General features: G+C 41.9%; 60 protein-coding genes and 1 pseudogene (1 of these 61 running past the window's edge). 25 read left to right on the top strand and 36 right to left on the bottom strand.

Going from position 1 to position 57,539, the window contains the following annotated elements:
• Positions 1-2,341: the 5' portion of a M14 metallopeptidase family protein gene (locus L3V41_RS18525; RefSeq protein ID WP_237128270.1), read on the bottom strand. 209 nt of this gene lie to the left of the window's left edge; the window shows 2,341 of its 2,550 coding nt (coding positions 1-2,341); it begins with the start codon at positions 2,339-2,341; its stop codon lies off the left edge, out of view.
• 144 nt (positions 2,342-2,485) lie between these two features.
• On the opposite strand from L3V41_RS18525, the gene nfuA reads away from it, so the two are divergent.
• A complete protein-coding gene (nfuA, locus tag L3V41_RS18520) occupies positions 2,486-3,061 on the top strand; it encodes a Fe-S biogenesis protein NfuA (RefSeq protein WP_062568328.1) in 576 nt (191 codons plus the stop codon).
• Between the two features lie 14 nt (positions 3,062-3,075).
• On the top strand, positions 3,076-3,345 hold the full coding sequence (locus L3V41_RS18515; RefSeq protein ID WP_062568329.1) for a hypothetical protein: 270 nt from the start codon (positions 3,076-3,078) through the stop codon (positions 3,343-3,345).
• Positions 3,346-3,349: 4 nt separating this feature from the next.
• Here the strand turns inward: L3V41_RS18515 and dinF are convergent, their stop codons facing one another.
• Entirely contained in the window at positions 3,350-4,684 is a 1,335-nt protein-coding gene (dinF, locus tag L3V41_RS18510; RefSeq protein WP_237128269.1) for an MATE family efflux transporter DinF, read from the bottom strand.
• Between dinF and L3V41_RS18505 the strand changes: the two genes are divergently transcribed.
• Positions 4,661-5,692, top strand: coding sequence for a polysaccharide deacetylase family protein (locus L3V41_RS18505; RefSeq protein ID WP_062568330.1), 1,032 nt, complete (start codon positions 4,661-4,663; stop codon positions 5,690-5,692). The two genes, dinF and L3V41_RS18505, sit on opposite strands and share 24 nt — an antisense overlap.
• Here L3V41_RS18505 and L3V41_RS18500 read toward each other — a convergent pair.
• From L3V41_RS18500 to L3V41_RS18440, 13 genes are all read right to left on the bottom strand, one after another.
• On the bottom strand, positions 5,682-6,713 hold the full coding sequence (locus L3V41_RS18500) for a chemotaxis response regulator protein-glutamate methylesterase (RefSeq protein WP_237128268.1): 1,032 nt from the start codon (positions 6,711-6,713) through the stop codon (positions 5,682-5,684). The genes L3V41_RS18505 and L3V41_RS18500 overlap by 11 nt on opposite strands.
• An 8-nt stretch (positions 6,714-6,721) precedes the next feature.
• Positions 6,722-7,339, bottom strand: coding sequence for a chemoreceptor glutamine deamidase CheD (cheD, locus tag L3V41_RS18495; protein WP_062568332.1), 618 nt, complete (start codon positions 7,337-7,339; stop codon positions 6,722-6,724).
• Positions 7,332-8,153, bottom strand: coding sequence for a protein-glutamate O-methyltransferase CheR (locus tag L3V41_RS18490; protein ID WP_237128267.1), 822 nt, complete (start codon positions 8,151-8,153; stop codon positions 7,332-7,334). Before L3V41_RS18490 ends, cheD begins: the two co-directional genes overlap by 8 nt.
• Before the next feature lie 63 nt (positions 8,154-8,216).
• Positions 8,217-10,544: a methyl-accepting chemotaxis protein gene (locus L3V41_RS18485; RefSeq protein ID WP_237128266.1), complete on the bottom strand. Its 2,328-nt coding sequence runs from the start codon at positions 10,542-10,544 to the stop codon at positions 8,217-8,219.
• A 29-nt stretch (positions 10,545-10,573) separates the two neighbouring features.
• The gene (locus L3V41_RS18480) at positions 10,574-11,059 is read right to left on the bottom strand and encodes a chemotaxis protein CheW (RefSeq protein WP_062568335.1); all 486 of its coding nucleotides are present in this window, start codon (positions 11,057-11,059) and stop codon (positions 10,574-10,576) included.
• Complete coding sequence (locus L3V41_RS18475) at positions 11,056-13,143, bottom strand: chemotaxis protein CheA (protein ID WP_237128265.1); 2,088 nt, start codon at positions 13,141-13,143, stop codon at positions 11,056-11,058. The genes L3V41_RS18480 and L3V41_RS18475 overlap by 4 nt, the downstream gene beginning before the upstream one ends.
• A gap of 15 nt (positions 13,144-13,158) precedes the next feature.
• Positions 13,159-13,521 carry a response regulator gene (locus L3V41_RS18470; protein WP_062568337.1) on the bottom strand — a complete coding sequence of 121 codons (363 nt, stop codon included), beginning with the start codon at positions 13,519-13,521 and terminating at the stop codon, positions 13,159-13,161.
• Positions 13,522-13,530: 9 nt separating this feature from the next.
• On the bottom strand, positions 13,531-13,809 hold the full coding sequence (locus L3V41_RS18465; protein ID WP_338053562.1) for an STAS domain-containing protein: 279 nt from the start codon (positions 13,807-13,809) through the stop codon (positions 13,531-13,533).
• A 162-nt stretch (positions 13,810-13,971) separates the two neighbouring features.
• Positions 13,972-14,589, bottom strand: a complete 618-nt coding sequence (locus L3V41_RS18460; RefSeq protein WP_237114563.1) for an SCO family protein — start codon at positions 14,587-14,589, stop codon at positions 13,972-13,974.
• Positions 14,586-15,494, bottom strand: a complete 909-nt coding sequence (gene cyoE, locus L3V41_RS18455) for a heme o synthase (protein WP_062568340.1) — start codon at positions 15,492-15,494, stop codon at positions 14,586-14,588. Before cyoE ends, L3V41_RS18460 begins: the two co-directional genes overlap by 4 nt.
• 9 nt (positions 15,495-15,503) lie before the next feature.
• Positions 15,504-16,493, bottom strand: a complete 990-nt coding sequence (locus L3V41_RS18450; protein WP_062568341.1) for a COX15/CtaA family protein — start codon at positions 16,491-16,493, stop codon at positions 15,504-15,506.
• 19 nt (positions 16,494-16,512) lie between these two features.
• Positions 16,513-17,007: a transmembrane cytochrome oxidase associated protein gene (locus tag L3V41_RS18445; protein WP_237128264.1), complete on the bottom strand. Its 495-nt coding sequence runs from the start codon at positions 17,005-17,007 to the stop codon at positions 16,513-16,515.
• Positions 16,988-17,737 carry an SURF1 family protein gene (locus tag L3V41_RS18440; protein ID WP_237128263.1) on the bottom strand — a complete coding sequence of 250 codons (750 nt, stop codon included), beginning with the start codon at positions 17,735-17,737 and terminating at the stop codon, positions 16,988-16,990. Before L3V41_RS18440 ends, L3V41_RS18445 begins: the two co-directional genes overlap by 20 nt.
• Positions 17,738-17,751: 14 nt before the next feature.
• On the opposite strand from L3V41_RS18440, the gene L3V41_RS20035 reads away from it, so the two are divergent.
• Positions 17,752-18,063, top strand: coding sequence for a DUF2909 domain-containing protein (locus L3V41_RS20035; RefSeq protein WP_083515279.1), 312 nt, complete (start codon positions 17,752-17,754; stop codon positions 18,061-18,063).
• Here the strand turns inward: L3V41_RS20035 and L3V41_RS18430 are convergent.
• The 5 genes from L3V41_RS18430 to lexA form a co-directional block, all read right to left on the bottom strand.
• Complete coding sequence (locus L3V41_RS18430) at positions 17,963-18,838, bottom strand: cytochrome c oxidase subunit 3 (protein ID WP_062568344.1); 876 nt, start codon at positions 18,836-18,838, stop codon at positions 17,963-17,965. The two genes, L3V41_RS20035 and L3V41_RS18430, sit on opposite strands and share 101 nt — an antisense overlap.
• A gap of 11 nt (positions 18,839-18,849) precedes the next feature.
• Positions 18,850-19,404 (bottom strand): cytochrome c oxidase assembly protein, encoded by a 555-nt coding sequence (locus L3V41_RS18425; protein ID WP_193987958.1) that lies wholly within the window; start codon positions 19,402-19,404, stop codon positions 18,850-18,852.
• Positions 19,404-20,996 carry a cytochrome c oxidase subunit I gene (gene ctaD, locus L3V41_RS18420; protein WP_062568346.1) on the bottom strand — a complete coding sequence of 531 codons (1,593 nt, stop codon included), beginning with the start codon at positions 20,994-20,996 and terminating at the stop codon, positions 19,404-19,406. Before ctaD ends, L3V41_RS18425 begins: the two co-directional genes overlap by 1 nt.
• A complete protein-coding gene (gene coxB, locus L3V41_RS18415; protein WP_237128262.1) occupies positions 20,996-22,138 on the bottom strand; it encodes a cytochrome c oxidase subunit II in 1,143 nt (380 codons plus the stop codon). The genes ctaD and coxB overlap by 1 nt, the downstream gene beginning before the upstream one ends.
• Before the next feature lie 512 nt (positions 22,139-22,650).
• Complete coding sequence (lexA, locus tag L3V41_RS18410) at positions 22,651-23,268, bottom strand: transcriptional repressor LexA (RefSeq protein ID WP_062568348.1); 618 nt, start codon at positions 23,266-23,268, stop codon at positions 22,651-22,653.
• Between the two features lie 161 nt (positions 23,269-23,429).
• On the opposite strand from lexA, the gene L3V41_RS18405 reads away from it, so the two are divergent.
• The gene (locus L3V41_RS18405) at positions 23,430-23,870 is read left to right on the top strand and encodes a hotdog fold thioesterase (protein ID WP_062568349.1); all 441 of its coding nucleotides are present in this window, start codon (positions 23,430-23,432) and stop codon (positions 23,868-23,870) included.
• Positions 23,871-23,875: 5 nt separating this feature from the next.
• Here L3V41_RS18405 and L3V41_RS18400 read toward each other — a convergent pair whose 3' ends face one another.
• Positions 23,876-24,256 (bottom strand): hypothetical protein, encoded by a 381-nt coding sequence (locus L3V41_RS18400; RefSeq protein WP_237128261.1) that lies wholly within the window; start codon positions 24,254-24,256, stop codon positions 23,876-23,878.
• Positions 24,257-24,413: 157 nt separating this feature from the next.
• Between L3V41_RS18400 and L3V41_RS18395 the strand changes: the two genes are divergently transcribed.
• The 4 genes from L3V41_RS18395 (at position 24,414) to L3V41_RS18380 (ending at position 28,027) form a co-directional block, all read left to right on the top strand.
• Positions 24,414-25,133: a hypothetical protein gene (locus tag L3V41_RS18395; protein WP_237120347.1), complete on the top strand. Its 720-nt coding sequence runs from the start codon at positions 24,414-24,416 to the stop codon at positions 25,131-25,133.
• 156 nt (positions 25,134-25,289) lie between these two features.
• Entirely contained in the window at positions 25,290-25,922 is a 633-nt protein-coding gene (locus L3V41_RS18390; protein ID WP_157066176.1) for an endonuclease, read from the top strand.
• 112 nt (positions 25,923-26,034) lie between these two features.
• Complete coding sequence (locus L3V41_RS18385; RefSeq protein WP_237128260.1) at positions 26,035-27,660, top strand: S41 family peptidase; 1,626 nt, start codon at positions 26,035-26,037, stop codon at positions 27,658-27,660.
• Positions 27,653-28,027 carry a hypothetical protein gene (locus tag L3V41_RS18380; protein ID WP_062568354.1) on the top strand — a complete coding sequence of 125 codons (375 nt, stop codon included), beginning with the start codon at positions 27,653-27,655 and terminating at the stop codon, positions 28,025-28,027. The genes L3V41_RS18385 and L3V41_RS18380 overlap by 8 nt, the downstream gene beginning before the upstream one ends.
• A 33-nt stretch (positions 28,028-28,060) precedes the next feature.
• Here L3V41_RS18380 and hmpA read toward each other — a convergent pair whose 3' ends face one another.
• On the bottom strand, positions 28,061-29,224 hold the full coding sequence (gene hmpA / locus L3V41_RS18375) for an NO-inducible flavohemoprotein (RefSeq protein WP_237128259.1): 1,164 nt from the start codon (positions 29,222-29,224) through the stop codon (positions 28,061-28,063).
• Positions 29,225-29,252: 28 nt separating this feature from the next.
• Entirely contained in the window at positions 29,253-30,485 is a 1,233-nt protein-coding gene (locus tag L3V41_RS18370) for an NnrS family protein (RefSeq protein WP_062568356.1), read from the bottom strand.
• Positions 30,486-30,642: 157 nt separating this feature from the next.
• Here L3V41_RS18370 and norR point away from each other — a divergent pair, with 157 nt between their 5' ends.
• Positions 30,643-32,208 (top strand): nitric oxide reductase transcriptional regulator NorR, encoded by a 1,566-nt coding sequence (gene norR, locus L3V41_RS18365; RefSeq protein ID WP_193987965.1) that lies wholly within the window; start codon positions 30,643-30,645, stop codon positions 32,206-32,208.
• On the opposite strand, the gene L3V41_RS18360 is transcribed toward norR, so the two are convergent.
• Positions 32,205-33,098: a LysR family transcriptional regulator gene (locus L3V41_RS18360; protein WP_193987966.1), complete on the bottom strand. Its 894-nt coding sequence runs from the start codon at positions 33,096-33,098 to the stop codon at positions 32,205-32,207. The genes norR and L3V41_RS18360 overlap by 4 nt on opposite strands.
• A gap of 132 nt (positions 33,099-33,230) precedes the next feature.
• Here L3V41_RS18360 and L3V41_RS18355 point away from each other — a divergent pair, with 132 nt between their 5' ends.
• Positions 33,231-33,800, top strand: coding sequence for an NAD(P)H-dependent oxidoreductase (locus tag L3V41_RS18355; protein ID WP_062568359.1), 570 nt, complete (start codon positions 33,231-33,233; stop codon positions 33,798-33,800).
• Positions 33,801-33,822: 22 nt separating this feature from the next.
• Here L3V41_RS18355 and L3V41_RS18350 read toward each other — a convergent pair whose 3' ends face one another.
• Complete coding sequence (locus L3V41_RS18350) at positions 33,823-34,269, bottom strand: TerB family tellurite resistance protein (RefSeq protein ID WP_237128258.1); 447 nt, start codon at positions 34,267-34,269, stop codon at positions 33,823-33,825.
• A 135-nt stretch (positions 34,270-34,404) separates the two neighbouring features.
• On the opposite strand from L3V41_RS18350, the gene L3V41_RS18345 reads away from it, so the two are divergent.
• Positions 34,405-34,770, top strand: coding sequence for a hypothetical protein (locus L3V41_RS18345; RefSeq protein ID WP_062568361.1), 366 nt, complete (start codon positions 34,405-34,407; stop codon positions 34,768-34,770).
• Between the two features lie 2 nt (positions 34,771-34,772).
• On the opposite strand, the gene L3V41_RS18340 is transcribed toward L3V41_RS18345, so the two are convergent.
• From L3V41_RS18340 to fabR, 7 genes are all read right to left on the bottom strand, one after another.
• Positions 34,773-35,366: a hypothetical protein gene (locus L3V41_RS18340; protein ID WP_193987967.1), complete on the bottom strand. Its 594-nt coding sequence runs from the start codon at positions 35,364-35,366 to the stop codon at positions 34,773-34,775.
• 92 nt (positions 35,367-35,458) lie between these two features.
• Positions 35,459-36,445, bottom strand: coding sequence for an SRPBCC family protein (locus L3V41_RS18335; protein ID WP_062568363.1), 987 nt, complete (start codon positions 36,443-36,445; stop codon positions 35,459-35,461).
• Between the two features lie 111 nt (positions 36,446-36,556).
• Complete coding sequence (gene leuD, locus L3V41_RS18330; protein ID WP_237114573.1) at positions 36,557-37,156, bottom strand: 3-isopropylmalate dehydratase small subunit; 600 nt, start codon at positions 37,154-37,156, stop codon at positions 36,557-36,559.
• The gene (leuC, locus tag L3V41_RS18325) at positions 37,156-38,556 is read right to left on the bottom strand and encodes a 3-isopropylmalate dehydratase large subunit (protein WP_237128257.1); all 1,401 of its coding nucleotides are present in this window, start codon (positions 38,554-38,556) and stop codon (positions 37,156-37,158) included. Before leuC ends, leuD begins: the two co-directional genes overlap by 1 nt.
• Positions 38,557-38,614: 58 nt before the next feature.
• Positions 38,615-39,691 carry a 3-isopropylmalate dehydrogenase gene (gene leuB, locus L3V41_RS18320; protein WP_062568366.1) on the bottom strand — a complete coding sequence of 359 codons (1,077 nt, stop codon included), beginning with the start codon at positions 39,689-39,691 and terminating at the stop codon, positions 38,615-38,617.
• On the bottom strand, positions 39,688-41,235 hold the full coding sequence (gene leuA / locus L3V41_RS18315) for a 2-isopropylmalate synthase (RefSeq protein WP_237114575.1): 1,548 nt from the start codon (positions 41,233-41,235) through the stop codon (positions 39,688-39,690). Before leuA ends, leuB begins: the two co-directional genes overlap by 4 nt.
• Before the next feature lie 362 nt (positions 41,236-41,597).
• Positions 41,598-42,224, bottom strand: a complete 627-nt coding sequence (gene fabR / locus L3V41_RS18310; RefSeq protein ID WP_062568368.1) for an HTH-type transcriptional repressor FabR — start codon at positions 42,222-42,224, stop codon at positions 41,598-41,600.
• A 116-nt stretch (positions 42,225-42,340) separates the two neighbouring features.
• Here fabR and L3V41_RS18305 point away from each other — a divergent pair, with 116 nt between their 5' ends.
• Positions 42,341-43,474, top strand: a complete 1,134-nt coding sequence (locus L3V41_RS18305) for a fatty acid desaturase (RefSeq protein ID WP_237128291.1) — start codon at positions 42,341-42,343, stop codon at positions 43,472-43,474.
• Between the two features lie 13 nt (positions 43,475-43,487).
• Entirely contained in the window at positions 43,488-44,918 is a 1,431-nt protein-coding gene (gene sthA, locus L3V41_RS18300) for a Si-specific NAD(P)(+) transhydrogenase (RefSeq protein WP_062568370.1), read from the top strand.
• A 46-nt stretch (positions 44,919-44,964) separates the two neighbouring features.
• Here sthA and hemE read toward each other — a convergent pair whose 3' ends face one another.
• Positions 44,965-46,029 (bottom strand): uroporphyrinogen decarboxylase, encoded by a 1,065-nt coding sequence (gene hemE, locus L3V41_RS18295; RefSeq protein ID WP_130149201.1) that lies wholly within the window; start codon positions 46,027-46,029, stop codon positions 44,965-44,967.
• 607 nt (positions 46,030-46,636) lie between these two features.
• Here hemE and L3V41_RS18290 point away from each other — a divergent pair.
• Both L3V41_RS18290 and L3V41_RS18285 read left to right on the top strand, forming a co-directional pair.
• Positions 46,637-47,107 (top strand): Rsd/AlgQ family anti-sigma factor, encoded by a 471-nt coding sequence (locus tag L3V41_RS18290; protein WP_062568372.1) that lies wholly within the window; start codon positions 46,637-46,639, stop codon positions 47,105-47,107.
• A gap of 146 nt (positions 47,108-47,253) precedes the next feature.
• Positions 47,254-48,300: an LD-carboxypeptidase gene (locus L3V41_RS18285; protein ID WP_193987974.1), complete on the top strand. Its 1,047-nt coding sequence runs from the start codon at positions 47,254-47,256 to the stop codon at positions 48,298-48,300.
• Between the two features lie 54 nt (positions 48,301-48,354).
• Here the strand turns inward: L3V41_RS18285 and fkpA are convergent, their stop codons facing one another.
• The gene (fkpA, locus tag L3V41_RS18280; RefSeq protein WP_062568374.1) at positions 48,355-49,110 is read right to left on the bottom strand and encodes an FKBP-type peptidyl-prolyl cis-trans isomerase; all 756 of its coding nucleotides are present in this window, start codon (positions 49,108-49,110) and stop codon (positions 48,355-48,357) included.
• 203 nt (positions 49,111-49,313) lie between these two features.
• Here fkpA and L3V41_RS18275 point away from each other — a divergent pair, with 203 nt between their 5' ends.
• Positions 49,314-50,312 carry a hypothetical protein gene (locus tag L3V41_RS18275; protein WP_062568375.1) on the top strand — a complete coding sequence of 333 codons (999 nt, stop codon included), beginning with the start codon at positions 49,314-49,316 and terminating at the stop codon, positions 50,310-50,312.
• The gene (locus tag L3V41_RS18270; RefSeq protein WP_062568376.1) at positions 50,299-50,511 is read left to right on the top strand and encodes a SlyX family protein; all 213 of its coding nucleotides are present in this window, start codon (positions 50,299-50,301) and stop codon (positions 50,509-50,511) included. The genes L3V41_RS18275 and L3V41_RS18270 overlap by 14 nt, the downstream gene beginning before the upstream one ends.
• Before the next feature lie 19 nt (positions 50,512-50,530).
• Here L3V41_RS18270 and L3V41_RS18265 read toward each other — a convergent pair whose 3' ends face one another.
• Positions 50,531-50,734, bottom strand: a complete 204-nt coding sequence (locus tag L3V41_RS18265) for a YheV family putative zinc ribbon protein (protein ID WP_062568377.1) — start codon at positions 50,732-50,734, stop codon at positions 50,531-50,533.
• Positions 50,735-50,863: 129 nt separating this feature from the next.
• On the opposite strand from L3V41_RS18265, the gene L3V41_RS18260 reads away from it, so the two are divergent.
• The 7 genes from L3V41_RS18260 to L3V41_RS18230 all read left to right on the top strand — a co-directional run bounded on the left by L3V41_RS18260 (position 50,864) and on the right by L3V41_RS18230 (position 57,194).
• The gene (locus tag L3V41_RS18260) at positions 50,864-52,783 is read left to right on the top strand and encodes an ATP-binding cassette domain-containing protein (protein ID WP_062568378.1); all 1,920 of its coding nucleotides are present in this window, start codon (positions 50,864-50,866) and stop codon (positions 52,781-52,783) included.
• A complete protein-coding gene (locus L3V41_RS18255) occupies positions 52,770-53,186 on the top strand; it encodes a TIGR02444 family protein (protein ID WP_062568379.1) in 417 nt (138 codons plus the stop codon). The genes L3V41_RS18260 and L3V41_RS18255 overlap by 14 nt, the downstream gene beginning before the upstream one ends.
• 237 nt (positions 53,187-53,423) lie before the next feature.
• Positions 53,424-53,564 carry a DUF3149 domain-containing protein gene (locus L3V41_RS18250; RefSeq protein ID WP_074989877.1) on the top strand — a complete coding sequence of 47 codons (141 nt, stop codon included), beginning with the start codon at positions 53,424-53,426 and terminating at the stop codon, positions 53,562-53,564.
• Between the two features lie 142 nt (positions 53,565-53,706).
• On the top strand, positions 53,707-54,687 hold the full coding sequence (locus tag L3V41_RS18245; protein WP_062568380.1) for a hydrolase: 981 nt from the start codon (positions 53,707-53,709) through the stop codon (positions 54,685-54,687).
• Positions 54,684-54,941, top strand: a complete 258-nt coding sequence (locus tag L3V41_RS18240; RefSeq protein WP_062568381.1) for a YheU family protein — start codon at positions 54,684-54,686, stop codon at positions 54,939-54,941. The genes L3V41_RS18245 and L3V41_RS18240 overlap by 4 nt, the downstream gene beginning before the upstream one ends.
• Positions 54,942-55,000: 59 nt before the next feature.
• Complete coding sequence (locus L3V41_RS18235) at positions 55,001-56,194, top strand: dipeptidase (protein WP_193987976.1); 1,194 nt, start codon at positions 55,001-55,003, stop codon at positions 56,192-56,194.
• A gap of 124 nt (positions 56,195-56,318) precedes the next feature.
• Complete coding sequence (locus L3V41_RS18230) at positions 56,319-57,194, top strand: hypothetical protein (RefSeq protein WP_237128256.1); 876 nt, start codon at positions 56,319-56,321, stop codon at positions 57,192-57,194.
• Positions 57,195-57,270: 76 nt separating this feature from the next.
• Here L3V41_RS18230 and L3V41_RS18225 read toward each other — a convergent pair.
• Positions 57,271-57,539, bottom strand: a pseudogene (locus L3V41_RS18225) (elongation factor Tu); the annotation flags it as partial.

Genomic DNA, 57,539 nt, shown 5'->3' with positions numbered 1-57,539 from the left:
TGTATGTTAAAACATTTACAAACGGTGCATCTGACTTTTCAAGCAACCAAGTGCTATTTTTAAATACTGGCAGGGTATTACGGTTCAGTGAAAATGTTAGCGGGTGTGATAAATCAACAGACGTATTAAAGATTGCTCCGGCAATACGTTGACGGCCCGCTAAGTGATCTTTATCGGCATAAGTAAGCCCTTGCGTATTAAATGCGCTCGCTACATCACGACGAGATAAGTAACTGGCCTTTAATAATTGTTGGTCAGCGAGGAACTTGGCACCTCCTTTATGACCCCAAATAACACCACCTTTACGTACCCAAGCTTTGATCGCAACCTTGGTCGCATCATCAAGTGTATTGTAATTACCATGAGCCAAAATAATATGGCTGTAATTTTCAAGGTCAAGGCTGCTAAGACGAGGCATTTCAACAATAGTTGGCGCAGTGCCTACAAAACGGTCGAGGTAATACCATACTTCACCCAATTCATATTGGCTGGTGCCTGCACCACCCACGAGTAAAACTTTAGGCGCTTTTACAACGGCCATAGAGCGAGAGCCTAAATCAGCCCCTTTCACCGTTAAACCTGAGCTAATTGGCGTAATTTCAATACCGAACTCAGTCTGCGCTTGATTTAAGTAATCAACCCAATTACTGTCTGTTTGCAAACCTGCGGGGAGCAAAATACTACCGGGTTCAAATGCAACCTCACCACTGGGCGTTTTAGCAGTAAGAGGACTCAATGCAACACGCGCTTTAACACCTTGCTTTAGCAATGTATTCAACATTTTTGGTGCAAGATAATCGTCCCACTTGAATGCGTAAGCATAACTTTGTGGCAATGTTGCATAACTTGACTTAACTCCTTTCTGCCAAGGCATTTTTGCAACATCAAGCCCCCATTTACTACTGACTTTTGCAAATTCTAAATTAAATGCATGCGCGAGTGTCCAGCCAGATACATCATAGAATGTGTTATCAACAAAGCGTTGTTGCTCACTAAAAACGGCTTTCACTAAGCGAAACTGTGGTTGTGCTAATGGTACGAAATAGCTGTTTTCAGAGAAGCTTTGACCATTCACTTTTAATGGCTCTTCAAGCATATACGCATTAATTTGATGTTGCTTTAATAGCTCTAGAAAGTACTGCATACGGCTGTTATCTGCACCGCCTTTAACAACATACCCTTTAAAGTCTTCATCACCAGCAAGATCGATCGCTTTGTTATAAAACTCAGCTTGGTAATCAAGCAGATCTTGGCGGTTTTCAATTGCAGCTTGAAATGTAGATAAGCTAGTTAGTAATTGATTTTTAATCGTAAACGGAAAGCTTAATGGGCCGTTGATAGTGTCTTGTAAGTGACCACGTGAGCTGGCTTGCTCAAATAAAATACCCACCCCACCATTCACGTCAGGGTAAGTTGAGCCTTTTCCGTAGTAAAAATCATCAAAACTTTCTTCGGTGAAGTACAAAGCATTATGCTCGTCAAGCGTCTTCGCATGATAGTTAGCAATTGCTTTAGTCAAAGTGACATTTTCTTCTGGTGTAATCGGGTGCTTACGTGTCGGAATACCAGGTTGAAAAAAGAAGGTGCTGTTTGGTCCCATCTCGTGGAAGTCTGTAAGAATATTCGGCTTCCATTGATGGAATTGAGCTATGCGTGCTCGTGATTCAGGGTGTTGTAGTAATAACCAGTCGCGGTTTAAGTCAAATAAATAATGATTAGTCCGGCTACTAGGCCAGTTTTCTCTATGCTCGCGAGTTTCTGGATCTGACGATAAATTCATACCGCGATTACTGTTTGCCCAGTTCGCGAAACGCGCTAAACCATCAGGATTTAAAGATGGGTCCAGTAAGATAACGGTATTGTTCAGTAAATTATCAATTTCTGGGCCTTGCGCAGCAGCTAAGTAATAAGCAACCAATAACGAGGCATTACTCCCTGATGACTCATTACCATGCACGCTATACCCCATCCATACAACCGCCGGCTGTTTGCTTGAGTCTGATGATTCACCGTCCAAACGTGCTAGGTGGGCTTTACGAATAGTCTCAACCTGCCCTAATTTGTCTGGCGCAGTGATAGTTAACATAACCAATGGGCGTTGTTCATGAGTACGACCGATCACTTGAAAGTTCATTCGGTCACTTTTATCGGCAAGAATTTGCATATATTGCACAAGCTGATCATGGCGAACATGCCATTCACCTACTTCGTAACCTAACACCTGTTCAGGTGTTGGAATGGTTGGATCAAATTTCACATCTTGTTCAAAGTAATAAGAAAGGGGTTTCGCTAATGCGCTAACGCTCACTAGCATGGTTAATATTGTTATTATTAAACGCATAGATAGCACCTGTACTTAATTGATGTTTTCACGCTACCACTAGACAAAATAGATGCAACTTTTTACGCTCAACACTGGCGACAATACGATGAGCGGAGTATGATACACAGTATCCGAGTAATTTAGTCAAGTATAGTCCGTTTTATGATCTCTATTTCTGAATCTGCACAATCTCATTTTGCTAAACTTTTAGCAGACCAAGCTGAACAAACAAACATTCGTGTTTTTGTTGTAAATCCAGGTACTTCGCAGGCGGAGTGTGGTGTTTCTTACTGCCCAGAAGACGCGGTTGAAGCGACTGATATTCGTCTACCTTTTAATGGCTTTGATGCCGTTGTTGACGCAGAAAGTGCGCCTTTTTTAGAAGAAGCTGAAATCGATTTTGTAACTGACAAAATGGGCACTCAGTTAACTCTAAAAGCGCCTAATGCCAAAGCACGTAAGCTTAGCGACGACGCAACGTTACAAGAGCGTGTACAACACATGCTTGAAACTGAAGTCAATCCACAACTTGCAAACCACGGTGGTCAAGTTGGTTTAGTTGAAATTACCGCTGACGGTATTGCTGTTCTGCAATTTGGTGGTGGCTGTAACGGTTGTTCGATGATTGATGTCACGTTGAAAGAGGGCATCGAGAAAGAAATGATCGCTAAGTTTGATGAAATCAATGGTGTGAGAGACATTACCGATCACCAATCGGGTGAGCACTCTTACTACTAATCGGTATCTAAAGCATGCTTAAACAATGGGTATTTCGCTTAGGTAGCGACCCCAAATTAAGCTTGAAACGCTTTCTTTGCGGCCTAGCACTGTTTGTGCTGGCCGTGATTTTTATTGCCACTGGTTATTATGGCCCTGCAATCTTGCAGCTGATTGGCTTACTTATTTTGGCCATCGCATTATTTTTTGCCGCTTGGGGTTACTTAGGTATTTTTGCCAACCGTTTTGCTCAAGTTCTTGAGCGAGCATCTCCCAAAGATGATGATCCTGACCTTTGGAAATAAACGCTTAATTCAACAAGCTATTTTGTTTAACGATATAACGATAGCGCAACCATAACGTTACACCACGCATCAGCATAAAAATGGTCATTGCGAACCAAAGGCCATGGTTTTGCCAATCACTCACCAACCAAAACAACCCAAAAAAGCCGAGTGTTGCACTAATCAGCATCGTATTTCGCATATCTTTTGCACGCGTTAAACCAACAAAAACACCATCGAATAAAAAGCATGCCATTGCTGCAATTGGTAAGATAATCACCCATGGCAAATAATCTGCAGCCATCCTAATTACTTCTGGCACATCGGTTAATAAACGAATAATTGCATTACCAAAGATTAAAAATATTAAGCTGTAAAATAATGCAAACAGTCCCCCCCAGAACAAACTCAAATTAACCCACAGCTGTATATGCTGAGTGCTTTTTTCGCCTTTTGCTTTACCTACTTTAGCTTCACTTGCATATGCAATACCATCAAGCGCAAAGCTGACGAGCATTAAAAAGTTCAGCAGTACTGCATTCGCTGCCAGTGTTGTTTCGCCAATTCTTGCGCCATAAAAGGTCATAAAGCTAAAACACAATTGCAACGCCAGTGAACGAATGAAGATATCACGATTTAAATTGACTAATTCGAGCAGTTTAGCCACGTTAAACCACGCCTTTACCGCTAGGTTAATGCCCTGCTTTTTAGCCAACTGATAAACTAAACAAAGTGCAAAGGCAAAAGCGATGTAATCTGCAATTAGCGACGCCCAAGCCGCTCCAGCCACTTTCCAATCAAGAAAAATAACAAAATAGATATCAAGCACGATATTGGTAATATTAGTGATGAGTAATAAATAAAACGGCCCTCTGCCGTAATGTACCCCCAACATCCATCCTAATAGCACTAAATTACACAACGCAGCTGGCGCACTAAAAATACGGATTGAAAAATAGCTATGTGCTTGCTCTAGCACCGCTTGATTTGCGCCCGATAAATATGCCATTAAGGATTGAATAGGTACACTAAGCGTGATTAATATAAGCGCAACGAAAGTCGCTAATAACAAACTGCGCTTTAATAATTCAGCTAGCAAAGTATGATCGCCTCGACCGTAAGCTTGCGCTACAAGCCCCGTGGTGCTCATACGTAAAAATCCTGCTAGCCAAAATAATAGGGAGATAACTGCTGAGCCCAGTGCAATACCGGCTAAGTAGTGAGCACTGCCTAAATGACCGATGACTGCAGTATCAACTAATCCTAACAATGGAACAGTAATATTTGATAAGATCATTGGACCGGCTAATAACAGCAAACTTTTATGGTGTGCCTTATGACGTTTAAGAAAATGTTTCATGTAGTTTTTGCAGTCCTGTTAGGTTTATCAATGCGTGCCCACGGCGCCGTTATTTTACAGTATCATCACGTCAGTGAAACCCTTCCGGCTGTTACAAGCGTCAGCAGCGAGACGTTTACCAAGCACATGCAGTATTTAAAAGACCAGCAATTTAATGTTATCCCATTAAATGAGTTGATTTCTCAACTACAGGCAGGTCAAGAGTTAGCTGATAAAACCGTCGCAATCACGTTTGATGATGGTTACAAAAATAATTATGAACAAGCTGCCCCTATCCTCGAAAAGTTTGGCTATCCTTATACTATTTTTGTAAACCCTGAACTTATTGATAGTGGCAAAAGCTATGTCATGACTTGGCAGCAATTAAAAGAGCTGGCTAAAAAAGGAGCCTTGATAAGTAATCATACGCAAGTGCACAATTACTTGCATTTAAAACAAGAAGGTGAGACTGACGCTCAGTGGCAATCTCGCACTAAAGAAGATATTTTAAATGCTCAAAAACGCATTAAAGATGAAATAGGTCATGATTATAAATACCTTGCTTATCCCTATGGTGAATTCAATAACGAGTTACAAGGATTAATTAAATCATTAGGCTTTGTTGGTATTGGTCAACATTCAGGTGCAGTAGGTGTTCACTCTGATTTTACGCGATTACCACGCTTCCCTGCGTCTGGTTTTTATTCTAAGCTTGATACGCTTTCAACGAAACTTGACTCACAAGCTTTCACAATTAAAGCATTAAATTACACTGATAGTGTGACCAGCGAAAACCCGCCAAGTTTGAGCATCCAGTTCGATATGCAGGATTTTCACAAAAGCCAGTTTGCATGCTATGTGTCGGGTGTTGGTCAAGCTAACCTTGATTGGACAAGTAAAGATACTGTTCAAATTACCTCGCCTAATAAATTGAAAAAAGGCCGCTCTCGATTCAACTGTACAGCCCCTTCTATCAATAAAAAAGGCAGTTATTATTGGTTTTCACAACCTTGGGTAATTACACCTTAGCAGCCTGTTTAAGCATGTGTGCTGCTACTTTATCAAGCCTGACAATTTCATTAGCCGCATTCAATTCGATTGCGGCTTTTGGCATCCCCCATACCACAGACGATAGCTCATCCTGTGCCATGGTATAGGCACCAGCTTGATGTAAAGCTAATAACCCTTTTGCACCATCACTGCCCATTCCAGTTAATAAAGACGCTATCGTTGCTTTGCAATTTAAAGCTGCTAAAGAGTTAAATAACACATCTACAGCAGGCCGATGACGATTAACGGGCTCACCTGAGTCTAATTGGCAATACAGCGCAGCTCCCTTTTTCGCCACACTTAAATGCTGATCGCCTGGGGCAATATAAGCCCAGCCAGCTTCTAACTTATCTCCTTGCTCTGCCTCTTTAACATTTATCGCACAGATTCGATCCATCCGCATCGCAAATGAAGTACTAAACACAGGTGGAATATGTTGTGTTATCACAATGGGTGGGCAGTGTTTGGGCATACGGATAAGCACTTCTTTGATTGCCTCTGTTCCCCCCGTTGAAGCACCTATGGCCATCACTGCATTACTTTTAAATTGCAGACTGTCGAGTGAGCTATCTTTTTCTAGTTTCTGCTCTTTAAATGCTCGGATCCTTGCACCTGCTGCTGTACGGACTTTTTGTTGTACTAAGTACGCATAGCGTTGCAAGTTTTCAGACACATTAGCCGTTGGTTTTGCGATAAAATCCACAGCCCCGAGTTCTAGCGCTTCGAGGGTAATAGGTGAGCCTTTTTGAGTCAATGTTGAAACCATAACAACCGGCATAGGTCGCAAGCGCATTAAATTTTTCAAAAAGCTTAAGCCATCCATTTTTGGCATTTCAATATCAAGCGTCAGTACATCAGGATTTAAACGCTTAATGAGATCACGTGCTTGATAAGGGTCTTCAGCGGCACCTACAACATGCATATCACCCGCTTGCTCAAGTACCTCTTTCAGTAAACCACGGATCAAGGGAGAATCATCAACAATAAGTACCTTGATCATACACTCTCCTAAAATAGCTCAATGTCTGTTCCAGCATCTTGCTGCTCGATTTCGTGTAAGTATTTAACTTCACGTTTTTCTAGTTTATCAGTATGCAGATCACGCAGCTTTTTTACTTGTGCTTGACCCGTCTGAGGGTTAAAAATTATTTTACGAGGCCAAGGGCCACCGACGTCATGTGATATTAAATCTAAACCTTCCTCAAGTACATATGCATTTGCAAAGCGAATATTACCGACGCCTATATCTGTCATTGAGCGAATAATTTTACCACCACCAAATAGCTTCACTTTTAAGTTACGTTTTGATGCACCATTTTTTAAAATTTCATTAATTAAAAACTCCATAGCCCAGTTACCATAACGGCAATTTAAACTGTGAGCATTACTCGGATCCACGCCTTTTTGTATCGGTAGCATAAAGTGGTTCATGCCACCAACACCTAACCCTTGATCATAGATACATGCAGCAATACATGAGCCAAGTACGGTGGTGATCAGTTCATCATTTTTAGAGACATAGAATTCACCCGGTAACACTTTTGCGACCACCTTTTGTCTGTGACTGTCCCAAAAACGCTTTACGTGCTCAAACCCTGATAATACTGGTTTGAAATGACTATTCATTAACCACCTTTTGATAAATCGTCTGGCCTAGGTTTTTAAATTCTTGATGGTCTTTGCCCATGGTTTCTGAATGCCCCAAAAACAAATGCCCCGCGTCATTCAATAAGTCAAAGTAACGATGAAAAAGCGTATCTTTTGTCGGCTTATCAAAGTAAATAACTACGTTGCGACAAAAAATGACATCAAATGCTCCCTTCATCGGCCACTGCTCAAGTAAATTCAACCTCTTAAAAAAGATATTCTCTTGTAACTGTGGTTTTACTTTATAGAGCTGACCATCATGACTTTTTAAAAACCAACGTTTTAGCTGACTTTTATCGAGCCCATTTACATTAGCTGCTGTATAAGTACCAGCTTGCGCCTTAGCAAGTACGTTTGAATCAAGGTCAGTGGCTAGAATTTTTACATCCCAATTAGTCGGGAACAGACCACTTAGGGTCATTGCTATCGTGTAGGGCTCTTCCCCTGTGGAGCAGCCTGCTGACCAAACGCGCACTCGCTTTTGCTGTGCATTTGTAGTCAATAGTCTCGGCACTATCGTATTTTTTAGATAGTTAAAGTGATGTGGTTCACGAAAAAATGACGTCAAATTGGTGGTAATCGCATTGATAAACTCACTAAATTCTCGCTCTTTATGTTCTTCTAAAAAAGCTAAATAGTCTTTAAAACTCTTTAACTTAAGTAACCTAAGTCGCCTTGCTAAGCGTGAATACACCATTTCACGCTTATGCTCCGCAAGTACGATACCGCAAGCATCGTATACCTGAGATGAAATGTTTTTGAAATCACTATCCGTTAGTAAAAACTCTTTCATAATTTAACCCACCAGCCTTAGAGGGAATACACATTGTATTAGCGATGTAGAGTGGGAAGAGTTTTAAAACTCTTCCCATTCATCACTTGGGTCTACAAAGTTATTACCTTTTGGCGAAGCAGGTGCTGATTGGCTTGGCCGCTTAACGGATACACTCGAAGCACGGCTGGTTATATCTGCTTCTTCTTCAACAGAGAGAGAAAAGAAGTTTAGTAAACGTCGCATGTCATTTGCTTGCTCAGCCATTGACTCACCAGCCGCAGAAGCCTCTTCAACGAGTGCTGCATTTTGCTGCGTCATTTCATCCATCTGTGCAATCGCTTTATTAACTTGCTCAATACCTGAACTTTGCTCTTCTGATGCTTGGGCAATATCAGAAATCATGGCTGTAACTCTTTGCACAGCGGTTACAATTTCTTGCAGTGTTGAGCCTGACTCATTAACCAGTAAGGTACCGTCCTCAACTTTACCGACACTATCGCGGATCAACTCTTTAATTTCTTTTGCCGCTGCCGCAGAACGCTGCGCAAGATTACGCACTTCCCCTGCAACCACAGCAAACCCTCGGCCTTGCTCGCCCGCTCTTGCGGCCTCAACAGCAGCATTTAATGCAAGTAAGTTTGTTTGGAATGCTATTTCATCAATCACACTAATAATATCGGCAATCTTCTTGCTCGACTCATTAATGGCCGACATACTTGTCACCGCGCGATTAACAACTTCACCGCCTTTTTGCGCCTTAGCACGTGTTTCTTCTGCAAGTTCATTGACCTCTTTGGCATTATCAGCATTTTGGCGAACTGTACTGGTCATTTCTTCCATACTTGATGCTGTTTCTTCAAGTGACGATGCTTGCTCTTCAGTGCGTTGACTCAGGTCAGCATTACCTTGTGAGATTTCCTCAGCACCACTGGCTACTAACGTTGCAGAGCTATTAATGCGATTAATCACTTCAGTTAACTTATCAGCCGTGGCATTAGCATCACGTTTTAATTTCTCAAATGACCCTTGGTACTCTTGTTCAATACGTTTTGATAAGTCGCCGTTCGCCATTGCATCAAGCATATTACCAGTATCTTTAACCGCATCCTCAACAATACTGACCATGCTATTTAAGCCTTGCGCTAAGCGTAGAAAAAAGCCATTTTTACCAGTCTCTTCTACTCGGGCTTCTAGGTCTCCTTTACCTGCGGCAGCGACTAAACCAGCAATTTCTTTTTCAATGGCAACCTCTGCTGTTCTATCATCCCATTCCACCACTGTACCAATACGCTCATCATCAGGTGTAAAGATAGGATTGGCCACAAGACCAAAGGTGCGTCCACCGACAACAATCTCCGTGCTGTAGGTACTGCTAAGTTTTGCCAGCATGTTACGCTGATGAGCAGGATTTTTATGAAACACATCGATATTTTGACCAATCAAGTTGTTGCTATTGAAGTTAGGTAGGTCTTTGCGCAAATCACTTTCAGCAATTTTCATCATGTTTAATACGGCTTCATTCATGTAAATAATGTTATTACCCGCATCAGCAATCATGGTATTTGTTGCAACCCTGTCAAGCGCACGACGCACTCGCAGGTTTTCTTCGGCTTCACGCTTTTCAGCCTCAGCTTTGTTAACTCTGTCGGTAATATCTTGCCACTCAACAATAGTCCCCAAACGCTTTCCTGAGACACTGACCCAAGGTGTGGCAATTAAACTGAAGATTAAACCTGCAAGGCGTAAGGTAGTTTTATAAGGTTCAGTCAATGTCCTTAATAACTCACGCTGATGACTTGGTTGTTTGTGAAAATCGTCAACACAAGTCCCCACTAAATTGGCTACAGAGAAATTGGGTAAAACTGACTGTAAGTCACTTTCACGCGCCTTTAGCATTTGTTTAACCTGCTCATTAACAAAAACAATTTCAAGGTCATTATTAGCAATCATCACACTTGCTTGGCAGACACGTAATGCATTAGATAAATCTGCATCACGTTGTGATTGTTTGTCTCGCTCTTTTTGTGCTGATATATCACTGGCAAACTTAATGACTTTAATAACTTGGCCGTCATTATTAATAATTGGGTTGTAGGTCGCTTGGATCCAAATCTCTTTGCCATTTTTACCGATGCGCTTAAATTCATCAGAGATAAATTCGCCGTTTCGCAAACGCTGCCAGAACTGCTGGTATTCGGTGCTTTTAGACTCCTCTTCAGCAACAAACATCGCGTGATGCTGCCCTTGAATCTCCTCAAGCCGGTAACCCATGACGCTTAAGAAATTTGCATTGGCTGTCAAGATTGTTCCCGATGGTTGAAATTCAATCACTGCAAGTGACTTATTCAATGCAGTAACAATTAAATCATTATTTGACTCAACACTTTTAGGACTGCTAAACCATCCCATACCCTTCACCTTCTTGTTAATCAACCCAATTAAATGTCCATCGTTTTTTGTAGGTCTAATAATGCGACCATTTTTTCACCCACATTCACCAAACCTGCCACAAATTGCGCATGCTCAGAATCTGATAAGTGGGGCACTGCTTTCGCTTCATGCTCAGCAATGCTATAGACATCCGAAACGGCATCGACAACGATACCCATAATTTTACTTGTGCTTTCTAATTTCACCTTGAGGATAATCACCACTGTCAGCGGCCCATACTCAATAGCCGGAATCGCAAATCGACGCCGTAAATCAATAATAGGCACTATGGTTCCCCGCAGATTAATTACTCCTTTAACAAAATCTGGCGCATTTGGAATGACGGTTATTTCTTCCCAACTGCGAATTTCTTGAACTGTTAAAATATCAACGCCATACTCTTCATCTGCCATGATGAACGTTAAGAACTGTTTAACATCCTGATTTTGATCCAAAGTTAGTTTGTTATGTAAGTCGTCTTGCGATGTAATCATGACGCCTCCAAACTTGCTTTAGACTCGATGATAAGCTCCTGACTTCCCGGTTTTCTCAGTCCAGATAGCTTAATCAAGCCACTAATATCGACAATCAACGAAACGCGACCGTCTCCTAAAATGGTTGCGCCAGACACCCCATCCACTTTTTGATAATTGGCTTCTAAGCTTTTAATAACCACTTGTTGTTGAGACAGTAAGTCATCTACCAGCAAACCTACTTTTTGGTTGTCACTTTCAACGACAACTAACAAGGTCTTATCAAGTGTTTCTATTGCACCTTGGTGATTAAAAATAGTGTATAAGCGTAAGATAGGAATATATTCATCACGCAGCCGCAATACGTCTAAGTCTTTTCCTACCCGACTTACTTTGCTGATATCAATTTGTAGTGATTCAATTATCGAAATGAGTGGGATGATGTAAGTATGTTCAGCAATACGAACTAACTGGCCATCAAGAATCGCTAGTGTCAGTGGTAAGCGAATAGTAAAGGTCGACCCTACACCTGGGGCTGATGAGACTTCGACTGACCCGCTCAGTGCTTCAATATTTCTTCTCACCACATCCATGCCGACGCCTCGTCCGGATAGATCGCTCACTTGATCTGCGGTCGAAAAGCCAGGTAAGAAAATGAGTTCATTGATTTCATTATCACTAAGCTCATCAGACTCGGAAATTAAGCCATTTTTTATCGCTTTTTCACGGATCTTCGTTGTATTTAAGCCCTGACCATCATCCATGATCTCAATCACGATATTTCCGCCTTGATGAAAAGCATTCAATGTAACGGTACCGACCGGATCTTTACCTGCTGCGACCCGTTTCTCAACTGTCTCTAAGCCATGATCAAGTGAGTTTCTTACTAGATGCACCATGGGATCAGAGATTTTCTCCATCACAGTTTTATCCAGCTCGGTTTGCTCACCTAAAAGCTTTAGTTCAACTTGCTTGTCGAGTTTTTGAGAGATATCACGCACTAAGCGTGGGAAACGGCTAAAAACGAAGCTAATCGGCAACATTCTTATACGCATCACATTTTCTTGTAAGTCCCGGGTGTTGTGAGCGAGTTGAGCAAGCCCTTCTTGTAAAGAAGCAATGGTTGCTTCGGTTATCTCTTGCTCACCCAACTGGCTAAGCATGGCTTGTGTAATAACGAGCTCGCCGACCATGTTAATTAGCGAGTCCACCTTATCGATTCCAACACGAATCGAAGTAGACTCTGTATTGGCTGCGGCTGATTTAACTGGCGCTGACTTCTTAACCTCCGCCGTAGGCTTAGCCGCAGTTTCTGTCTCTTTGATGTCTGTATCAGTGGCTACTTGTGCTACTTTTGTTTCTTCTAGTTCATTACCAAATAAGCCACCGCATAGTGTAATAGTGATCTCAGCATCATCTTCAACCCACTCAAAAACCTCTTCGATGCAGCTTTGCTCTTTATCTGTGGTTAAAAAGAAGCGCCAAGATAAAAAACATTCTTCAGGCGCAAAGTCGGTAATATCTGGCACATCATCTTGGAATGCCTGAGTTTCAAGATCACCTAGCTCAGCAAGCTCGCTGATCATATACAGCGGTTCGTTACCTGTTTTAAATAAATGGTGATGAGGCTTAAAATCTATTTGAAAAGTGTTTCGACTACTTTCTGCGCTAGGCTCTTCGCTATCTGTATTGCTTGCCACGGCTTTTGCTGCTGCGCGCATACCTAAAATTTCTTCAAATTTTATACGTAGTTCATCAGCTTCCGCTAAATCAGGCTGTTGTTCAGCCTGCAGAGCACGTAATAACGCCCGCAAACAATCAACTGACTTTAAAAGGAGGTTTACATGCTCAGCAGTTAAGTCTCGTGAGCCTTCACGTATTTGGTCTAAAAGAGTTTCTAAAACGTGGGTAAAGTCAGCAACTGCAGTAAATCCAAATGTTCCGCTACCTCCTTTGATAGAATGCGCAGCGCGAAAAATTGTATTGATTGTTTCTAAGTCTTCTTCGCCTGGAACTAGGTTTAATAACTCAGCTTCCATTGCATCGAGTCCTTCAAAGCTTTCTTCGAAGAACACTTCAAAAAATTGGCTTAGATCTATACTCATGCCCCGCTCCTATCGTTAGCGAATCACTTTTTTTAATACCGCTAACAATTGCTCTGGGTTAAAAGGCTTTACTATCCAGCCTGTTGCGCCAGCAGCTTTACCCTCTGACTTTTTATCTAGACCCGATTCTGTGGTCAGCATGAGTAAAGGAGTAAATTTATAGTCTGGTAGAGTGCGTAACTCTCTTATCAGTGTGATCCCATCCATTACCGGCATGTTGACATCAGAAATTACCGCATCAAAGCCCTGCTGCTTTGCGATACTCAATGCTTCGCTGCCATCCTTTGCTTCCGTTACGTCAAAGCCCGCTTTTTTAAGGGTGAAACCAACCATTTGTCGCATTGATGCTGAGTCATCGACTGCTAAAATTCTTTTCATAAAAACCTCTTAATTGGTATTTTCAAGCACAAGGTAATGACTTAATCCCAAACTATTAATTGCCTGTTGCAATGGTTCGCTTTGTCCAACCCAAATAATTTTATGCTGAACCGAAAGCAAATGTTTTTGTAATGCACACAGCAGCTGTACTGACGCAGTATCGGCTCTCGTTACTTCACTGATATCAAGACATATATCATCATTTGACGACAACTCTTGTAGTAAATCTTGGTGTAACGACTCAACCTGAGTAATTGCGAGTTCAGTAGGAAGCTTTATCATTAACACGCTCTTCACGGCTTTTAATAATTCATAACAAAAGCTTAGACTGAGTTAATAAAATTGCCATTTTTTAAATTAAAAAATAGTAATTTTTTTTAATAGCTTAGAGGAAAAATAAAAAAAGAGAGCATCTGCTCTCTTTCAAAATACTTTACTGCTCTATACAAGTTATAAAGCATAATAGTCAGCAATTTCCTTAAACTCTTGCGTTAATGTTTTGGCATTAATCAAAGGCACACTACCTTGCTTAAATTCAGGTTTAAAAATCGCTCGCACAGCCCCAGCTTGATCAACCATCACCACCGAAGCACTATGGTCGACAGCATACTCTTGCTCATCGCTATCATTAATCGCATAAATTAAGCCAAGCTCCCGCACAAAGGGAAATAGCTGTTTATGCGACCCTGATACAGCTAAAAAATCAGTATTAAAATAATCAATATAAGCTTTACGTTTAGCCGTTGTATCTCGCTTTGGATCGACGGCAACAAACCACACCTGTACGTCATAATCCTTGCTTAATTGCTTTTGTACACTTGTAAGTTTTGCCAGTGTCATAGGGCAGATATCAGGACAGCTGGTGTAGCCTAAAAACAGTAAATTCCAATGCCCCTTTAACTGACTATTATCGGCAGGATTTCCATGTTGGTCGGTTAATAAAAAAGGGCTAATTGGCTTTGCCTTCTCATACACAAGCGCAGAAACATCAGGGGCAGACTTCTCACTACCGCAACCGATCATAATAAGACTAAGGCATGCCATTAGCACAGCTAAAAAATGCTTCATACAAGAAACCACTTATCAATAAATAGGGCGATAAAGAGTAGCATTAAATGTACGATTGAAAAACGAAATAAGTCCATTGCCGTACCCTCTTTAGGCGCAAACTTTAGTTTTAGCGCTTTATAAATAAAAACCGCATTTAGAGCACTTGCAGCAAATAAATAAATAATCCCCGACATACCTATTAGGTAAGGCAATACACATACTAAGGCCAATAAAATTGAATATGCCACTACACATGTTTTGCAAAACTCAATGCCGTGAGTGACAGGTAACATAGGGATTTTTGCTCGCTCGTAATCACTTTTACGCGCAATAGCCAACGCCCAGAAGTGCGGCGGCGTCCAAGTAAAAATAATCATCACTAATAACCAAGGCGCAGCTGCCATGTGCCCTGTTTCTGATACCCAGCCTAATAAAGGAGGCATCGCACCAGCAAGTCCACCGATGACAATATTTTGTGGGGTTGCTCGTTTTAAAAAAGAAGTATAGATAAAAGCATAGCCAACCAAAGCAAACAGCGTAAGCACAGCAGTTAACGTATTCGCCCAGATCATCAACATAATAAACCCAAGCACACCTATGATGGCGGCAAAACTAAGAGCATGTAGCTTACTTAAGCGGCCTTTTGCCACAGGACGATGTCGTGTGCGTGCCATTTTGCTATCAATCTCACTATCAACGACATGATTTATTACTGCCGCAGCTGCAGATAATAAACCTATGCCTAGTAGACTTGCTAATTGAACAAATACATCTCTTCCCATATCAGGGGCAAGTGCTAATCCTACCCAAGCTGTGAGTACTAACATCGCAACAACTTTAAATTTGCTTATTGCTAGATAGTCCTTCAGTAATTCAGTGATCTGCGCTGTTACTGATTTTTCAGTTGTTAAAATAAGTGCCATCCCAGCCTCCTAAGTTCTTGCTTTTAGATGAAAACAAAGTCTAACCATGCTCAAAAGCAACAACGCCGCCATTAAGTTATGAGCAAGTGCGACGCCTAATGGAAAATGCCAATGCACGACGGCAAGACCCAAGCAAATCTGGCATAACAAGGCCACCAGTACTGTTACAGTGCAGTGCTTGATCTTTCGAGAATAGGATTTCGAAAAGATTCGCCACATAATCAACGCAAGCACCACACAGGTTACCAGTGCCCATATGCGATGTAGTAAATGTATAGACATGCGTGCCTGTTGCGATAACACGCCATACTCATAGGTACTGTGCTCGAGCGGCAGCTGAAACACACTTGAGAGTGAAAACGGCTGCCCGTAACTACATAGTGGTAAACCATTACAGTGCGGGGCTGCATAATTAGCCGCAAGCCAACCGCCTAAAGCTATCTGTAATACCAACACCACTAACCCTATCAGCGCTAATCTGTAATAAGGCCTCGCCCCTGCATCACCGCCAGTAATAGGCTTAGAGGTCAGCCGCAAATATAGTAAAAATACTAAAGATAAAATGCTAAACCCACCCAATAAATGCCCCATAACAACCAAAGGTTGCAGATTCATGGTCACTGTCCACATTCCTAGAGCCGCTTGAAAAACCACCAGCAATAAAAGTGCTAGCGGTAGTTTCACTGGGGTAGTGGGGTATTGACGTTTCAGCCAAGCAAATACAAACAACGCCAATATAAATAGACCTAATGCTCCTGCAAAATAGCGATGAATCATTTCTTTCCATGCTTTTGCTGCTTCAAACATCATATCTGGATAATTCTGCTCAACATGCAAAAGTGCAGTTTCATGCTTTGGCACAGTTAAAAACCCGTAACACCCTGGCCAATCAGGGCAACCGAGCCCTGCATCACTTAACCGCGTATATGCCCCAAGCCCCACCACTAAAACAGATAGAAAACACGTAAATAAGACTAAATATTTATAATTTTTATACATTATTGCCCCTTACCGAGTATTAACTTGAACGTGCGTAGTTGAGTAGTTTTTTTAAATCTTTCAGTAAGCCTTTTTGAATTAACCGATTCTCTTCAGGTTCTTTTTTATAGGGGTAATGCAAAACAACCAGTCCCATATGATCGACTAAATATAAGTCCCCCGCTTGAAGATCTGCGTTTTCTTCTAAATGGCGCCAATTCGCTGCTGTTTTTTGCTGCCGACTTAACACAGCAACATCCACTTTTTGCTGGTTTTTCCCTAACGCAACGTATAAGTTTTCAAGACTCGCAAGCTGCTCTTCACACCTTAATTGGCAATCATCTGGATAGTTAAGTGCAATTGTCCATTGCTTAGGGTCTCCTTGCTGCCAATCAGCGAGTTTTACTTCGGTCTTTAACAGCTCACCATGATTACTAGAGCCACTTGGCAACCACTCAAGCTTTAATGCTGCAAAGGCCAGAATAAGGGGCACAAAACAACACAGAGCAAACAAACTAAGTGGATTTATTTTCATGATGTCTCCTTCTCATCGCAAAATACGCAATAACAGCACAGGCCAAGCCAATTAGCAGCCATTGCACTGCATAGGCGTAATGTTTATCAGGACCCATCACAACACTTTTGTAATGGGGGGTTGCTAAGCCGCCTGCTTCTTTACGATAACCAATAAAGGCGTGTAACGGCTGCTCTAGTTGACGACTAAAGATGGCTAAATCGACTCCCTGAATACGTTTGGGCCAGCCACTTTCTGCACCAATGTCATCCGCTAAAGTAAAGCCTTGCAGCTGGCCTTGTTTTATTTGAACTGTCGCTGTAATGAGCGCACTGCTAGGCCAAGCCACTGATGGCAATTGATTACGATTAGCAGGGGCTTTGAGCCAACCAAAATTAACAATTAAAGGGGCTGTCTCTCCTTTGATGCTTACAGCTGCAAGTAAGTCATAACCTACTTGCCCTTGATATATTTGATTATCAAGTAGCCAGTAATGTTGTTTATTAACCACCCCAGAGACTTTGACCTGTAAGCCCGTTTTGTTAACACCATCGGGTAAGCTTTGCAGTGCTTGCCAATCCATAACACCTTGTTGGCTTGATACAGCGAGCTGACTTAATTGCTGCTGCTTTTGCTCGCCGCGTTGATACTGCCAAACACTTAAACGCAAACAAATCAGCACCGCAAACACCACAACGCAAATTGCGATAATTGAACTAAGCTTTTGTTTACGCCATAAAATTAACTGCATCAAGGAAACCTAAAATGATAAAAATCATCATTGTGTTGTTATTGTTATATATTGTGTTTAACCTTTTTCGAGCACTGTTTGTAATGATGTCAGCAAAACAGACCGCACGACCCATGTCACACTATTTAGGACGCAGAGTACTTTTCTCTGTTGTTGTGTTGGTGATCATTATTGCCGCAATGAAATTGGGCTTTATTCACACCAACCCATCACCTCTTCGTCACGCTACAGCACATACACAAATACAAATAAACACAGCCAAACCACATCAACAAAATGCCAATACCAAGCTGCGGCCTGAAACGCAAAATGCTTTTCACTACTAAAATGACCTTTGAATATACGCAACAGTACGACAAACAGAATGACCGTCCCCAAGGTCACGTGCATACCGTGAAAACCAGTTAATAAAAAGAACGTGTTGCCATATACACCCGCATCTAGGGTTAAACCGAGATCCTGATAAGCATGCATATATTCATATACTTGTAAGCCTAAAAAAACGACACCTAATAACACGGTTAGCGATAAGAATACTTTTAGTGCACCACGCTTATTGTTTTCCATTGCCACATGAGCAAAGTGAATAGTGACCGAGGAGGTAAGTAAAATAAGGGTATTAATTAATGGGAGCCCTTGCCAGCCCATAGCCTGTGTTGTGTCACCACTGGGGGTGGTTAAAAGAGGCCATACGGCTTCAAAGGTTGGCCAAAGTACTTCATTGGTCATGGCATTGTTACCAGCCCCACCCAACCAAGGTACAGAAATCATACGGGCATAAAAAAGTGCACCAAAAAATGCCATAAAAAACATTACTTCAGAAAATATAAACCAGCTCATGCCTTGTCGGAATGAACGGTCCATTTGTGCTGAGTAAAGCCCTTTATGCGACTCTTCAATAACGTTTCTAAACCAGCTAAAAACCATATAAATTAATATCGCAATGCCTAAATACAATACATATTGACCACTGTTGCCTTCGCCACTGACTTGCATCACAGTTAAACCAGCGCCAACAGCAATTAAAAACATCGCAATTGCACCGACAATCGGCCACGGGCTTTCAGCTGGTACATAATATTTTTCGTAATTCTGACTCATTTTGTTTGCTCCTAATTAGCAATTAGCTTGGCGGCTTCATCGTTTTTAGCCACAACCTGCCCGCTAATATCAAACACGGTATAGGACAATGTCAGCTCTTCAACATCATCCGGTAGCTCAGTATCGACATAAAATAGTAAAGTAAACTCGATTTCTTCACCTGCTTTCATAGGCTGTTGATCGAAGCAAAAACAGGCTATTTTGTGTAAGTATTTAGCTGCTTTTCCTGGCGATACCGAGGGGATTGCTTGCATTATTTTGTCTGTGTTGCTGGTATTCTTAGCGCTAAACTTAACTTCACGCATAGCGCCTGGCTGCACAGCGACACTGTACTGCTGGGACTCAACTTTGAATGGTGCACCGCTTTGTGCATGTGTTGTAAAGCTTACATCTACAGAACGCTCAGTATTAACTGTGTCACTCACTACAGCCTTCTCAAGAGAAGGTTTGCCGTTTAAGCCCGTAACATCACAAAACACGTCGTAAAGCGGCACCAATGCAAAGGCAAATGCAAACATACCAAGGCATGCTAGCAGGAGCTTTTTGAGCAAAGGTGCATGATTCATTACTTAATCTCCGGCGGTGTCTCAAAGGTGTGGTAAGGTGCGGGAGAATCAACTTCCCACTCTAACCCCTCTGCACCATCCCATACTTTTGCAGGCGCTTTGTCACCACCTCTGGCACATTTAAATACCACCAGCACGAATAGTAATTGTGAAAGGCCAAACGCAAACCCACCAATACTAATAATGGCGTTAAAGTCTGCAAATTGCAGAGCATAATCAGGGATACGACGTGGCATGCCCGCAAGGCCAACAAAATGCATCGGGAAAAACAGCACATTGACACTAATTAGTGATAACCAGAAATGCCATTTAGCCAAGGTTTCGTTATACATATTGCCAGTCCATTTTGGCAGCCAGTAATAGGCTCCTGCCATAATAGAGAACACTGCGCCTGTAACGAGTACATAGTGGAAGTGAGCGACCACAAAATAAGTATCATGATATTGGAAATCAGCAGGTGTGATCGCAAGCATCAAGCCAGAGAAACCTCCCAAGGTGAACAATACGATAAAAGCAATGGCAAACATCATGGGGATTTCAAAACTAATTGACCCTCGCCACATGGTAGCGACCCAGTTAAACACTTTTACGCCTGTCGGTACCGAAATCAACATCGTGGCGTACATAAAGAACAGCTCACCGGCCACCGGCATGCCTGTGGTGAACATGTGATGTGCCCATACGATAAAGCTAAGCAGCGCAATCGATGAAGTTGCATACACCATAGAGGCATAACCAAATAGCTTTTTACGTGAGAAAGTCGGCACGATAGTAGAGATAATACCGAACGCCGGCAAAATCATGATATACACCTCAGGGTGCCCAAAGAACCAAAAAATATGTTGGAACATCACAGGGTCGCCCCCCCCTGCGGCATCAAAAAAGCTGGTGGCAAAGTATTTATCCGTAAGCACCATGGTCACCGCACCGGCAAGCACAGGCATCACAGCAATCAATAAGAATGCGGTGATCAACCATGTCCAAACAAACAGTGGCAGCTTCATCCATGTCATGCCTGGGGCTCTTAAGTTCACAATGGTCACGATAACGTTAATCGCCCCCATGATTGAGCTAATACCCATGATATGTACAGCAAACACAAAAAGCGCTGTATTATCGTTACTATAAGTAGTCGACAGTGGCGCATAAAAAGTCCAACCGAATGCAGGGCCACCACCAGGCATAAGCAATGAAGCTAACAGGATTAAAAAGGCGAAAGGTAGAATCCAGAAACTCCAGTTATTCATCCTTGGCAAAGCCATATCAGGTGCACCAATCATCATTGGCACCATCCAGTTGGCCAATCCAGTAAAGGCAGGCATAACAGCCCCAAATACCATGATCAAACCATGTACTGTCGTCATTTGATTAAAAAAGTGTGGATCAACAAGTTGCAAACCCGGCTGGAAAAGCTCTGCGCGGATCACCATTGCCATCGCACCACCAATTAGAAACATGGTTAGTGAGAAAATGAGGTATAAACTACCAATATCTTTATGGTTTGTTGTATATAACCAACGCTTGAAACCCTTAGCAGGGTGATGGTCGTGATGCGCATGCTCAGTGGCTTGCTCATTAATAACGTTACTCATTAGTTCGCCTCCGCTGCTGCATCAATTGCTGCTTGAATTTGACTCGGCTGGATAACATCACCCGTATCATTGCCCCAAGCATTTCGTTTATACGTAATGACAGCTGCAAGCTGCTTAATTGAAAGCTGTTTATCGAATGCTTGCATTGCTGTACCAGGCTTGCCATGAAGCACAATATCAATGTGATCTTTAACATCACCTAGTACAATAGGGCTGCCTTTAAGCGCAGGAAATACGCCTGGTAGCCCCATACCTGTTGGCTGATGACATGCTGCACAGCTAGCCATGTAGACTTGCTCACCTAGTGTCATTAACTCTTCTTTCGCAAGTGTTTGATCAAGTAATGCAGCATCCGCTGCTGCCGCATTCGCTTTTTCTTGCTTGGCATCAGCTAACCAAGTTGCAAACTCATCTTCAGGTAATGCTTGAACCACAACAGGCATAAAGCCATGATCTTTACCACACAGCTCAGCACATTGACCCCGGTAAACACCAGGTTCGTTAATTCGTGTCCATGCTTCATTGATAAAGCCCGGATTTGCATCTTTTTTCACCGCAAAATCAGGAACCCACCAAGAGTGAATAACATCGTCAGAAGTCATCAAAAAGCGTACTTTTTTATTGATAGGAAGAACCAGCGGCTTGTCGACTTCAAGTAAGTAATTTGCTGTCTTTTCAGCTTGGTTATCTATTTGATCTTTTGGTGTCGACAAAATCGAGTAATAGGCAATATCTTCACCCATATATTCGTAATGCCATTTCCATTGAGAGCCCGTGACCTTAATGGTGATGTCCGCCTTAGAGGCATCCTCCATGGCGATTAAGGTTTTTGTGGCAGGCACAGCCATGGCAATTAAAATCACAAACGGAATGGCAGTCCAAAGAATTTCAACTTTTGTGCTTTCATGAAATTGGGCAGGCTTTGCCCTTTTTGATTTTCTATGATGTATTAAAGCCCAAAACATCACCGCAAAAACGATGACGCCGATTACACAACAGATAATAAATATCGTCATGTGTAACTCATAAACATTATTACTTATATCAGTTACCCCTTTACGCATATTAAATTGACTATTTGCCAATGCTAACTGCGGTAGAGACACTAATATAAGCCACAAGGCATAACGCATTTTACCCATGTGACAGCTCCTTTAAATGCTATTGCAAGACGCAAAGCGAAAAGGCGTACAGCTAGGTGCCCATTCGTATTTTTATTGTTAAGAGCAAACACGTACCAACACGACAGAAATCTGATACAAGCTCATCGTTTAACACCACAGCACATTATTTTGTGTCTTTTTAGTAAAACGGTGTTAACACAATGTATTAACCAATTAGTTAAAAAATGAACAATAAGCAAGTTTTTAATCTAAGAAATGTTTATTTTGGTGCAAAAATAACAACTATAATCAGAGCGTTATTTGTAAAAAAGGGGAAGAGCAAAAACTCAAAAAGAAAGGAAAACTGCGCTATACATGGACTCCCAGCAACGCTAAGGGGTCACAAATCGATGCTAAATAGGTAAAAAGCGGCGTCGCACCAAATTAAATCAGTTTGACGCACCATTTTGGAAACATCTTACTCAGTACAATACATCAAAACAAAAAACGAGCGTGACTGAGAACACTAAAGTTACTTAAGTATATTAGCGTTACATCCAATCAGCATTACGAATAACGCCAACTGCCAATCCTTCAATATTGAAAGATTCGTGTTCGAGATCAACTTCAATCGGTGCAAACTCGTCATTTTCTGCATGTAGGAGGACTTTTCGACCTGCTTTTTCTAAGCGTTTTACAGTCACATCTTCATCAACACGCGCAACGACAACTTGACCATTTTCAGCCACTTGTGTTCTGTGTACTGCCAGTAAATCACCATCCATAATGCCTATATCTTTCATACTCATGCCATTAACACGTAGTAAAAAATCTGCAGCGGGCTTAAACAAAGATGGATCAACCTGACAATGGCTCTCTACATGTTCCTGCGCTAAAATTGGCTCACCTGCGGCAACACGACCAATTAAAGGGAGTCCTAGTTGTTCTGGCTCATCTTCTTCAACTAACTGAATACCTCGACTCGCACCAGGCTTCATTTTTATCATGCCTTTTTTAGCCAGCGCTTTAAGATGTTCTTCAGCAGCATTGGCACTTTTAAAACCAAGCGTTTGAGCTATTTCGGCACGAGTTGGCGGCATGCCTGTATCTTTAATAAATACTTTAATGAGTTCTAATATTTGCGATTGGCGTTTCGTTAATGGGCGCATACAACTGGTTTTCCATACAGTACATTTAACTGTGAGTATATACAGTTATCTGAAAATCGCAAATTTAAATTAGCCACCTCATTTTGCTACAAAACTAACATTGAACAGCACAGTTATATGCAATAAGGTAGTAGCTTTAATTAGCTTGCTAAGGAAATACCATGAGCATTTGGCATCAGCCAATCACTTTGGAGCAATGCCAGCAATTTGCACAAGGCATTACAGGTGAAGGAACTTTAATGAAAACCATGGGCATTGAAATAACCGAAATTGGTGATGACTACCTAGTTGCCACCATGCCCGCTATACCAGCCCACCATAATCCAATGGGGATGGTACACGGAGGCGCAAATGTTGTGCTAGCTGAGACTGTGGCCAGTTATGCGGCAAATTTTGTTGTTGACTTCGAAAAGTTTTATTGTGTCGGCCAAGAGATAAATGCCAATCACCTCAAAGCATCACGCAAAGGCGTACTTACAGCAATTACACGCCCTATTCATCTAGGGAAAAGAACATCGGTTTGGGAAATTAAAATTAGTAATGCGGCAGGTGAACTGTGCTGCGTATCACGTATGACCGCAGCAGTGGTAGAACGAAGATAGCGAGCTTAGCTCTGAACCGGGTAGATGGTAATTTCGAGCCCTGCGCCAATGGCAGAAATACGTAATAAGGTATCTGCGTGCAGGGCTTGATTAAAACATTTTGGCGAGTCACCTGACTCAAAACCAATATCAAATGTTCGTTTTGAACACGAAAGCCACTGTTTCAATGCATTGCGTGAACATGACTCAATTAATTCGCATAATTGATTAATTGCTTTATCTGGCGTGCTAATGTCAGCTGTTGCTTCAATACGAGCAAGTTGACGATATTCATCTTTGTCATAATGTAAGACCATGGCGTTTTTCTTTAAATCAGCCACCAGTGCACTTATATCGTGTTTTGATTCAAGCTCCAAGTCTACATTTAAAAATTGAATTTCCGACATACCTTCGTTTTACCCTCTATTAATAGCGATTGGAACTTTAACGCAGTTTTGTCTATATACCAAATCTAGAATACAGTTAATGCGACATTATGCCGCATTGGCAGCCTAATTTAAGCTTTTACAATAGCGCCTATACAAAAATAACAAGTGGTTTTCTATGAATAAACGTATGTTCAAATATGCCCGCAAAGTGCATAAATGGTTAGGTTACTTGCTCGCCATACAAATCTTTTTTTGGCTGCTGGGTGGCTTGGTAATGAGCGCCATTCCACTTGAAAAAGTACATGGCAAACACTTAGCTAAACGCAGCCTCAGTAATCCATTTAAAGTACATGATTACATGGCATCAATTGATGCAATAACAACTCAGTTTGAGCAAATTAGTGATATAAAATACAGCCACTTACTCACAAAACCCACTATTGAAATTGCCACTTTAAACGGTACATTTACCTTTGATGGTATAACGGGTGAGGCAATGGCTAGGCCAAGTGAATCTGAGATTATTGAAAATGCTAAAGCACACCTACTCATTAGTGCAAAGACCTCTCAAGTACAGCTTTTAGCAAAAGGACCCAGAGAAATTGCATACAAAGCGAATGTTTGGCAAGTCAGCTTTGATGACTGGCTGACAACCACCCTGTATTTAGATAGCGCTACAGGTAAGGTCATTACAGTACGCAGCACTATTTGGCGTATTTTCGACTTTTTCTGGATGTTGCATATTATGGATTACGACGAGCGCGAGGACTTTAATAACCCCTTACTTATAAGCTTTGCAGCCACCAGCGTACTGTTTTGTCTTTCTGGCATTTTATTATTACTACAAAACCTACGTATAAAACGCCGTAAGTCAATTTCAATTATCAGTAAATAATCCTACCAGCATCGGCACCACTGTTTTGGTGCCTTGCTTATAACTTGTCGAAGTTTGAACTGTCCGAACTGATTATCTCGATAACAATCAAACTCTTTTTCTTTTAGAGCTATCACTCTACAATAGCAAATCCTGTAGTTCACACATGTGATGGATATGCGTTTATTTTTCTCTTTACTATTTTGCCTTGGGGTGTGTTTTACTGCCTCTGCGGAGCAGTTTTCTAGCTTTTCTAGTGCCAAAAAATATCTAATAAAGACCTTACCAAACGACACTAAGAGCCTATATTGTGATTGTGATATAAAACGTGAAGGTAAAAAGTTAGTGCCTGATCCAACGCGATGCGGCTACCTGCCGCGAAATGCTGTCACTCGTTCTGGTAAACAAAATATACGGGCACACCGTATTGAGTGGGAGCATATTGTACCTGCTTGGGAGTTTGGTCATCAACTGCAGTGCTGGCAAGAAGGTGGTAGAAAAAATTGCCGAAAAGTGAGTAAAAAGTTTCGTCAAATGGAAGCTGACATAAATAACTTAGCACCGGCCATCGGTGAAATTAATGCTGATCGCTCTAACTATCGTTTTGGTATGGTAGCCAATAACATCAAACAGTACGGAGCATGTCCTGTTAAAGTTGACTTTAAACAGCGTGTTGTTGAACCGCCAGTTTATGCTCGAAAGCGCATTGCAGATACTTACTTCTATATGCAAAAAACCTATGGACTCGCTATTTCAAACAAACAACAGAAGCTCTTTGAAGCATGGCAAAAACTTGAACCTGCAGACTGACATGATGCGCTGAAAATTTATACACTTATTTACACTATTTAGATCGCTCTTTATTGTCATCGCGTATACTTATTGATACTTTTTCAACAATCGTTTACAGGAAAGTAATCTCATGTTTAAAAGTAACACACTCGCACAGGCGACTTTTTTTCTCTTTTCAAGCCTTTATTTAACGGCTTGCGGTGGGGGTAGTTCGTTAGACTCTGACACAGATACAGTAACTCCACCTCCCGCTAACTCTTCCACTGTTTGGACAGCTGGTACATTTGCGCCATCCAGCGAGTTTAAAGATCAATGCGCCGTCCCTCGCACAGGAAATGATCCATTCAATGAAAATCAGCCTTACCCCGACACTGCTGGTTCTGAGTTTACAGAAAAAATGTGGTTACGCTCATGGAGTGATGAAACATACCTTTGGTACGATGAAATCGAAGACAACAACCCTAATGACTTTAGCTCAGTTGCAGCCTACTACGCTCAACTGAAAACATTTCAAACGACAGACTCAGGCGCTAACAAAGACAACTTTCATTTTAGTCAGCCAACTGAAGATTTTTTCAAAGAGTCGCAATCTGGTGTTGTATCGGGCTACGGAATCAACTGGGCGTTTCTTAGTAACACACCACCTCGAGTACTACGCATCGCCTATTTAGAGGATGGCTCACCTGCCGCCAATGCAGGTTTACAACGCGGTGATACGATTTTATCGGCGGATAATGTAAGTATCAACGACAACACCGAAGCCGGCATTGAAATTTTGAATGAAGTACTGTTCAACCCCACAGCTGGTAGCACCCATAACCTTAAACTACGAAGCAATGATGGTACTGAAAAATCAATCAATGTGGTAGCAGGTAATATTACCCAAACCCCTGTGCAAAATGTGAATACACTGATCACAGAAAATGGCACCAAAGTTGGTTATATGCAGTTTAATAGTCATATAAGCATTGCCCAACCTGAGCTTATTAATGCTGTTAATAAGTTCAAAACCGATATGATCGATGAGCTTGTAATTGACTTTAGATACAACGGTGGTGGCGTATTGGCTCTTTCTGCACAACTTGCTTATATGGTTACAGGCCCTGCCAATAGTAGAGGTTTTGACTATTATCAAACCATTCGAAACGACAAACAACCCAATGATACGCCCTTTCCATTTATTGACTTTGAAATTGATTATTCAACGTTTCAAGCGACTAACAACACACTCCCCGATTTAAACTTATCAAAAGTGTATGTGCTTAGCACTGAAGGAACTTGCTCGGCATCAGAAGCATTTATTAATGGGCTTAAAGGCATCAACGCAGAGGTTATTCTAATTGGTGATAAGACCTGTGGTAAACCATACGGGTTTAATCCGACTCATAACTGTGCAACAACCTACTTTACTATTCAATTTTCAGGTGTGAATGAACAGGGATTCGGTGAATATTCAGATGGCTTAAGACCGACTCCGACCCCGCAATTTGACGCTGACGTGCAAGGTTGTCTGGCTGCAGACGATTTTAACCACCAGTTGGGCGATAAAAACGAAGGCTTATTATCTACAGCACTTTTCCATATCGAAAATAACCGCTGCCCTATTTCAACTCAAACGGCAAAAATCAAACAGCCCAACATCTCAGTCAATGCGTTAGCGGATACAGGCTTACCACTCGTTCCTAAACAACCACTATATAAAGAGAATATGGACTTAACACGCCCCACACCAGCAAAAGGAGATAGCGATGAGTAAAAAATACCTCTTTATTTCATCATTGCTGATGAGTTTAACTGCGTGTCAAAGTAGCCAAGCTGAGCAGCCTCAAGATGCGACCTTAACTCGTATCAATGCTGGCGTGATTACCGAGTTACAACAAGCCATTCAGTCAGCTAAAGGAGGTGCTTTAGTGACCTTAGCTGATGATGTGTTCACTAAAAGTGCCGTGCTGTTAATTGATCATGGTACAGGTAAAGGGCCTGATGGCTTGCCAATAATGGGCGCCCATTCAATTCCTTCTGAGAAGTTTGTGTTGCAAAAAGCAGGCGAGCAATGCCTGCTTTACTACCCCAAAAAAGAGCGCCGTATTCCACTTCCTAATGTAGAGTGCGAAGTTAACTAACAATCAGGCGCGGCTTAGGCTGCGCCCTTTTCGTTATAGGGTTTGGTGAGGGCCAAACACCTCATAGTGAATGCGTTCACTTGCAACCCCTAAACTTAGTAGCTGCTCTTTTATCATAGCCATAAAGGCGATTGGACCACACAGATAAAAGTCCCCTTCGCTAATTGGTAAGTTATCGGTGATGTGGTTAACATCCATCAAGCCCGCAAAATCTCCTCCCTTGCCATCTTTAAACCAAGTAACACAATTAAAAGCAGGGTACGCTTGCTGTTGCTTTGATAAATATTCATGAAAGGCAAATTGCGCCTCACTGTCGCATGCATGCAGGTAATGAATTGGCTGGTTATGTTGTTTGCTCAATAATGTCTCAAGCATCGCCATCATCGGTGTTTGGCCAACACCTGCTGAAATCAATACGACAGGCGAGTCGATTTCGCGAAGCACAAAGTCGCCTGCTGGAGGATAAACTTCAATTACCTCGCCTTCACGCAAGCTATGTAAATGGTAGGAGACTAAACCTTCTTGCTTTACGCTAATACGGTAGTTTTCACCATTACTTTGCTGCGAAATAGAGTATTGGCGAATTTGAGTATTATCACTGTTTTCAGGTTTAACTTTAATACCCAAATATTGCCCTGGTAAATGCGACACCACCGCTTTACCATCACAAGGAGTCAGGGTAAAACTACAAATATGCTCTGACTCGATTTGCTTGTGTGAAATAGTAAATAAACGTGTACCAAACCAACCTCCTTGGGCTTGCTTGGTTTTGTTGTATAATGCCATTTCTTCTGTAATACAGACATCTGCAAGCAGTGCATACGCTTCTCGCCATGCGTATTCAACCTCTGGAGTAAACTGCTCAGGCAGCAACTCCTTAAGTGTTGCAATTAAGTGACCACCTACAATCGGATAGTGCTCAGGCAAAATGTGATAACTAGTATGCTTATGATTTATACGTGCTAAGGCATCTTTCAAAACAGTAAGGTTATCAATATTCGCAGCATAGGCAGCTAACGCATTAAACAACGCAAATTGCTGATGCCCTGATTGCTGATGGCTCATATTAAAAATGTTTTTTAACTCGGGATTATAACTAAACATACGATCATAAAAGTATTCAGTAACCTGAGGGCCTGCCTCTGCTAGCAATGGCACTGTACTTTTAACAATCTCGATCGTTTTTTCAGACAACATATCATTTCCTCTATTTTAAAGGGAGTAATTAACCCACGCGGCCATCTACACGACGTTTCACTAAAATGGGCGCACAATGAAATAAGAACAATAAAAAACCAGCTATCCACAGCATTGCACTCAGCTGCCACGCCAAGTGGTGCCCTATTACAGATATAAGCAGAGCGCGTATAATCGCAGCAACGGCAATACATACAAATGCTAGGGTAATGATAAATGGCACTTTTAGGGGTCGGCCGGTATGACCATGAGACACACGCACCATCATAGCTAAGATCATTAAGCCAACCGTACCTACAGTGATAAAATGCAGCGCATCTTTAAATAAAATGAACGAACTATAGGAGCTCAGTGCAATTAAGAGTAAACCTATACTCAAAGCCCAATATGAAAGGTGTAGTGACCATAACAGAGGCACTTTTAGTATCCCCTTGTGCCACCACGCAACACAGCGATAAAAATGTAAACAAGCAAGCCAAGCAAAAACCCAACCTACGCTCATTTGATTAAAGAATAATTGACTAAAAAAGAACCAAGTAATAGCAAATAAAGAGCTTACCACTACCAGTTTATCAAGCCTTGGTAGACGAACTTGCTCGGTAAGATTCAATCCTCGCGCAGTGAAAAATGGCACAACACGCCCTGCAACAATACCAACCAATAAAGTCATCACAATCACGGCGGTATCCACAACACTGAGCGCAAAGAGCATTTTTTCAGCAACCACCAATGCTAAAAAAATCATATTAAGAGTACATAGCATGGAGGCAATAACAATAAACACGTAATTCTGCTTACTACTTGCTTTGAGCAACATATTACTCAGGGTAATGATGCCGGCTAACCACCATATAAGCTGAAACACTCCCACTACATATAAATTAAAATTCGCTGTTATTATGGCAGGTAAAAAGAAACTCAAACGTGCTAATAACCACACACCAGTCATTAGACAAAGCTTGCTGCCACTGACACTCGGTACGCCAGTCCACGTTTGCGCCGCGGTCAGTAAAAACCCCATAGCAACAACACCTGAAAAACCAAATAGCATTTCGTGGGCATGCCAAAGCGTAGCTGGTACAGTTAAATGCCAGTTGGCATAACCACTTAACATGAGTAACCAGTAACTCATAGAGCCCACGGCTAATACACCGGCAACCAAAAAGTAAGGCCTAAACGCTAATGCCCAAATAGGCCATTCACTGACTTGATGAGCCTTTACTTTTTTTGGCATTGGCTCTGTTAAATTAATGACTTTCATTACCGCCCTCACTGATATCATTGCCATTGTTATTGCACACACCTTGCCAAAATTAAAAGCCATTAATTTTCAATTAGATAAGAAAATGGATATTGAATAAAAAGTCAAAATGACTCACCATTAATAACATTAAAAAACACAATAAGGTCAATATGACATGGCGAGTAAAAAGACTATGCTCGATATTGCAATCGCACTGGCAAGAGTAAGCCCTGAATATACAAACTTTAATTATTTACTGGATTGCATAAACGAGTGGATAGCCTGTGATGCGCTCGCACTACTTCTTAACAAAGGAGATGTGTTAAAACCGGTTGCCTTACAAGGCTTATCACATGACACGTTAGGCAGACGCTTTAAAATCGACGAACATCCACGTTTATATGAGATATGCCAAGCAACTCAGCCATTAAAATTTGCCAAAGAATGTGGGTTACCAGACCCTTATGATGGTTTACTTAAGCGCAAACATGGTGATTTTCCCGTACACGCCTGCATGGGTATTCCACTGTATAGCAGTCACCAAAAAAACCCGAATTTACTGGCTGTCATTACATTTGACAGCTTGGATGAATATGCATTTGATGACTTAGACTCCGCAGAGTTAAAACAACTAATGCAGCTCATTTCTGCACATGTTGAAAGTGTATTAACCTTGCAACACTATCAGCATCATGCGCAGCATAACTATCAGCTTGCACAACAGCTTAACCTTGCGGCTCTTACCAGAGAAGGAGTCGAGATCATAGGTAATAGCCATGCAATACAAGCACTAAAAAATGACATTCAATTGGTCGCAGCATCCGAATTTAGTGTGTTGATCCAAGGTGAAACGGGCGTGGGTAAAGAGCTGGTTGCCCGCAATATTCACTTAAATTCAAAACGCCGCGAGCAGCCTCTTATTCATCTCAACTGTGCTTCATTACCAGAGAATTTAGCTGAGAGCGAGTTTTTCGGCCACAGTAAAGGCGCCTTTACGGGTGCACATACAGCTCGTCAGGGAAAGTTTCAACTCGCCGATGGCGGCACGCTGTTTTTAGACGAGATTGGCGAGTTACCCCTTGCGATGCAAAGTAAACTACTACGCGTATTGCAAAGTGGTGAAATACAAACTGTGGGTGAAGATCAGACTCATTATGTCGATGTACGGGTTATTGCTGCAACAAACCGTGATTTAAAACAAGAAGTTGCAGAGGGGCGTTTTCGAGCAGATCTGTTTCATAGACTGAGTGTTTACCCGCTGAATGTGCCAGCGCTGAGGGCCCGTGATAACGATGTTATTTTACTTGCTGGCTTTTTCGTGGAGCAAACTGCACGTAAGCTTGCGATAAAACAACTAAAGCTAAGTGTAGACACCCAAGTATTATTGCGTCAATACGATTGGCCTGGCAACGTCAGAGAACTTGAACACGTCATTAGTCGCGCAGCATTAAAAGCAAAGCAACAACAGTGGCAGCAGGATATTATTACTATAGAGCCTGCGCACTGTAATATTGAGCAGCTATCAAATAAGGAGAGCTATACAGCAGTAGAGCACAAGAATGCGCTACCAGAGCTGTCGCTAAAAGAGGCCACTGAAGCATTCAACTACCAACTTATTATGCAGCAACTTGAGCGGCATAATCTAAATTGGGCAGCCACAGCACGCACCCTTAAAGTGGATAGAGCCAATCTAGTGCGACTCGCGAAACGCTTAGGTATCAGTGTTAAAAAGTCACTCTAGCTTGTTAGCTTTTTAAAGTAAGCTTTTAGTAACTGACTAAAAGCTTGCACTTTAGCAGTACGGTGCACCAAATGATGTGTCACCAGCCAAAGGTCTGTTGGCCAAGCAAGTTCTTTTGCTAATACTGGCACTAAATCAGGATACTGCTGTGCCACTTCGTGCTGCAAGCCACCAATACCAAGTCCCCTAACAATAGCGCGGGTTGCTTCTGATGTTTCTGATACTCTAAGTTTGATTTGTGCTGGTGCTATGTGCTCATCGACCCAAGCAAAATAAGGTACTTTTCCATTATATCCTGCAACTCCAGATACAAAACTATGTTGCTCTAACTGCTGAATACTCTTTGGCATACCATATTTTTCAATATAGCTTTTTGAGGCATAAAACCCAGACGATAACTCCGCTAAATGCTGGGCAATATAATCGCCTTCATCAGGGCGCGGACCCGCTCTAACAGCAATATGTGCTTGACCATGGTCGAGTCGTAGACGATTTTGGTCAAGAATAACCTCAAGCTGCACTTGTGGGTGTAAACTTTGGAACTGCTCACAAACATCACTGAGCACATCAATAAAACCACTCACCGTGGTTAATAATAAGCTGCCTCGTAACTGGCTGTCAGCAGCAATAATATCGTTATGGAGCTTTTCAAGTTCTGCATTAATCGATTTAGCCGTGGCAAACAACTTAGCGCCAATTTCTGTCACTGTATAACCACGGGCATGGCGGTGAAATAACCGTGCATCAAGGTTATCTTCTAAATTGTTGATTCTTCTTAGTACTGTGCTGTGATGAACACCCAAGGACTCCGCGGCAGCCGTTAAAGTACCTAGTCTAGCTACTTCATAAGCGACCTTAACATCTTGCCAATCATCAAATTGAATTGCCATAACAGCTCCACATGTGCATTTACGCACATAAGTTTTGCGTTTATTTAGCTTTTCTGCAAGCTATTTTTTGCTACAGTGAGCATATCAACAGTGGTTATATCAACAACAGTGAAGCTTAAAAAGGAGCCCCTCATGACAGCGCCAAAAATTATTGCCCTCGCAGGCAGCCTACGTAAAGACAGCTTTAACCAAAAACTAATTAATGAGGCAGCACGCTTCGCCCTCGAAAGTGGTGCAGAAGTAGAAGTCATTAAGTTAAGCGATTTAGACCTACCGTTATTTGATGAAGATATTGAAGCGCAAGGCACACCCGCTGGGGCACAATTATTAAAAGATAAACTTCGTGCAGCAGACGGCATTCTGCTGGCAAGCCCCGAATATAATGGCTCAATTACGGCACCACTTAAAAACGCTATCGATTGGGCATCTCGCACTGAGCAAGGCGCGGTACCAGCATTTCGTAATAAAGTAACCGCGCTCTATGCTTCTTCACCAGGCGGTTTAGGCGGCTTACGTGGTTTAAACCACGTGCGTGATATTTTATCAGGTATTGGCAGCTTAATACTTGCAGATCAATTAGCTGTGTCTGCTATCCACACTAAATTAGATGAACAGGGCCGCATTAATGATGCTGATACAGCGGAACAAGTTGCCAGCCTAGCTCAACAACTTGTTAGTGTGGCAAGTAAATTAAATAAGTAAGCCTGATTTAATTTAATAGCCCTTAGCTGAGTTTTGTCGCTGCCAGTTTCGCAGCGATAAAATCTTCATGAGTCACATATAAGAGGCTAGCGACACGGCGGATCACAACCTCTTCATGTTTATCTAATTCACCATCAGCATAGGCTAAACGCCATAACAGCTCGATAATATCAATACGCTGCTCAGCACTACACTGTGCATTTATTTGTTTAGAAAACTGAAAATAATCAATCGCTTCATCTAAATTTTTAGAGGCGCTATCAATGAGCTCCTGAACCTCATCGTCTGTTAAAGAAAAATATTTCTTTAAGGTGTCATTCAGTGTTTGTTGCTCATCATCTTGTAATTCACTGTCAGCGCGCATAACCTCGATTAATAAAGCGGCAACCGCTGTTTTTAGGTCATGCTCACTAATATTAGATTGAGTATCGTTCATCGCTGAAAATAGCTGTTTTATTTTATTGAGCATCACATTTTACCTTTTGAGTGTTAGACTAGGTATAAGATATAAACTAACGTTACCCTAGTTTGACTGTCGAAGCTAATTCATGGTTCAACAACACGCGCTAGAATTATTGCATCAATCACATGGAGTTAGGTGTTTATGAACAAACCCCGTTCGATATTCGCATTATCAATCAGCGCCCTTTTACTTACCGCTGGCTTTTCCCCTGCATACGCTGAAGAAACCGAAACAGAAAAACTTTTCGACTTTGATGAAGAAGTCCACTACTACCAAACTAAATTAGCCGATGGCCGCTACCACCTCGAAATTCAGTCTGATGACTACAAGCACTTTCGCAATCAAAGCGTATTTTTGCTGCGCCATGCCAGCCGTTTATGTAGAGACAAACCGTTTATGTTAAGAGTGACTGATGGTGTACAGGAGTATGAACGCTTTCCCACTAAACCACGCCCCTACCAGCCACCTTTAACGGTTGTTTTACAATGCGAGGATGACGCTAAATAGCGCTAGTCTTCATACCCCCACGGAGCACTTGGTGGTGTAATTGGCTTTGTTAAATCAAAATCAACGCGAAACTCACGCCCTTCTCGCACTAAACGATACGTAAATTGCTTGGGGTAAATATACATTTGCCACGTATTGCCCATTGATTGTGGAATACCTTGGCTCACAAACAACTGTTTTGAATATTGATCAGCCGGGAACGACTGTGCATTAGCAAAACCCGCATCAAGGGTATGGCCCCCATACATGGTTGATTTATCATCGCTGCCATCTTTATGGCGATGGTCATGCTTTAAACTCAAACCACTGCCTGTTTTTGTGATGATCCATGTACGAGACGCATCATCGCCCACATGAAATGGCACTTGCAATTCACGTTCATTACAACGACGCACATGCATCACTAACTTTTTACCCGCAAATGAACTGGGGCCTGTCGCGTTATCAACGCTCACTTTACCTTCGTAAGCTTTGCCACAATGGGCTGCAATATTATCAAAAAAGCCATCATGGCTTGGAATTGACACTAACGGTGCAGGACGCGCAGCCGCTACTGATGATGCTGCCACGAGCACCGATGCCACTAAGTATTTCATGGTGTGTTCCTAAAATAAAAATATTAACCCTAGCCTAGCGATTTAAAGCTAATAAAGAAAACAATCACGATAAACTGCTTGTCTAAAAATAGTTACGATGGGTTTGTAGCTAGTTGTATGTCATGTTCAGCGCGCGATTTCATGAATTTCAGAAGAGCTTTGTGAAAATCCTGAAAGATCACCTCTCCCCACACTCGTGAATAAATGCCAAAATTAGTGTTATCAAGTACAGTCGTTTTTAGGCTCAACAGCGTTTGATTCTTACCACTTGCAACTAATTCATAACCGCCATGTAACGGCGAAAAATATTCACCACCTAATTTCACATGCTGATCCAGCGCCTTATCAGGAATTAAGTCTGGGTCTATATCAAACTTATAAAGCATTTTCTCATTCGGCTGCCACTCAGTTATCACTTCTTTAAATACTACATTTTTCTGCCACTGACTGGTTCTTATTGCACCGACTCCATCCCCACTCATATCAGCTCGAATTGGCCTTGGAATACCAATTAAATGCGAAAATGAGCTCGGATACTCGCCCTCGTGAATTTGGCTAACATTAGCCAATTGTTGCCACACAACGTCAACAGGCGCATTTATAACAATCGTATTTTTAACTTCGTAAGTTTTCGATAGGTGTAAAAAGTTGAACTCTAAAGGAGAAAGAATTAACGGCAGCAATGCTACCGACATCACCGCTTTGTTGCTTTTCTTTGCCCAAAGTCGATGGCAGAGCCCTGCTAACATACCGCCAATACTAGCAAAAAACATAAATGCAGGGAGTGCCATTGCAACGCAGATGCTGCCCTCTAAAAGAGTAATAACACTCACAAATAAGAAGATAAAAATAGGCTGCCAAGCGATCACTGCCATTCTTCCGTATGTCATCACAGGCAGCTGATTGTATTCAAAATGTACCCGTATAAACCCAATAGCAACAGGCACTAAAAACATAAACGAAATAGTAACAAGGCTACCGAAATTAAACGTTCCGCTAACTTCAAGAAAAATGCGTATGCAGATGCCGTAAAGAACACCCATCAAGATGCCGATAGATTTAGGAGAAAGAGGCCACATAGTTATTTGTTGTTTTCGTTATTTTACCAACCAAATTAACAACTTTCTTTTTTAGAAACAAATAAAAACGCGACTTTCGCCGCGTTTAGGTTCCACATGTAATAAAACCTTTTATTGCCAAGGGCGCTCAGCTTTAAGCTTAGTTTCAAAGGCATCAATTTGGCTGTTAAGTGTTTCAGTCACACCAATAAAGTCCAAGCCACTTAGTAAACGCTCTTTAATGTCATGACGAATATCAAAGTGAATGGTGTCAAACTTATCGCTACGAAGTTGTTGGTTTTCTAAATCAACTTCGATATGAATAGCATCATGCTGTTCACTCAGCACAAATAATTGCTCAAGTGTTTCTGCTGGTAATGCGATAGCAAGCATTTGGTTATTGCCGCAGTTATTAAAGAAAATATCGGCAAAACTTTCCGCTAAGATAACTTCAAAACCATATTGCTTTAATGCCCATGGCGCGTGCTCGCGCGATGAACCACAACCAAAGTTGTCGCGAGTTAAAAGAATTTGCGCACCTTGGTAACAAGGACGATTCAAAATAAACTCAGGGTTTGGCTCGCCGTTATCTAAATAACGCCAATCGTAAAAAAGCGCCGCATCAAAACCATCACGGCTGGTCGACGTTAAAAACTGCTTTGGAATAATTTGGTCAGTATCAACATTGTTTTTATCTAACGGGGCCATTAAGCCACTAAAAAATACGCTCATTAGGCTTCTCCTCTGATATCAACAAAACGGCCATGAATTGCCGCTGCCGCTGCCATTGCTGGGCTCACTAAGTGAGTGCGACCACCGCGACCTTGGCGACCTTCAAAGTTACGATTTGAGGTCGACGCACAGCGTTTACCAGCTTCTAATCTATCATCATTCATTGCTAAGCACATTGAACAACCTGGTTCACGCCATTCAAAGCCAGCTGCTTTGAAGATATCTGCAAGGCCTTCGTCTTCGGCTTGTTTTTTTACAAGGCCAGAACCAGGAACAATCAGTGCTTCAACACCCGCTGCAACTTGTTTACCTTCTACAATTTGCGCAGCAGCACGTAAATCTTCAATTCGGCTATTTGTACATGAGCCAATAAACACGGTATCAACAGTTGCTGAAGACAATTTATCGCCTGCTTTTAAGCCCATATATTTTAGTGCGCTACGGATTGCATCAGCTTTGATTAAATCTGGTTCTTGCTCAGGGTCTGGAATGAATTCATCGACGCCAATCACTTGCTCAGGGCTTGTACCCCAAGTTATTTGCGGTTGAATATCAGCAGCCTCCAATTCAACAACATGATCAAACTCTGCGCCTTCATCCGTTTTTAGTGTTTGCCAGTAGGCAACAGCATTATCAAAGTCAGCACCTTGTGGTGCAAATGGGCGACCTTTTAAATAATCATAAGTTGCTTGATCTGGCGCGATTAACCCCGCTTTTGCACCCATTTCAATACTCATATTACAAAGCGTCATACGCGCTTCCATAGACAGCACTTCAATTGCTTCACCACAAAACTCCGCAACATAGCCAGTACCACCCGCAGTGCCTAATTTACCGATCACTGCCATGATTAAATCTTTTGCAGTAACGGTTGGACGTAGGCGACCATTTATTTGAATTTTTAACGACTTGGCTTTTTTCTGCTGTAACGTTTGAGTGGCTAGAACATGCTCAACTTCTGACGTACCAATACCGTGCGCTAGTGCGCCAAATGCACCATGGGTAGAGGTATGGCTGTCACCACACACTATGGTTGTGCCCGGTAAGGTAATGCCCTGCTCAGGCCCCATTACATGCACAATACCTTGATTAATCGAATTTAAATCATAAAGTTGAATACCAAACTCTTTACAGTTTGCATCCAGTGCCATTAATTGATTTTTCGACACTTCACTGGCGGCATCTAATGAGCGACTTTTTGTTGAAACATTATGGTCCATAGTCGCAAAGGTTTTTTCTGGGCAACGTACTTTACGGTTTTTCTCACGTAAACCAGCAAAGGCTTGCGGTGAAGTAACTTCATGAACTAGATGACGGTCGATATAAAGTAAATCAGTTTGATCGTTAATGTTGGCGACTACATGAGCTTGCCAGATTTTATCGTATAAGGTTTGGGCCACTTGCTATTCCCTCATTTTAGTTACGCTGAGTGACGAGCTCAGCGTAAACAATGTTTAATTAAATACGTGCCACAATTGCCGCAGCAACATCACTGGTGGTGTACCCTGCATTTGGGTAGATATCTGGCGTACCAACACCGGCTTCAACCGCTTCTGCTACCGCTTTTTCAATGGTACGCGCCGCTTCATCTTGACCTAATGAGTAGCGCAGCATAAGCGCAGCACTTAAAATTTGTGCGATAGGGTTTGCCACCCCTTTACCCGCAATATCAGGTGCTGAGCCACCCGCTGGCTCATATAAACCAAAGCCAGACTGATTTAAACTCGCTGATGGTAATAAGCCCATAGAGCCTGTGATCATCGCGCACTCATCAGACAAAATGTCGCCAAATAAATTATCGCAAAGTAATACATCAAACTGGCTTGGCTGTTTCACTAACTGCATCGCCGCGTTATCAACATAAATGTAGTCTAGGCTTACTTCTGGGTAGTCTTTACTCACTTCAGTGACCACTTCACGCCAAAGTACACTAGACGCTAACACATTCGCTTTATCAACCGAGGTAACATGATTGCTACGTAGTTTAGCGGCTTCAAAGGCAAAACGAGCGATACGCTCAATTTCTTTACGTGAATATGTTTGGGTATCGAAAGCAGCTTCTTGCTCCCCTTCACCACTGCGGCCTTTTTCACCAAAATAAATACCGCCTGTTAACTCGCGCACACATAAGATATCAAAGCCTTGTGCGCTGATATCTGCACGTAGCGGTGATGCAGCACTTAGTGCAGGTAATAATTGTGCTGGGCGTAAATTACAGAACAAACCAAAATGCTTACGCAGTGGCAGCAGCGACGCTCGCTCAGGTTGTTCGTTCGGTGGTAAGTTTTCCCACTTAGGGCCGCCTACCGAACCAAATAAAATCGCATCAGCATTTTCGCAGGCGCTCAATGTGCTTTGCGGCAGTGCCTGACCAAACTCATCGATGGCAGCACCACCAATCGCGTGGTGATGACGAGTCAAAGTAAAACCAAATTTTTCGCTTACAGCATCCAAGACGGTTTCTGCTGCTGCCATAACTTCTGGACCAATCCCGTCGCCTGCTAATACTGCGATACTGTAATTCGATTGACTCATCCTGCTTTCCTCTGTTGTTTTAAATCAGACACTTTTTGTGCACGATAAATTAAGTTATAAACGCGGATCATGGCGCGTACTGACGCTTCAACCACATCCGCTGCAATGCCCGCGCCGTGATATGGGCGACCATCATATTTAGCGATAATGTTCACTTGCCCTAGTGAGCTGGCACCTTGGCCTGTTGCTTCTAAGTTGTATTCAATCATCTCAACCGACATACCGGTTAAGCGCTCAATTGCTAAGAATGATGCCTCAACTGGACCATTACCTGTCGCTGCCTCTTGCTTAGATTCGCCATCAATAGTCATACCGATTGTTGAGCTCGCCACTGACTGCGAGTTAGACGTAGAGTTAACAAACTCAAGTTGGTACTTCTCGTCTTTATCTTTGATTTGATTAAAGTAAATCATCGCTTCTAAGTCGTAGTCATAGACAGTGCCTTTTTGGTCTGCTAATGCTAAGAAGCTTGCGTACAAGCTATCCATATCGTAATCCGATTTTTGATAGCCTAACTCCTCTAAACGATGCTCAATAACATGACGACCGGAACGCGAGGTCATGTTTAATTGGTTATTGGGTACGCCGACACTTTCTGGCGACATAATCTCGTAAGTATTTTGCGCTTTTAATACGCCGTCTTGGTGAATACCTGAGCTGTGTGCAAAGGCATTTTCACCAACAATGGCTTTGTTTGGTTGCACTGGCATATTACAAATCTTCGCGACTTGGCGCGAAGCGCGGTAAATTTCTTCACTGCGAATGTCAGTGTGAACTTTTAAGTGGTCTTCACGCATTTTCATGATCATCGCCACTTCTTCAAGCGAGCAGTTACCTGCACGCTCACCAATACCATTAATAGTACATTCGATTTGGCGAGCACCGGCTTGCACCGCAGCGATTGAGTTCGCAACCGCTAAACCTAAATCGTTGTGGCAATGCACACTTAAACGCGCCTTGTCGATGTTTGGCACATTGTTCATTAAGTGGTGGATCATCGCAGCGTATTCGTCTGGCGTTACATAACCTACGGTGTCAGGTAAGTTGATAGTTGATGCACCCGCATCAATGGCACTTTCAACGATGCGGCATAAATCCCAATGCGGTGTTCGACCAGCATCTTCACATGAAAACTCGACGTCATCCGTGTAGTTACGCGCAAGTTTAATCGACTTAACAGCCATCGCTGTTGCATCGTCTAAGCTCATTCGTAATTTGTGTTCAAGGTGTAATGGACTGGTTGCTATAAAGGTGTGAATACGGCCTTGCTCAGCAGGGCGAAGTGCCTCACCACAAGCTTCAATATCTTTTGCTACAGCACGTGCTAAGCCACAAATAATTGGCCCTGTCACCTCAGTTGCAATACGCTGTACTGAGCGAAAGTCTGCCGGACTAGATACCGGAAAACCGACTTCCATTACATCCACATTTAAGCGGCTAATGGTATGCGCAAGCTGAATTTTGTCGTCTTCGGTTAGGCTGGCTTTTAATGCTTGCTCACCATCACGTAACGTTGTATCAAAAATCCAAACTTTATCTTTCATAAACTGTCCTCGTTCCCAATGACCCATTAGCGAGATAAAAAAAACCCCGCGTTTGCGGGGTTTTATAATATTTACAAATGCAAATACACTAAGCCCCACCTACTTGCTTAAGCAGTAAGAGGTTCAGTGTTAATGTAATTAAACGTGTCATTTGCATGTTAATTTTCTAAATGTGTGTTCAGTGAGCTGTATTTTTAACACCCAGCACACACTCTTGCAAGCATATTTTTTTCACTAAGCACAATGCAAAGGCATACATATAGAAATAAAAATTCACAAAACAAATAAAAAAAGGATAAAAATGACAATTTAATGGTTAGTTGTCGTTAGAAAAAGTACGTAACGCTTACGGCCTGCTTAGATTAACTTTTTTCATTTCCACCGTTATCCCTAACATACAATAATGCACCACGGGCTATATAACGTAATTGCCAAATAACACGTTCTACCAACTCTTCACGTTGCTGCCCTTCAATATCAAGCGCTTCTGCCCCTGCGTTAAATACTAAAGTGACCATCGCTTCCGCTTGTATATAGGCATGGGTGGCATCGCATGGCGTTTCACTTTCAAGGTAATGTGCAAGCTCCAAGATGAAATGTTTTATCTCGCGAGCAACCGCGGCACGAAACGCTTTTGAAGTACCCGAACGTTCACGCAATAACAACCTGAACTGGTTACTTGAGTTATCAATAAATTCCATGAAAGTAACAATCGATGTAGTAATGACACTGCCACCACTTTCGATACGCCGACGGGCTTGGCGCATTAACTGGCGAAGCGTTAACCCCGCTTCATCAACCATGGTCAAGCCAAGTTCATTCATATCTTTAAAATGGCGATAAAAAGAGGTTGGCGCAATCCCTGCTTCACGAGCAACTTCACGTAAACTTAAATTAGAAAAGCTGTGATCGGCACTCAATTGATTAAATGCAGCTTCGATTAATGCTTGTCGTGTTTTTTGTTTCTGTTGCGCTCTAACACCCGACATGAAAACTCCCAAGGTGAACTTTTAATGATTTTTAAGTTAATGAGACAGTCTAATACTTGACGCGAAGAGTTTGAAACACTATTTTAGCGTACAACTGTACGCCGAGATTTATTATGATGAAAAAACCACCGATTATTTGGACCAATGTGTTATTTTTTAGCCTGACATTTTTGGCCGCCATTACGCTTGTTCCTTGGTATGGATTTAGTTACGGATACACCACAGTGCAATGGATAGCTTTTGTTGCTTGCATGTTCTACGCAGGATTATCTATCACCGCGGGTTACCACCGTTTATGGGCACACAAAGCCTATGATGCACACCCTGTAATTGAAGTTATATTCGCCTTGGGTGGTGCATTTGCGCTGCAAAATAGTGCGCTTCACTGGAGTAGCGACCACCGTATTCACCATGGTCAAGTTGATGATCCAATCAAAGACCCTTATGCCGCAACAAATGGCTTTTGGTACAGCCATATAGGTTGGATGCTGCGAGACTATCAAGGAGAGGAATACGGAAATTATAGTAATTGCCGTGACTTACAGAAAAATAAAGTCGTTATGTGGCAACACCGCCACTACATGAAATTAGTGTTAGCGACCAATATTGGAATTCCTCTTTTGCTTGGGTTAATGGTCGGTGATGTGTGGGGGATGTTACTACTTGCAGGATTGTTACGTTTAGTATTAAGCCAGCATTTTACCTTTTTTATCAATTCAGTTGCCCATATATGGGGGTCTCGCCCATACACCGAAAAAAATACCGCACGCGATAATGGTTTTTTAGCGTTATTCACTTATGGTGAAGGCTATCATAATTTCCACCATATTTTTGCCAGTGACTATCGCAATGGTATTAAATGGTATCACTATGACCCAACCAAGTGGATGATCCGCACGCTCGCATCTGTCGGTCTTGCATCAAAATTAAAACGTACACCGGTTGAGCGCATTGAAAAAGCCAAAGCAGAAACCTTGATGAATAAAACCCAAGGCCGTCTTGCAAAATTGCCTTTAGCGCAAGATAAGCTTACATTATTACAATCTGAGTACGATTTACTGCTGAAAAAGCTGCAACACTTCTGTGCCCTGCAAAAACGCGTGTTAGAAATCAAAAAGAATAACATGATGAAACAATGCGAAAAATCAGCATTAATGACACAATATCATGAGCTTGAAGCCGCTTGGGAAAACCAAAAGCAGGCTTGGCTTGCACTAAATGCGAGGTTATTAAAAGCCTCTTTTAGTTAATATAGGAGCGGCTGTGGCCAAACAACAAGTAAAGCAAAAAGATACTCCATCTTATCAATATGATGCGATTATCATAGGGACAGGTCCTGGCGGTGAAGGTACCGCCATGAACCTTTCAAAGAGTAACAAAAAAGTCGCAGTTATTGAGCGCCAAGAAGCAGTAGGCGGCGGTTGTGTTCACTGGGGCACTATTCCATCAAAAGCCTTACGTCACTCAGTAAGCCGTTATATAGAATATAAAGCCAACCCTTTGTTTAATATCAGCGAACGTCCGAACCGCCTCACTTTTCCTGATATTTTGCGTCACGCTAGTAATGTCATATCTAAGCAGTCAAGTTTACGTAGTAGCTTTTATGACCGTAACCGCATTCATATGTATCAAGGTGATGCTGAGTTTGTTGACAAGCACACAGTAAAGATTACACACCTTGATGGTTCGCACGAAACACTTACCGCGCAAACAATTGTCATTGCTACAGGCTCTCGCCCATATCGTCCACCTGGCGTTGACTTTAATCATGCACGTATTTACGACAGTGACACGATTTTAGGCCTTGAACATGACCCACACCGTGTACTGATTTATGGTGCAGGTGTGATTGGCTGTGAATACGCCTCTATTTTTAAAGGTTTAGGCGCAAAAGTTGACCTAGTGAATACCCGCGATCGCTTACTCGCCTTTATGGATGCAGAAATTTCCGATGCACTAAGCTATCACTTTTGGAACAGCGGTATCGTTATTCGTCATAACGAAGAATTTGATAGAGTAGAAACTCGCGATGATTGTGTTGTGATGCACTTAAAATCAGGCAAGCGAGTTAAAGCAGACTGTATTTTATTTGCCAATGGTCGAACGGGTAACACCGATACATTAAACCTTGATGCTATTGGCCTAAAAGCAGATGGTCGTGGCCAGCTAAAAGTGAATGAAACTTACCAAACAGAAGTCGATAACATTTATGCTGTTGGTGATGTTATTGGCTATCCAAGCCTTGCTAGTGCGGCATTTGATCAAGGCCGAATCGCCGCTGATGCTATTGCCTGTGGTAACTGCGAAGAAAAATTGATTATTGATATACCCGCAGGGATTTATACTATTCCTGAAATGAGCTCAGTGGGTAAAACCGAACAAGAGCTCACCGCAGCTAAAATTCCATACGAAGTGGGTCGTGCCCAATTTAAACATTTAGCGCGTGCACAAATAGCAGGCACTGAAGTAGGTAGTTTAAAGATTTTATTCCATGTTGATACCAAGGAAGTGCTCGGCGTGCATTGCTTTGGCGAGCGTGCCTCTGAAATCGTTCATATCGGCCAAGCGATTATGGAACAAAAGAACGGCGGCAATAACATTGATTACTTTGTGAATACCACGTTTAACTACCCAACCATGGCAGAAGCCTACCGAGTCGCGGCATTAAATGGTTTAAATCGTTTGTTTAAGTAACAAAAAGCCCGCTTAATGCGGGCTTTTTTTGTCATTCGCTTTTAGCTTATTTGTGATACTTAGCGCTGAACTCATGCACTGCGTTAATAAACACACCCGCATTTTCAGGGTCAACATCTGGTGTAATACCGTGACCTAAGTTGAACACATGACCAGAGCCTGTACCAAAGTCTTCTAGAATAGTCGCGACTTCTTGACGAATACGCTCAGGCGTACCATGTAGCATGGCAGGGTCCATGTTACCTTGTAGTGCTACTTTATCACCAACACGACGCTTAGCATCACCAATATTAATTGTCCAATCTAAGCCTACTGCATCACAGCCCGTCGCCGCGATTGCTTCAATCCACTGACCGCCATTTTTAGTAAATAACGTCACTGGCACTTTACGGCCATCATGCTCGCGAATTAAGCCATCAACAATCTTATGCATGTATTGTAATGAAAACTCATTGTAATCACGTGGGCTTAATACTCCACCCCATGAGTCAAATACCATTAACGATTGCGCACCCGCTTTTACTTGCGCGTTTAAATAGTCAATGACTGAGTCAGCTAATTTATCAAGTAATAAGTGCAGTGTTTGCGGCTCAGCAAACGCCATTTTCTTGATTTTACCGAATGTTTTACTGCTACCACCTTCAACCATGTATGTGGCAAGTGTCCAAGGTGACCCAGAGAAACCAATCAGTGGTACTTCACCTTTTAGTTCGCGACGAATCGTGCTTACCGCATTCATCACATAACCAAGCTCATCAGTTGGATCGATATTTGGGATTTTTTTAACATCAGCTAAAGAAGAAATCGGACGTTCAAATTTAGGACCTTCACCCGTTTCAAAATAAAGACCTAAGCCCATTGCATCTGGAATAGTTAAAATATCACTAAATAGAATTGCAGCATCAAGCGGATAACGACGTAAAGGCTGTAACGTTACTTCACAAGCAAGTTCAGCGTTTTTACATAAACTCATAAAGTCGCCTGCTTGGGCACGTGTAGCACGGTACTCAGGTAAATAACGGCCAGCTTGGCGCATCATCCATACCGGAGTGACATCAACAGGTTGTTTTTGTAGTGCACGTAAATAACGGTCGTTTTTTAATTCGCTCATGCGTATAGGTCCTAGAACTGAATGAAATTTTGCTGGTGATTGTATCACCATATTACGCGACCCACTATGGATAGATAACCAAGCCTAGATATAGATCACGATTTTTAAACTTACTCCATCAAACAGAACAGGCTTTATACGAAAAAAAATATTTTTAAAACTTTTCATTAATAAATTTGCAACAAAGAAAAAAGCTTGGTATAACTTATCCCGCGTTAACAAAAACAATAATAAAAATCTTATAACAATAAGAACAAAAATCTTCCCATAACAATAAGAAAGCTTGTTTTAACAAGTCTAGAAAAAGAATTAAACCACCAATTTTGGTGGTTTTTTCTTTTCTGAATCATTGATTTATACAATCACCTCAGTATTTTCAACGTTAAAAATTAACACTAGTAGTTTTTAATTATTTCCCATACACTGCTGTTAAAGCAAAATTGACCTAACCTATTACGACACGCATTTTCATATAACAATATGCTGTCTTGTGTTTCTAGGTTGGCTTTTAACAGTTTGTTGTAACTAAGCACGAAGAATTAGTTGATCTTTGTGTCATATTTCCTTTTTATATAAAAAGGAAACCAACTCAGCGAGGAGATGAAATATGCTGACGCGTTTGGAAAAAGCTCAACAAAAATGGGGTGGAAGCCACTCTGTTATCGATAAGTGGCTCACAGAGCGCCAAGAATTACTTGTGCTATTCTGTCGTATAGCGGGCTTTTCACCGTATGAAAAGAAAGATCACGCCCTTCCAGATCAACTACAAATCCAAAATTTTTGTCAAATTTTAATGGACTACTTATCTGCTGGTCATTTTGAAATTTACGATGACATTGCAAAAGCATGTGAAGAGAAAGGCCCAGAAAGCCAAAAGCTTGCCAGTGCGCTTTATCCACGTATTTCAGAAACAACTGACATCGCACTCGACTTTAACGATAAATATGCTGAAGTAGATAAAGATGATTTACTGGATGAGTTTGATAAAGACTTATCTGCCCTAGGCGAAGCACTTGAGCTACGCTTTGAATTAGAAGATGAGTTAATCGATAACTTATATTCAAATCATACTAGCTAGTGCAACTTCACAGCAGCAGAGAGTAAATTCTCTGCTGAATGCCTCTTTTTGCCTTCCTTTAAAGAATCAATTATTCCATCCAAACAAAAATATTTGAAATAAATATTTAGATGCGATACTCATACTATAAAAACATGAGGTTCGCCATGCATAAACGGTCATTTTTAAAGTCACTTTCAATCCTTGCAGCAGGTGCAAGCCTAACATCAACTCCCTTAATGGCCGCACAGAATAGCAGTGGCCACACTTTAATTAAGCCAAAAGCACTTACAAAGGGAGGCACTATCGGTGTCTGTAGTCCTGCTGCGGCAACCGCCGAACATGCTGACATCATACTAGCAAAAGGGGTGATTGAAGCACTGGGTTATAAAGCAAGGCTGGCGCCTAATATTCTGGCAAGACGAGGGCATTTAGCTGGAACAGATGCCATGCGAGCCAACGATCTAAATAACTTGTTTAGCGATACGGATGTCAGTGCTATTTTTTGTTTGCGTGGTGGTTCAGGTGCAGCCCGTATTTTACCTTTGCTCGACTACACCATGATCCGCAACAACCCTAAGCCGCTCATGGGCTACTCAGATATCACCGCTTTACATAACGCACTGCTTGCCAAAACTGGCATGATTAGTTTTCATGGTCCGAACGCATCTAGTGAATGGAATCCATTTCATGTAGAGCAATTTAAAAGCCTGTTCGAAGCACGAAAGCACATGCATTATCAAAATTTACCCAAAGCAGACGATGAGCTGGTAAATACCAAGTACCTGACTCAAACTATCACACCTGGTAAGGCGACGGGTCGCTTAATCGGTGGAAACTTGACAGTACTCACCGCTTTGGCCGGTTCTGATTACCTTCCCGACTTTAACGGGGCCATTTTGTTTTTAGAAGATATTGATGAAGCACCGTATCGAATTGACCGTATGATGAGCACATTAAAGCTCATGGGTGCACTTGATAAGATTGCGGGTTTTGTATTTGGTGATTGTAATGAGTGCAAGCCAAGTCGTGGTTATGGCTCGTTAACACTTGATGATATTTTTGCAGATTATATTAAACCATTAGGCATTCCCGCTTATCGCGGTGCAATGATAGGCCATATTAAACGCCAATTTATTTTACCTGTGGGTGCGTTAATTGAACTTGATGCTAACAAGGGTACGCTAAAAATGAGGGAAACTGTATTTAGCTAGATGAGTGAAGTACAAAAAAAAGGGCCATGAGGCCCTTTTCTTCTGAGTAATAAATTACTCTGCAGCAGCTGCTTTTTCTTCGTCTTGGATTTCAAGTAATTCTACTTCAAAAACCAATGTTGAATTAGCAGGGATCTTACCAAGATCACGCTCGCCGTATGCAAGTTCAGATGGGATTGTGAACTTGTATTTAGAGCCAACTGGCATTAATTGTAAACCTTCAGTCCAACCTGGGATCACACGATTAAGTGGGAAAGTTGTAGGTTCGTTACGTGAGTATGAGCTATCAAACTCAGTGCCATCAAGTAAAGTACCTTTGTAATGTACTTTTACAACGTCAGTTGCTACTGGTTTTTCGCCTTCACCTTCAGTGATCACTTCGTACTGTAAGCCAGACTCAGTAACAGTAACACCTTCTTTCTTCGCGTTTTCAGCTAAGAACTTTTCACCTTCAGCTTTGCTTTTTTCAGCTTCTACTTTTGCTTTTTCTTCTTGCTTAGTACGCATACTTTGATCAAGTGCAGTTAACACTTCACGAATTTTTTCATCGTCTAGTTTAGCGTTACCAGCAAGGGCATCTTCAAAGCCACGCTTTAATAGCGCTTCGTCTAACTCAATACCTAGCTCTTTTTTATCAGCTAAATCTTGGTTTAAGAAGTTACCAACAGATGCACCGATACCGTAGGCTTGTTGTTGTGCTTCAGTCTCTAGTTTAACTTCAGCTTGCTGTTCTTTTTTTGCTTCTTGATTACAAGCTGTTAGCGCTAAAACTGACGCTGCAATCAATGACAATTTAATCGTCTTTCTCATTTTATATCTCCGACACACTTTGCAGTTGTCAATTATTGTATTATTACTAGTTAAAGGTTAACGACCTATTATGGTAGGCTGCTTGTCTAATAACTAAACTTTATGCAAACGCATAATCTAGTGATTAGACTAACAACCTTGGCTTTTAACGAGCCCTAGTCTAACCTCTCAATCACTAAGAGTTAAGGGGAAATACCTGTAATATGTCGATATTTCGTACTTTTTTATATCTACTAAGCTTTGGCTTAGTTGTTGCGTGCACTGAGCAACATGAGCAATCCGCTGAACGATATGAACATGCGGCTAAAGGTGCGTTTGCATCTGCTCTTTCGCATGATGGCAAATACAGCTTGATCTCATCAATACACCATGGGGTCGCGCTGTGGGATAATCAACAGCAGGTATTAAAATACCAATGGTTTCAACAACAAGCTCAAGATAGCCTTGTGCATACAGTGGCAATCTCTTACGACAATAGCCATGCAGTCACCGCTGAAAAGTCCACATTTGCAGTATGGGACATTAGCACCGGTGAAAACACGGGCTACTATAAAATACATGCCTCAACAATTAGAGATATCGCCATAAGTAACCAAGGGCGTAGCGTTTTATATGGCCGCGCCGACGGTGTAGTCGTTTACCTCGACTTAGAAACCGGAAGGCGTATAGAGTTCCTCGGTCATCAAGAAAAAGTCAACGTTGTTGATCTATCTCCCAATGGCCACTATGCAATTAGTGGCTCAAATGATTACGTAGCTTACTTTTGGGATACTCGCACAGGGCAAGTAATCCACCGCTTTAATCACCCGACTCGTGTCACTCAGGTTGCGCTTGATCCACAGGGTCGATATGCATTTACAGCAGATAGTATGAAGCAAGCAAATGTATGGCAACTGACTACAGGTGATCTTGTTAGCAAACTGGCGTATATTGCGCGTCAGAAAATTTTTACCGCCGTGCGCTTTAATGATCAAGGCACCTTAATTGCAACCGGTTCACCGAATCGACTCGTGGATTTATGGCAACTGGACTCTGGTAAAAAATTACAAACGTGGCAAGTACTCCCTCGTGAAGGCAGTCGCCCAAAATCAGCCGTGGTGTTAGATGTTGCGTTTACAGATAACAACCAAGCGTTATTAACCGAAAGCTCCAGCGGATTCGCTGAAAGTTTTAATTTAAGAGAATCGAATGAATACAATTGAAGATCGTCTCATGGAACTTGAAGCGAAAGTCGCCTTTCAAGATGAAACAATTGAAATATTGAATGATGAGCTTAAAGCGCACCAACAGCAATTGGCAAAAATGAAGCGCCAAACCGAGTTGCTCGCAGAAAAAATTAAAGAGGCGCAACAGCCTTCTCTTATGTCACAGTTACAAGAGCCGCCTCCGCCACATTACTAAGCATACAATAATGGCCGGGTTAATCACCCGGCTTAAATACCCCAATTACCTGTTCAAATTGACGTGTTGAAGCTTGCACAGCTTTCTCTGGCTGGGTCATTTTATGGCCACACTGTACACACTCCACTTTTTCGACATCATGCTCTTTATAAAGCATCATGGTATCCATAGCCCCACATTCTGGGCATGACGCACCAGCAATAAAGCGTTTTTTTTGTCTCATAAGTGATCTCCCGTGGCATGTAGGCCGCTATTTTAGCCTAATAATTCTCTGTTTGATACGATTGCGAAGCCTTATAGGATCCGTGTTATGATAACGCAACTTAACTAGGACTCAGCATAGTATTTTTCAATGATCCAAATCTCAGATATCGAACTACTTCGTGGTGGTAAAGCACTCCTTAAAGGAGCCAGCGCCACACTTTTCCCTGAACATAAAGTTGGTCTTGTTGGGGCTAATGGTTGTGGTAAGTCAACACTGTTTAGTTTGCTAAAGTCTGAGTTGCAGCTCGATGCGGGTGAATGCAGCATCCCTAAAGATTGGTCCATCGCCTCTGTTAAACAAGAAACACCGGCACTGGAAATAAGTGCGCTTGATTATGTTTTGCAAGGCCACCCTGAGTATTATGCGCTCAGAATCGCACTCCGAGAAGCTGAAAAAAATGACGATGGCGCAGCACAAGCCAAAGCGCATATCGGCCTTGAACATATTCAAGGTTATAGCATCGAAGCCAAAGCAGGTGAACTGCTACATGGCTTAGGTTTTAGTAATGAGCAAATAGACAACCCTGTCAGCGCCTTTTCAGGTGGGTGGCGTATGCGTCTAAACTTGGCTCAAGCGCTTATTCGTGACGCTGACTTATTGCTGTTAGATGAACCAACCAACCACTTAGATCTCGATGCCGTATACTGGTTAGAGCGCTTTTTACGCGCCTATACTGGCACCCTAGTACTGATTTCTCACGACCGTGAATTCTTAGACGCGGTGGTTGATCAAATTTGGCACATCGATCAGCAAAAAATTAATGTTTACAAAGGCCACTACTCGCAATTCGAACGCCAAAAAGCGGAGCGTTTACTGCAACAGCAAGCTATGTTCGAAAAACAACAAGAACAAATCGCTCATCTAGAAAAGTTTATTACACGCTTTAAGGCTAAAGCCAGTAAAGCAAAACAAGCACAAAGCCGCGTAAAAGCCTTAGAGCGAATGGAAAAACTAGCGCCTGCGCATGCCGACTCCCCTTTCGATTTTGAATTTGCAGACCCCACTGCGCTGCCAAACCCCTTGATGACACTCGACCAAGCCAAAGCGGGCTATGGCGACATCACTATTCTACATAGTATTAAGCTAAACCTAGTACCAGGTAGCCGTATTGCCCTGCTTGGTCGAAATGGTGCGGGTAAGTCTACACTTATCAAGCTGCTAGCAGGTGAACTTGACCCACAAGCGGGCGAAGTGTTCCAGCATCAAGGCTTAAATATTGGTTACTTTGCGCAGCACCAACTGGAGTCTCTTGATTTAACAGCCAGTGCTGTTACGCATTTACAACGTTTAAATCCGCAAGCAACAGAGCAATCACTGCGCGACTTTTTAGGGGGCTTTGCCTTCATTGGTGATAAAGCCCTTGAGCCAGTTGCGCCATTTTCGGGGGGTGAAAAAGCACGTTTAGTGCTGGCTATGTTGGTATATCAAAAACCTAACTTACTCTTACTGGATGAGCCTACCAACCACCTAGATTTAGAAATGCGACATGCTCTTGTCATGGCACTACAGGGATTTGAAGGTGCGATGGTTACCGTATCGCACGACCGCCATATGCTAAAAAATACCGCCGATGAGTATTACCTTGTTGATAACGGCGAAGTCACGCAATTTGGCTACGACCTTGATGCTTATTACCAGTGGCTACTCAATGCGAATAAAGAAGCGGCAAAAACACCAGAAGACAATGCAACAAAAGCTCATTCAAGTGTAAACCGCAAGGAACAAAAGCGCTTAGAAGCTGAGTTTAGAAAGTCAGTGCAGCCATTAAAAAAACAAATCGACACGCTTGAAAAGCAGCTCGATAAGTACGCAACAGAGCTTAGTGAAGTTGAAACTGCGCTCGGCGACAATGATTTATATAATGACGACAATAAAGCGAAGCTAACAAAGTTACTAGCAAAGCAAGCTGAGTTAACCCCAAAACTAAATGCCGTTGAAGAAGAATTATTGATGGCGCTGGAAGAACTCGAAGAAAAAGAACAGGCCTTCGCCGATGAAACCGCTTAATAGCGAAGCATTTTGGCAGTTTGCGTGTCGACTTTATGATGAAGAAGGCATGCAAACACGGCTGTTAGGTTATCAAAACCAGCAAGGCAAAAATGTGAATGTGTGCTTGTTGCTTTATTATTTAGATTCTCTTGAGCTTGCTTTAAACGAATCTCAACTTAATCAGCTTGAGTTATGCATTGGTGAGTTTGACCAGCAGGTATTAAAACCTCTACGCACGGCTCGCGCCTATCTAAAAGCTAATCAAAGCGAAATTGCTGACTACACCACAATTCGTAAAGAATTACTCAGTGCAGAACTCAAGCTCGAAAAACAACAGCAGCAAATGCTCATTGATAGCGTGAATACTTGCACACTTACATCAAACCCAAAAGCAGATAATTTAAAGTTGTATATAAGATAAAGGTGATTAGCAAACCCAACTCATATCACCACTACCTTACCCCGTAAAATTTCACAGCAATAAAATAACGCTCTCGCTCGAATAAAGGCGAGTACTAATAACTTAGACTCAGTAAACTTGATCCAAATCAACTTCTAAATCGCCTTGTGTAGCTTCAGGAAAATAGCTTGATCTGGATCATGTCAGGCTATGCCAAGCCAGCCTATGATTAACCCATAGACATTAGGAGGCACAACCATGAACGTATTCTTTAGAGATTTTTTTAGCGACCCAGTCTTATTTATGTCATTTGGCATTTTGGCAGTTGTTATCGTTTTATGCCTTTTTTACGTCGGGTATTTCATTAAAAAAGTACACGACGCTGAAGTTCCTAAGTAAGAATTAAGCACGACGCACAAAGCCCCTATCCAATTTTATTGTTTAGGGGCTTTTTATTTGCATAAGCCAAAATCGTTAAACTGTTCTAAAAAAGCAAAAACTTGCTACAATAGGCGCTTGTTTTGTCTTTAAAGTGTCAACTATGTTACCTGAGTTTAAACCTGCGTGGTGGATGCGCAATCGTCATTTACAAACCATAATGCCGCGCTTTTTTCGCCCTTTTCATAAAACACGTTACAACTTATCGACACTCAACACTCCAGATGGTGATTTCTTAGAGCTTGCATGGGCACAACCCCACAATGACCACGCACCACTGGCAATTGTATTGCACGGGCTTGAAGGCAATATAAATAGCTTTTATGCCAAAGGCATGATGAAAAAACTAAAGCAGCAAGGGTTTGCGGTTGTGCTTATGCATTTTCGCAACTGCTCACGGGAAGTTAATCGATTGGCTCGTGCCTATCATAGTGGTGAAACTGAAGACCTGCGCTTTTTTATTAATTATTTGAAAGGCAAATTTCCTTCTCGCCCATTATTTGCCGTCGGTTTTTCTTTAGGTGGCAATGTCTTAGCTAAATACTTAGGTGAACAAGGCCAATCCTCACACTTAACTGGCGCTGCGGTAGTATCGGCGCCATTTGACTTGTCTGCCTCGTGTGAAATTATTCGTAAAAGTTTGTGCAAGATATACCAAAAATACCTGCTTGATCGCATGAAAAAATCAATGCAAAGAAAGTTGCCACAAATTCAGCAACAAATAAATCTAACACCTGAAAAGTTAAAGTCGATTAATGACTTATGGCAGTTTGACGACATGCTGACCGCCCCCTTACATGGCTTTTCAGGGGCAGAAGATTATTATCAACAAGCCAGTGCTAAACCTTATCTAAAAACAATCGCGACACCGACTTTAATCGTACATGCTAAAGATGACCCCATGCTATCAGTTAAAGCAGTACCTAATGGTACAGATGTCAGTGACTATGTTACTCTGCGGGTGTCAGATAAAGGCGGACACGTAGGCTTTATTAGTGGTAATAACCCATTTAAGCCTGTTTATTGGTTAGAGCACATAGTGCCTAGCTACTTCACACAGATCGTTAAAAAAGAGCAGTTATGATCATCCCTCATGAACAAATTGATAAAGACACGCTATATAACTTAATTGAAAGCTATGTGCTACGTGAAGGCACCGATTATGGTGAGCAAGAGGTAAGTATTGAAAATAAAGTTGCGCAGGTTCATCAACAGCTTAAAAGTGGTGAAGCGATGGTGTTTTTTTCTGAGTTACATGAATCGGTAACAATAATATCGAAAGCTGAATTCATTGCTCTGCAAGCTGATCCTGAGTATCAGGCGTCGTTTAACGACTAAACTTGTAAGTTATACTGTAACCCTTCACAATGGCTTTTTAACTTAAAGAGCCATTAAAAATGAAAAAACTAAGCTCATTGGTTGCCGCCGTTTCGCTGGCTTTAATTAGCCAAGCACACGCTGAACAGGCTACTGCATCAGACAAAGCCATAAAACTGGCAAAAGACACTATTTTAATCGACACCCATATCGATGTTCCTTATCGCATTCATAATAAGTGGGCTGATGTAACAAAAGCCACCGATGACGGCGATTTTGACTACCCACGCGCAGTACAAGGAGGTTTAAACGCTCCTTTTATGTCGATTTATATTCCTGCAAACCTAGAATTTGAAGGCAAAGGGAAAAGCTACCAACTTGCTAATCAGCTGATTGATAGTATGGAAGCCATTGTGCAACGTGCTCCTGATAAGTTTGCTATTGCAGATTCAACCGCCGATATCAAAGCGCAGTTTAAACAAGGCAAAATGTCGATTGCAATGGGTATGGAAAACGGCTCGCCGATTGAAGGTGAGATGAAAAACCTTAAGCATTTTTATGATCGTGGTGTACGTTACATCACCCTTGCACACTCACAGAGCAACCACATTTCTGACTCATCTTATGATATCCGCCGTAAATGGAAAGGCCTGAGCCCATTCGGTAAAGAACTGGTTAAAGAAATGAACAACATAGGTATGTTGGTAGATGTTTCACATATTTCTGATGATGCATTTTATCAAGTAATGGAAATTTCAAAAGTCCCTGTGATTGCATCACACTCTTCACTTCGTAAATATACGCCTGGCTTTGAGCGTAATATGAATGATGACATGCTATTAGCGCTGAAAAAGAATGGCGGCGTTATTCAAATCAACTTTGGTTCAAGCTTTGTAACAGCACAAGCTGGCTCTTGGTATGACCAACTAAAATCAGCAAAAGCCGATAAGAAAAAAGACGGTACTAAGCTAAGCAAAGATTTTGACGCAGCTTATCGTGCTAAAAACCCATTCCCTTATGCAAGCCTTGAGCAGGTGCTAGATCACATCGACCATGTCGTTGAGCTCATTGGTATTGATTATGTTGGTATTGGCTCTGACTACGATGGTGTAGGCGACTCTCTACCTACTGGCTTAAAAGATGTAGCAAGCTACCCTAACCTTGTTCAAGGGCTTATGGATAGAGGCTACAGCGATAAAGATATTAAAAAGATTCTAAGTGGCAATATGCTACGTGTTTGGCAACAAGCTGAAGCGTATGCAAAAGCGCACTAATTTTTAATCACCAATCAAAGCGCAGTACTCACTGCGCTTTTTGTTTTTATCAATACAAGTGATTGATAATACTAATTGCCTGTTTTAATCTGCTGGTATTACAAAGCAACTTGGATGATGTGATATGTCGACTTGGCAAGGAAATATTGCACTTGTTTTGGCAAGCACTGCGCTTGGACTAACGGTTTACAACCATTTCAGTGTAGATAAGCAACGTGCTCCTAGCTCACTTCCCTTTACTATCGATGATTCAATTATTCCCAAACAAGATAGAGAAAACCTCGTTGCTCTACATGGTTATATTCTTGACTTAGAGACACGTATTAACGAGCTTGAAAATAGAACGCCCACGATTGAGCCTTCGCTTATCGAATCAAAAGTAAAACAAGTCATCGAAGAGCGTGAAAAAGCACGTATCGCAGAAGCAACGAAAAGAAATCCTTCCGTAAATTGGTTCCGACATTTACCTGAAGATTATCGACAGCGTATAAAAGCCGATCCGAACTATGCGAATAAATCGATTAATGATGCATTTACAGCGTTATTAAACATGAGTAATACCGACGATGATCGCCTAGCAGCTTATGGACAACTCAAAATGACCTTAGGTATGCTGAGACGAGACTTGGATGATACACAGGAGTCTTTGGCCATTGATGCCATGATAAGTATCAGTGAGTATACAAACGAGCCTAAGATACGCATTCAAACATTGGAGAATTTATCTCATTTAGATGCAGTTTCACCTAAACTAGCCGACTATTTTCAAAAGCTATTATTAAATGATGCGAATGAGTACGTTAAAAATCTTTCAGCAAGTGCGTTGGTGGCGCAATTTTTCCGTGCCAAGCAGCTAGGAAAAACCCAATTAGCGACGACTCTGGCACAGCGCATCCATATGCTAGAATCCAATGGTGATAGTAAAGTGGCGAATGCTATGACTAATAATCTCAAACCCTCGCACTTAAGAGATGAACTCAATAAATTTATCGAGCAGTAGCCAAAACTTTCTTTGGGCATTAAAAAAGGCCGCCTAAGCGACCTTTTTATGAGCTGTGAAGCTCTATCTGTTGATATTACTCAACGATAGTAGCTACAACACCAGCACCAACTGTACGGCCACCTTCACGGATAGCGAAGCGTAAACCTTCGTCCATCGCGATTGGAGCGATTAGCTCTACAGTCATCTTGATGTTGTCACCAGGCATTACCATTTCAACGCCGTCTGGTAACTGTACGTCACCTGTTACGTCAGTTGTACGGAAGTAGAACTGTGGACGGTAACCTTTGAAGAATGGCGTGTGACGACCACCTTCATCTTTAGAAAGTACGTATACTTCTGAAG

The organism is Pseudoalteromonas sp. L21 (assembly GCF_021728035.1).
GTDB classification, from domain to species: Bacteria; Pseudomonadota; Gammaproteobacteria; order Enterobacterales; family Alteromonadaceae; genus Pseudoalteromonas; species Pseudoalteromonas arabiensis.
Note: the sequence above shows the minus strand (reverse complement) of the source record. Positions and strands in the feature narration are given on the sequence as shown.

Bases quoted from the DNA above. Each gene is read 5' to 3' on its own strand.
- nfuA (WP_062568328.1), top strand. From the start codon at position 2,486: ATGATCTCTATTTCTGAATCTGCACAATCTCATTTTGCTAAACTTTTA.
- L3V41_RS18515 (WP_062568329.1), top strand. From the start codon at position 3,076: ATGCTTAAACAATGGGTATTTCGCTTAGGTAGCGACCCCAAATTAAGC.
- L3V41_RS18505 (WP_062568330.1), top strand. From the start codon at position 4,661: ATGACGTTTAAGAAAATGTTTCATGTAGTTTTTGCAGTCCTGTTAGGT.
- dinF (WP_237128269.1), bottom strand. From the start codon at position 4,684: ATGAAACATTTTCTTAAACGTCATAAGGCACACCATAAAAGTTTGCTG.
- L3V41_RS18500 (WP_237128268.1), bottom strand. From the start codon at position 6,713: ATGATCAAGGTACTTATTGTTGATGATTCTCCCTTGATCCGTGGTTTA.
- cheD (WP_062568332.1), bottom strand. From the start codon at position 7,339: ATGAATAGTCATTTCAAACCAGTATTATCAGGGTTTGAGCACGTAAAG.
- L3V41_RS18490 (WP_237128267.1), bottom strand. From the start codon at position 8,153: ATGAAAGAGTTTTTACTAACGGATAGTGATTTCAAAAACATTTCATCT.
- L3V41_RS18485 (WP_237128266.1), bottom strand. From the start codon at position 10,544: ATGGGATGGTTTAGCAGTCCTAAAAGTGTTGAGTCAAATAATGATTTA.
- L3V41_RS18480 (WP_062568335.1), bottom strand. From the start codon at position 11,059: ATGATTACATCGCAAGACGACTTACATAACAAACTAACTTTGGATCAA.
- L3V41_RS18475 (WP_237128265.1), bottom strand. From the start codon at position 13,143: ATGAGTATAGATCTAAGCCAATTTTTTGAAGTGTTCTTCGAAGAAAGC.
- L3V41_RS18470 (WP_062568337.1), bottom strand. From the start codon at position 13,521: ATGAAAAGAATTTTAGCAGTCGATGACTCAGCATCAATGCGACAAATG.
- L3V41_RS18460 (WP_237114563.1), bottom strand. From the start codon at position 14,589: ATGAAGCATTTTTTAGCTGTGCTAATGGCATGCCTTAGTCTTATTATG.
- cyoE (WP_062568340.1), bottom strand. From the start codon at position 15,494: ATGGCACTTATTTTAACAACTGAAAAATCAGTAACAGCGCAGATCACT.
- L3V41_RS18450 (WP_062568341.1), bottom strand. From the start codon at position 16,493: ATGTATAAAAATTATAAATATTTAGTCTTATTTACGTGTTTTCTATCT.
- L3V41_RS18445 (WP_237128264.1), bottom strand. From the start codon at position 17,007: ATGAAAATAAATCCACTTAGTTTGTTTGCTCTGTGTTGTTTTGTGCCC.
- L3V41_RS18440 (WP_237128263.1), bottom strand. From the start codon at position 17,737: ATGCAGTTAATTTTATGGCGTAAACAAAAGCTTAGTTCAATTATCGCA.
- L3V41_RS20035 (WP_083515279.1), top strand. From the start codon at position 17,752: ATGATAAAAATCATCATTGTGTTGTTATTGTTATATATTGTGTTTAAC.
- L3V41_RS18430 (WP_062568344.1), bottom strand. From the start codon at position 18,838: ATGAGTCAGAATTACGAAAAATATTATGTACCAGCTGAAAGCCCGTGG.
- L3V41_RS18425 (WP_193987958.1), bottom strand. From the start codon at position 19,404: ATGAATCATGCACCTTTGCTCAAAAAGCTCCTGCTAGCATGCCTTGGT.
- ctaD (WP_062568346.1), bottom strand. From the start codon at position 20,996: ATGAGTAACGTTATTAATGAGCAAGCCACTGAGCATGCGCATCACGAC.
- coxB (WP_237128262.1), bottom strand. From the start codon at position 22,138: ATGGGTAAAATGCGTTATGCCTTGTGGCTTATATTAGTGTCTCTACCG.
- lexA (WP_062568348.1), bottom strand. From the start codon at position 23,268: ATGCGCCCATTAACGAAACGCCAATCGCAAATATTAGAACTCATTAAA.
- L3V41_RS18405 (WP_062568349.1), top strand. From the start codon at position 23,430: ATGAGCATTTGGCATCAGCCAATCACTTTGGAGCAATGCCAGCAATTT.
- L3V41_RS18400 (WP_237128261.1), bottom strand. From the start codon at position 24,256: ATGTCGGAAATTCAATTTTTAAATGTAGACTTGGAGCTTGAATCAAAA.
- L3V41_RS18395 (WP_237120347.1), top strand. From the start codon at position 24,414: ATGAATAAACGTATGTTCAAATATGCCCGCAAAGTGCATAAATGGTTA.
- L3V41_RS18390 (WP_157066176.1), top strand. From the start codon at position 25,290: ATGCGTTTATTTTTCTCTTTACTATTTTGCCTTGGGGTGTGTTTTACT.
- L3V41_RS18385 (WP_237128260.1), top strand. From the start codon at position 26,035: ATGTTTAAAAGTAACACACTCGCACAGGCGACTTTTTTTCTCTTTTCA.
- L3V41_RS18380 (WP_062568354.1), top strand. From the start codon at position 27,653: ATGAGTAAAAAATACCTCTTTATTTCATCATTGCTGATGAGTTTAACT.
- hmpA (WP_237128259.1), bottom strand. From the start codon at position 29,224: ATGTTGTCTGAAAAAACGATCGAGATTGTTAAAAGTACAGTGCCATTG.
- L3V41_RS18370 (WP_062568356.1), bottom strand. From the start codon at position 30,485: ATGAAAGTCATTAATTTAACAGAGCCAATGCCAAAAAAAGTAAAGGCT.
- norR (WP_193987965.1), top strand. From the start codon at position 30,643: ATGGCGAGTAAAAAGACTATGCTCGATATTGCAATCGCACTGGCAAGA.
- L3V41_RS18360 (WP_193987966.1), bottom strand. From the start codon at position 33,098: ATGGCAATTCAATTTGATGATTGGCAAGATGTTAAGGTCGCTTATGAA.
- L3V41_RS18355 (WP_062568359.1), top strand. From the start codon at position 33,231: ATGACAGCGCCAAAAATTATTGCCCTCGCAGGCAGCCTACGTAAAGAC.
- L3V41_RS18350 (WP_237128258.1), bottom strand. From the start codon at position 34,269: ATGCTCAATAAAATAAAACAGCTATTTTCAGCGATGAACGATACTCAA.
- L3V41_RS18345 (WP_062568361.1), top strand. From the start codon at position 34,405: ATGAACAAACCCCGTTCGATATTCGCATTATCAATCAGCGCCCTTTTA.
- L3V41_RS18340 (WP_193987967.1), bottom strand. From the start codon at position 35,366: ATGAAATACTTAGTGGCATCGGTGCTCGTGGCAGCATCATCAGTAGCG.
- L3V41_RS18335 (WP_062568363.1), bottom strand. From the start codon at position 36,445: ATGTGGCCTCTTTCTCCTAAATCTATCGGCATCTTGATGGGTGTTCTT.
- leuD (WP_237114573.1), bottom strand. From the start codon at position 37,156: ATGAGCGTATTTTTTAGTGGCTTAATGGCCCCGTTAGATAAAAACAAT.
- leuB (WP_062568366.1), bottom strand. From the start codon at position 39,691: ATGAGTCAATCGAATTACAGTATCGCAGTATTAGCAGGCGACGGGATT.
- leuA (WP_237114575.1), bottom strand. From the start codon at position 41,235: ATGAAAGATAAAGTTTGGATTTTTGATACAACGTTACGTGATGGTGAG.
- fabR (WP_062568368.1), bottom strand. From the start codon at position 42,224: ATGTCGGGTGTTAGAGCGCAACAGAAACAAAAAACACGACAAGCATTA.
- L3V41_RS18305 (WP_237128291.1), top strand. From the start codon at position 42,341: ATGAAAAAACCACCGATTATTTGGACCAATGTGTTATTTTTTAGCCTG.
- hemE (WP_130149201.1), bottom strand. From the start codon at position 46,029: ATGAGCGAATTAAAAAACGACCGTTATTTACGTGCACTACAAAAACAA.
- L3V41_RS18290 (WP_062568372.1), top strand. From the start codon at position 46,637: ATGCTGACGCGTTTGGAAAAAGCTCAACAAAAATGGGGTGGAAGCCAC.
- L3V41_RS18285 (WP_193987974.1), top strand. From the start codon at position 47,254: ATGCATAAACGGTCATTTTTAAAGTCACTTTCAATCCTTGCAGCAGGT.
- fkpA (WP_062568374.1), bottom strand. From the start codon at position 49,110: ATGAGAAAGACGATTAAATTGTCATTGATTGCAGCGTCAGTTTTAGCG.
- L3V41_RS18275 (WP_062568375.1), top strand. From the start codon at position 49,314: ATGTCGATATTTCGTACTTTTTTATATCTACTAAGCTTTGGCTTAGTT.
- L3V41_RS18270 (WP_062568376.1), top strand. From the start codon at position 50,299: ATGAATACAATTGAAGATCGTCTCATGGAACTTGAAGCGAAAGTCGCC.
- L3V41_RS18265 (WP_062568377.1), bottom strand. From the start codon at position 50,734: ATGAGACAAAAAAAACGCTTTATTGCTGGTGCGTCATGCCCAGAATGT.
- L3V41_RS18260 (WP_062568378.1), top strand. From the start codon at position 50,864: ATGATCCAAATCTCAGATATCGAACTACTTCGTGGTGGTAAAGCACTC.
- L3V41_RS18255 (WP_062568379.1), top strand. From the start codon at position 52,770: ATGAAACCGCTTAATAGCGAAGCATTTTGGCAGTTTGCGTGTCGACTT.
- L3V41_RS18250 (WP_074989877.1), top strand. From the start codon at position 53,424: ATGAACGTATTCTTTAGAGATTTTTTTAGCGACCCAGTCTTATTTATG.
- L3V41_RS18245 (WP_062568380.1), top strand. From the start codon at position 53,707: ATGTTACCTGAGTTTAAACCTGCGTGGTGGATGCGCAATCGTCATTTA.
- L3V41_RS18240 (WP_062568381.1), top strand. From the start codon at position 54,684: ATGATCATCCCTCATGAACAAATTGATAAAGACACGCTATATAACTTA.
- L3V41_RS18235 (WP_193987976.1), top strand. From the start codon at position 55,001: ATGAAAAAACTAAGCTCATTGGTTGCCGCCGTTTCGCTGGCTTTAATT.
- L3V41_RS18230 (WP_237128256.1), top strand. From the start codon at position 56,319: ATGTCGACTTGGCAAGGAAATATTGCACTTGTTTTGGCAAGCACTGCG.